Raw genomic sequence first — 57,671 nt, 5'->3', positions numbered from 1 at the left:
CGTGAACGTCAGCCCAGCCGTCGACGTCGACTCGCTGCGGCGTGGCCAGGAGGTCATGCTCAACGAGGCGCTCAACGTGGTCGAGGCACTCGGCTACGAAGAGGTCGGCGAGATCGTGATGCTCAAGGAACTGCTCGACGAGGGCAAGCGTGCCCTGGTGATCTCGCACGCCGACGAAGAGCGCGTCGTGCGACTGGCCGAGTCGCTGGTCGGCCAGCCCATCAGGGCGGGAGACTCACTCCTGCTCGAACCTCGCTCCGGCTACGTCTACGAGCGGATACCCAAGTCCGAAGTCGAAGAACTCGTGCTCGAAGAGGTTCCCGACATCTCCTACGAGGAGATCGGCGGCCTCATGCGGCAGATCGAGCAGATCAGGGACGCCATCGAGCTTCCCTACCTGCACGCCGACCTGTTCCGCGAGCACAAGCTCCGTCCCCCCAAGGGCGTGCTCCTGTACGGGCCGCCCGGATGCGGCAAGACGCTCATCGCCAAGGCCGTCGCCAACTCCCTGGCCAAGCAGGTCGCGGAGAAGACCGGCCAGTCCGGCAAGAGCTTCTTCCTCAACATCAAGGGCCCGGAGCTGCTCAACAAGTACGTCGGCGAGACCGAGCGGCACATCCGCCTGGTCTTCCAGCGGGCCCGCGAGAAGGCCTCAGAGGGCACCCCGGTGATCGTGTTCTTCGACGAGATGGACTCGATCTTCCGGACCCGAGGCTCCGGCGTGTCCTCCGACGTGGAGAACACCATCGTCCCTCAGCTGCTGTCGGAGATCGACGGCGTCGAGGGCCTGGAGAACGTCATCGTCATCGGCGCCTCCAACCGCGAGGACATGATCGACCCGGCGATCCTGCGGCCCGGCCGCCTGGACGTCAAGATCAAGATCGAGCGGCCGGACGCCGAGGCGGCCAAGGACATCTTCTCCAAGTACCTCGTCTCCGACCTGCCACTGCACCCCGATGACCTCACGGAGCACTCCGAGTCCCGCGAGGCCACCATCGTGGGCATGATCCAGAGCGTCGTCGAGCGCATGTACCAGGAGAGCGAGGAGAACCGCTTCCTGGAGGTGACCTACGCCAACGGCGACAAGGAAGTCCTGTACTTCAAGGACTTCAACTCCGGCGCGATGATCCAGAACATCGTCGACCGGGGCAAGAAGATGGCCATCAAGCAGTTCCTCGAAACCGGCCAGAAGGGCCTGCGGGTGCAGCACCTGCTCACGGCCTGCGTGGACGAGTTCTCCGAGAACGAGGACCTGCCCAACACCACCAACCCCGACGACTGGGCCCGCATCTCCGGCAAGAAGGGCGAGCGGATCGTCTACATCCGCACGCTCGTCTCCGGCAAGCAGGGCACCGAAGCCGGCCGGTCCATCGACACCGTCGCCAACACCGGTCAGTACCTGTAGAACCCCTGGACGGCAGGGCCGGGCGGGCACATCCCGCCCGGCCCTGCCGTCTGTCCGGCTCGTCCGGGTTGTTCCGCAAGGGTGAGGAAGCTCCCCCGCGCAGGACACGCAGAACGCGCGGCGACACGGCCGATACGCATGCACACCACCCCGATGAGGCGCACACTGGCCCTGTGACCACGCTCAAACGAGTAGACGTGCACATCGAAGGCATCGTCCAGGGGGTCGGCTTCCGGCCCTTCGTCTACTCGCTCGCCAACCGGCTCGGCCTCGCCGGACGCGTGCACAACGACGTCAACGGCGTCCACATCGAGGTCGAAGGGGCGCACGACGGCGTCGAGGAGTTCCTCACCGCACTCGAACGCGACGCCCCCGCCCTGTCCGCGATCGAACGCGTCACCGTCGTCAGCGGCGAGCCCGCCGGCCACAGCGGCTTCACCATCGCCACCAGCGACCCCGCGGGCCCCCGCCGCGCCCTCGTCTCCGCCGACACCGCCACCTGCGACGACTGCCTGCGCGAACTCGCCGACCCGGCCGACCGCCGCCACCGCTACCCGTTCATCAACTGCACCAACTGCGGCCCCCGCTTCACCATCGTGCGCGGCGTCCCCTACGACCGGCTCATGACCACCATGGCCGGATACGGCATGTGCGGCGACTGCGCCCGCGAATACCACGACCCCGGCGACCGCCGCTACCACGCCCAGCCCACCTGCTGCCCCGCCTGCGGGCCCCGGCTGCTGCTGCGCGACCAGCGCGGCACCGAGCTGTGCGGCGACCCCGTCGCCTGCGCCGCCGTCCTCCTGCGCGCCGGACGCGTCGTCGCCGTCAAAGGCCTCGGCGGCTACCACCTCGCCGTCACCGCCTCCGACGAACGCGCCACCGCCGCCCTGCGCGGACGCAAGCACCGAGAGGAAAAGCCGTTCGCCGTCATGGCCGCCGACCTCGCCCAGGCCCGCCGGATCGCGCACGCCGACGACACCGCCGCAGCCCTCCTCACCGGCCGCGCCCGCCCCATCGTGCTGCTGCCCCGCCGCGACGGCGCCCCCGTCGCCCCCTCCGTCGCGCCCGGCAACCGCAGCCTCGGGATCATGCTCCCCTACACGGCCCTGCACCACCTCCTGCTCGCGGAACTCGCCGAACCCATCGTCCTGACCAGCGGCAACGTCTCCGACGAGCCCATCGCCTACGAGGACGACGACGCCCTCACCCGCCTCGCCGGCATCGCCGACGCCTTCCTCACCCACGACCGCGCCATCCACCTGCGCGCCGACGACTCCGTCATCCGCCCCCTGCCCGGCGCCGTCACCGTGCTGCGCCGCGCCCGCGGCTACGCCCCGGAACCCCTTGCCCTGCGCAGACCCGTCCCCAGGCCCGTCCTCGCCTGCGGCGCCGAGCTGAAAAGCACCTTCTGCCTGGCCCAAGGCCGGCGCGCCTTCGTCTCCCCGCACATCGGCGACCTCGAGAACCACGAGACGCTGCGCTCCTTCATCGAAGGCATCGACCACTACTGCGGCCTGTTCGACATCCGCCCCGAGATCGTCGCCCACGACCTGCACCCCGGCTACCTGTCCACCCAGCACGCCCTCGACATCCGCGGCGTCGACCACGTCGGCGTCCAGCACCACCACGCCCACATCGCCTCCTGCCTCGCCGACAACGGCGACCCCGGCCCCGTGATCGGCGTGGCCTTCGACGGGCTCGGCCACGGCACCGACGGCACCCTGTGGGGCGGCGAGTTCCTGCGCGCCGACCTCACCGGCTACGAACGCCTCGGCCACCTCGCCCAGGTCCCCATGCCGGGCGGTGCCGCCGCCGTCCGGCAGCCCTGGCGGATGACCGCCGCCTACCTGCGCGACCAGCACCCCGGCCTCGCCGTCGCCGAACGCAACGCCGGCCACTGGGCCGACGCCCTGCGGCTCGCGGACGACGCCCCCCTCACCTCCAGCGCCGGCCGCCTCTTCGACGCCGTCTCCGCGCTCCTCGGCGTCCGCGACAAGATCACCTACGAGGGGCAGGCCGCCATCGAGCTCGAACAACGCGCCGACCCCTCCGAAACCGGCGCCTACGACGCCGCCGTCACCACCGCCCCCGGCGGGCCCCTCATCGTCGAAGGCGGCGACCTCGTCCGCGCCGCCGCCGCCGACCTCGCCGCCGGCACCGACCCCGGAGTCATCGCCGGACGCTTCCACAACGGCGTCGCCGCCGCCATCACCCGCACCTGCGTCGCCCTCCGCCAGAGCACCGGGCTCACCGCCGTCGCCCTGTCGGGCGGCGTCTTCCAGAACGCCCTGCTCCTCGACCGCACCGTCCAGCGGCTGCGGGCGGCGGGGTTCCGGGTGCTCAAGCACGTACGGGTGCCGCCCAACGACGGCGGGCTCAGCCTCGGCCAGGCCGCCGTCGCCGCCGCCCAGGACCAGCGCTGACGGGGGCCCGGCCACACCGGCGCCCGCCCCAGGGCCGCAGACCGGGCCCGCCTAGCATGGCGATCATGGAATACCTCAACCCCGGCCGCACCCCGTACACCGGCCAGGACCGCACCCTCATCGGCGTCCAGCACGCCCGCCAGGCCCGCGCCCACTTCGCCCGCCACCCCGCCTACCGCCCCACCCCCGTCCACCGCATCCCCGGCCTCGGCGGAGCCGGCGCCGCCTACGTCAAGGACGAGAGCGGCCGCATGGGCCTGGGCAGCTTCAAGGCGCTCGGCGGCGCGTACGCCGTGCACCTGCTCGCGGAACGCGACGGCGGCGGCGCGCCGTTCGTGTGCGCCAGCGCGGGCAACCACGGCCTCTCGGTGGCCGCCGGCGCCGCCGAGATCGGCGTGCCGTGCGTCGTGCACCTGAGCGAAGGCGTCCCCGAGGCGTTCGCGGAGCGGCTGCGCGCACTCGGCGCGCAGGTGCGGCGCACCGGCCACGACTACGAGGCCAGTATGGCCGCCGCCATGGCCGCCGCCCAGGAGCACGGCTGGCGGCTCGTGGCCGACAGCTCATGGGACGGCTACACCAGCGTCCCCCTGGACGTCATGCGCGGCTACAGCGTCCTGTTCGACGAACTGTCCGGCCCCGGCGCGTTCCCGCCCCCAGAAGGGGCCACAGGCCCGCACGACGGCGCCCCCACCCACGTGTTCGTGCAGGCGGGCGTCGGCGGGCTCGCCGCCGCGGCGGCCGGGTACGTACGCGACCGGTGGGGCGAGCAGCCGAAGATCGTCGTCGTGGAGCCGGACGGCGCGCCCTGCCTCATCGAAAGCGCCCGCGCCGGCGAGCCCACCCGCGTCGCCGGCCACCTGACCACCCTCGGCAGGCTCGACTGCCGCGAACCCTCACTCCTCGCGCACCGCCTCCTGTCCCACCTCGCCGACCTCTACGTCACCATCACCGACGAGCAGGCCGCCGCGGCCACCCGCCTGCTCGCCGCGCACGGCGTCGCCCTGTCCGGCTGCGGCGCCGCCGGAGCCGCCGGGCTGCTCGCCCTCACGCCCGCCGCCCGCGACGCGCTCCGCCTCGACGACGCCGCACGCGTGATGCTCGTGGGAACCGAGGGACCCGTGGAACCGAAGTGATCGAAGTGACGTCTAAGGGGGCGTGCAACAGCCCAACCGGTCCCGGTCCAGACACGCCCGAGGAGACGGCCGGTTGGCCGAGCTCGACCTGCTGCGCTTCCTCGCCGCCCTCGCGGTCGTCGCCTTCCACTACCTGGTCGCCTACGCCTCCGTCTGGGGAGACCGGCCCGCCGAGCTGTTCCCCGCCTTAGCCCCCTTCGCCGGGCTCGGCATCCTCGGCGTCGAACTGTTCTTCATCATCAGCGGCTTCGTCATCCTCATGACCGTGTGGGGGCGCGGGCTCGGCGCGTTCGCCCGGTCCAGGCTCGTCCGCCTCTACCCCGCCTACTGGCTCAGCCTGGCCGCCGTCGCCGCCCTCTACGGCCTCACCGGAGCCAAGGCGCTCGACCCAAAACTTTCCCCAGGTGAGTACCTGCTGAACGCCAGCATGTTCCAGCGGCTGTTCAAGGTCACCGACGCCAGCGGCGTCTACTGGTCGCTCTGGGCCGAGCTGCGCTTCTACCTGCTGATCGCCATCCTGGTCATCGCCGGCGTCACCCGCGCGCGCGTCCTGACCTTCGGCGGCGTCTGGCTCGCCGCCGCACTCGGCGTCAAACTCCTCGACGAGAACGACCTCGCCGTGCCGGACGTCGTCCGCGAGACCGTCATGCCCGCATACGCCGGGTACTTCGTCGCCGGCATGGCCCTCTACCTCGTGCACAAGCGCGGCGGCGGGTGGCTGCCCTGGCTCTACGTCGCCGCCGCCTACGGGCTTTCGCTGCATTCCGCCCTCGGCCGCGTACACGGCCGCATCGAGCAGGCCGGGTTCAAGAACATGCCCGTCACGGACCTCAGCGTGATCATCACCCTCACGCTGATCTTCGCCGTGATGGCCCTCATGGCGCTCGGGATGCTCCGCATGCGGAGCTCACGCCTGCTCGCCGCGCTCGGCGGCACGACATACCCGCTTTACCTCTTCCATAGCGTCATCGCCGTGGCCCTCATCCCGCTGCTCACCGGCGACCTGCCCCCCTGGGCCGTCGCCACGATCACGACACTGGTGTCGATTCTCGTGTCGTATCTCGTCTACTCCTTTGCCGAACGCCCCATCCAGCGGCTACTCAAGCCCCGCAGACCTACACAAACCCCACCAGCTCCCGCCGTACAGATGGAAAAGACGTCGGTGCCATAACTCTGTGGCCCTGGGGCACTGTGAAGGGCATAGGCTCGGGCATATAAACGGCGGATAGACAGACCCGGACGAACAGAGGGTGTTGCATGACGGTGCGTCGGGTGATGGGCATCGAGACCGAGTACGGCATCTCCGTACCCGGCCAGCCAGGCGCCAACGCGATGGTGACCTCCTCACAGGTCGTGAACGCCTACCTGGCCGCCTCGGCGGCCCGCGCGCGCAGAGCACGATGGGACTTCGAGGAGGAGAACCCGCTCCGCGACGCGCGCGGCTTCGACCTCGCAAGGGAAGTGGCAGACCCCAGCCAGCTCACCGACGAGGATCTCGGCCTGGCCAACGTCATCCTCACCAACGGAGCCAGGCTCTACGTCGACCACGCCCACCCCGAATACAGCTCGCCCGAATGCACCAACCCACGGGCAGCCGTCATCTGGGACAAAGCAGGCGAAAGAGTGATGTACGACGCCGCCACCCGCGCGTCAGCCATCCCCTCCAACGCCCCCATCCAGCTCTACAAGAACAACACCGACGCCAAAGGCGCCTCCTACGGCTGCCACGAGAACTACCTCATGCGGCGCGCCACCCCCTTCGCCGACATCGTCAGGCACCTCACCCCCTTCTTCGTCTCCCGGCAAGTCGTCGTCGGCGCCGGCAAGGTAGGCATCGGACAGGATTCGCGCGGCGAAGGCTTCCAGATCAGCCAGCGCGCCGACTTCTTCGAAGTCGAAGTCGGCCTCGAAACCACCCTCAAACGCCCCATCATCAACACCCGCGACGAACCCCACGCCGACCCCGAGAAATACCGGCGACTCCACGTCATCATCGGCGACGCCAACATGTCCGAGATCTCCACCTACCTCAAACTCGGCACCACGGCACTCGTCCTCGCCATGATCGAAGAGGGCTTCCTCAGCCGCGACCTCGCCGTCGAAAACCCCGTACAGGCACTCAGGGCCGTCTCCCACGACCCCACCTGCCGCTACGAGATCCCCATGCGCGACGGACGCAAGCTCACCGCCATCCAGCTCCAGATGGAATACCTCGAACAAGCCCGCAAATACGTCGAAGAACGCGGCACCGCCCAGGACGAGATGAACAAGGACATCCTCGACCGCTGGGAATCCGTCCTCACCCGCCTCGCCGAAGACCCCATGCAACTCGCCCGCGAGCTCGACTGGGTCGCCAAACTCGAACTCCTCGAGGGCTACCGCAGCCGCGACGGCCTCAACTGGTCCCACCCCAGACTCCAGCTCGTCGACCTCCAGTACTCCGACATCCGGCCCGACCGAGGCCTCTACAACCGCCTCGTCGCCCGCGGCCGCATGCAACGCCTCGTCACCGAGGAAGAGGTCCAGCGCGCCGTCGAACACCCGCCCAACGACACCCGCGCCTACTTCCGCGGCCGATGCCTGCGCCAGTACAGCGAATCCGTCGCCGCCGCCTCCTGGGACTCCGTCATCTTCGACATCCCCGGACGCGAATCACTCCAGCGCGTCCCCACCCTCGAACCGCTGCGCGGCACCAAAGCCCACGTCGGCGAGCTCTTCGACCGCTGCAAGACCGCCGCCGACCTCGTCTCCGCCCTCACCGGCGGCGACTGACCCACCAGGGTGGCGGGACCCTCACCGGCGGCCTCTGGACGCCCGGGGGACCCTCGCGGGCGGCGAACGACCACCTGACGCCCAGGGATCGGCCCACTCACAGCAGGCCGATCCCCAGCATCAGCGTGCCCGCCGCCAGGCACACCCCGCCCGCCACCGTCAGATAGATCAGCCTGCTCGGCTTCGTGTCGCCAGGACGCACCACCGACAGGAAGAAACCCAGCGGCATCAGGATCGGCGCCGCCACGATCAGCGCCCGCGTCAGCGCCTTCAGCGCCTCCGGCAACCCCGACTGGTCCACGTACACCATCGCCACCAGCGCGAACAGCACCAGCACGCCCGCATGCGCGTGCCCCGCCCGCCACAGGCCGCGACGGACCGGGTTGTCCAGGTAACCGGGAACGTTCCGCATGAGAAGCCGCAGCAGCGTCACGCCGCCGTAGCCCACTCCGGGGACTGTGATGAGGAGCACACCCGCCGTGCTCAGGGGCGAAGGGGACATCTGAACCTCCTGTCGGTACGGGGGTTCATTGTTGGATAGGAATGCTATCTAGTCAAGTGGGCAAGATCGCTGGGCGTTCGGCGCGAAATGTCGGCCCGTTCGGGGAAGATATGCCTAGAGGCAGTCCCCCAAGCGGAGGTAGGACATGGCAACCAAGGACACCGGCGGGCAGAAGCAGGCCGGGCGGCGCGAGTCCGAAGTCGAGGAGACCGAGGCTTCGGCGGCGCCGGATGTGCAGGAGCGTCAGGAGAAGCTCACTGACGATGTCGACGCAATTCTGGACGAAATCGACGAAGTTCTCGAAGAGAACGCAGAGGAATTCGTGAGATCATACGTCCAAAAGGGCGGAGAGTAGGGCAAAACGGACATCTGAAAGGAGGGAAATCGGGTGGAAACGCCGGGTGGCGTGAAGAGGTGTCCGGACTGTGGTGAAGTCAAGGCGATCGCTGAGTTCGGGCTCAACAAGCGGCTGCCTGATGGGCGGGCCCGGTATTGCAGGGCCTGCTTTCGGCGGCGGTCCACCCAGAGCTATCGCAAGCGGAAGGCCGAGCAAGGGAAGGTCGTCCGCGAGGCGATCCCCGTTCCAGAGGGGTCCAAGTATTGTCCGCGCTGTGAGGAGATCAAGTCAGTCGCGGAATTCGGCAGTAATCGCTCGACGGCTTCCGGGCTGACTGCTTACTGCAAACCGTGCCACGCCATCGTGGCTCGCGAGAACAAGATTAAGAATCACGGTAGCGAGCGGAATTACATGCTCCAGCACCGTTACGGCATCACAGAGGACGACTTCGTGCGCATGCTCGCCCGTCAGGGCGGGCTCTGCGCCATCTGCCGGGTCGTCCCCGGCACGTTCGTCGACCACTGCCACACGACCGGCCAGGTCCGCGGCGTTCTCTGTTTCAACTGCAACAACGGGCTCGGTCATTTCGGCGACAACACGGTGTTGCTGGAGCTGGCCGCGCTCTATCTGGGCGGGGAGGTGCTCTGGCCGGAGTTCGTGGTGTTGCCGGAGGCGCGGGGTGAGGTTCCGGTGGCGCGGACGCGGACGTATCACCTGTCGCAGCGTTATCGGATGCGGCATGAGGATGTGGAGCGGATGATTTCGGCGCAGCACGGTTTGTGCGTGGTGTGCTGGGATCGGCCGCCCGAGCATGTGGATCATTGTCATCGGACGGGTGCGGTCCGGTTCGCGTTGTGTTTGCCGTGCAATACGGGGATCGGGCAGTTCCGGGATGACGAGGCGGTGGTGTGGCGGGCGCTGTCGTACATCGAGGCGACTGTCGAGGATTTCGGCGAGGAGTTGCCGTTCTCGGATGAGGAGCTCGTGGAGCTGGCGAGGGCGGAGGAGGAGCTTCGGTCGGAGTTCTATGGGTCGGTGACGCGGGTGGGGTGAGTTTCAGTCTTCGGGCATCGTGTATTCGACGGCCACGCCGATGAGGCGGACGGGGTGGGTGAGGTCGTGGCGGTCGAGGATGTCGAGGGCGGTCTGGGTGATGAGGTGCGCGTCGGTCGTGGGGGCGGGGAGTTTTGACTGGCGGGTGCGGGTGTGGAACGGCGTGGTGCGGATCTTGACGGAGACGCGGGTGATCTGGCGGCCGGCTTCGGCGGCGTCCTGGGTGACGTGTTGGGCGAGGGCGGTGAGGTGGCGGGTGAGGTCGGTTCTGTCGGTGAGGTCGTGGGGGAAGGTGGTTTCGCGGCTGTGGCCGCGGGCGATCCAGGGTGTGGTGACGATTTCGGCTTCGCCTTTGCCGTGGGCGAGGTAGCGGTACCAGGGGCCGTTGGTGGGGCCGAAGTGGCGGGCCAGGTCGGCGGGGTCGGCGGCGGCGAGTTGGGCGACGGTGTGCAGGCCGAGGGCGGCGAGTTTTCTGGAGGTGCGGGCGCCGATGCCCCAGAGGGCGTCGGTGGGCCGGTGGTTCATGGTCTGGGCCCAGTTGTCGGTGGTGAGGCGGTGGATGCCGGCGGGTTTGGCGAAGGCGGAGGCGAGTTTGGCCTGGTGTTTGTTGTCGCCGATGCCGATGGAGCAGTCGAGGTGGGTGCGGGCGCGTACGGCGTGCTGGAGGTCGGCTGCGAGGGTTTCCGGGTTGTCGGTGGTGGCGCCGAGGAAGGCTTCGTCCCAGCCCCAGACTTCGACGAGGATGGGGAATTCGCGTAGGACGGCCATGACGCGGGCTGAGGCGGCTTCGTAGGCGGGTGGGTCGCTGGGCAGGAAGACGGCGTCGGGGCAGCGGCGCTGGGCGGTGCGGAGTGGCATGCCGGAGTGGATGCCGTGTTGGCGGGCCTCGTAGGTGGCGGTGGCGGCGACGGTGCGGGGCTGGGTGGGGTCGCCTGTGCCGCCGACGATGACGGGTTTGCCGCGGAGTTCGGGGTGGCGCAGGAGTTCGACGGCGGCGATGAACTGGTCGAGGTCGAGGTGCAGGATCCAGTTCCTGGTGGCCATGTGTTCAGTATGGCGGGGTGTTCAGAGGGTGGTGAGGAGGGTGTCGTCGCGGTAGAGGAGGGCTCGGCGGGGGGTGGCCGAGGCGGGGGTGCCGGGGGGTGGTTCTTCGCCTTCGGGGACGACGAGCTGGATGTGGGGTCCGGTGGGGGTTTCGAGGGTGACGAGGGTGTGGGTGCCGAGGTTTTCGAGGACGGAGATGACGCCGGGGAAGGCGTCGGGGCGTTCGGTGGGGGAGAGGGTCATGTATTCGGGGCGTACGCCGTAGGTGAGGTTGTCGCCGCTATGGAGGGGGCCGGGGAGTGGCAGGGTGGCGCCGGCGACGTGGAGTGCGGCGGGGGTGGCGCGGGCGGGGAGGAGGTTCATGGGGGTGGAGCCGATGAAGGAGGCGACGAACGTGGTGGCGGGGCGGTGGAAGATCTCGGCGGGGGTGGCGACCTGGATCATGCGGCCGTCGGACATGACGGCGATGCGGTCGGCGAGTGCGAGGGCTTCTGCTTGGTCGTGGGTGACGAAGACGGTGGTGACGGCGAGTTCGCGCTGGAGGCGTTTGAGGAAGGTGCGGGCTTCGAGGCGGAGGCGGGCGTCGAGGTTGGAGAGGGGTTCGTCGAAGAGGAAGGCGGTGGGGTGGCAGGCGATGGCGCGGGCGAGTGCGACGCGTTGCTGCTGGCCGCCGGAGAGTTCGGCGGGGCGGCGGTGGAGGAGGTCGGTGAGGCTGAGCCGGGCGGCGACGCCGGCGGCTTTGGTGGCGCGTTCGGCGCGGGGGATCTTCTTGATGCGCAGGGGGTAGGCGATGTTGGCGGTGACGTCCATGTGGGGGAAGATCGCGTAGTCCTGGAAGACCATGGCGACGTCGCGTTGTCCTGGGGGCAGGTCGGTGACGTTTCTGTCGTCGATGTGGACGGTGCCGCGGGTGGGGGTCTCGAGTCCGGCGATGGTGCGCAGGAGGGTGGTCTTGCCGCAGCCTGAGGGGCCGAGGAGGGCGAAGAATTCGCCGTCGGCGATGGTGAGGTGGATGTCGTCGAGGGCGTGGACTCCGCCGGGGAAGATCTTGGTGAGGGCGTGCAGGGTGATCACCGTTTGATTCCTCCGTGGAAGCGGAAGCCGTAGCGCTGTGAGACGAAGAGGTACATGGCGACGACGGGCAGCGAGTAGAGCAGTGAGAAGGTGGCGATGAGGTCGAGCTTGGGGGCGCCGCCTTCGGTGTAGAGGGTGTAGAGGATGACGGAGCCGGGGGCTTTGGCGGGGTCTCTGAGCAGGATGAACTGGAAGAGGAAGCCGCCCCAGACGCTGGCGAGCGCCCAGACGGCGATGGTGGCGAGGCCGGGTCTGACGAGGGGGACGACGATGTGGCGCAGGATCTGCAGGGGGCCGGCGCCGAAGACGCGGGCGGATTCCTCGTAGGAGGTGGGGGTGTCGTCCATGAAGTCCTTGAGGATGAAGATGGCGGCGGGCAGCAGGCCGCCGGAGACGACGAGGACGACGCCGAGGTGGGTGTCGATGAGGTCGAGGCGGGTGGCCAGTTCGAAGATGGGGACCATGGCGGCGGTGCCGGTGACGACGGACGACAGCAGGAGCAGCAGGTAGAGGAGGGCGTCGCGGCCGGGTACGCGGACGCGGGAGAGGGCGTAGGCGGCGAGTGCGGCCAGGACGACGACGAGGGCGGCGGCGCCTCCGCCTTGGATGAGGGAGTTGCGGATGGAGCCGAGGGCGTAGGGGTTGTCGAGGATGGCGGCGAAGTTGCGGAGGGTGAATTCGGGGATGGTGGTGGTGATGGCGGGGGTGTCGTCGAAGGGGGCGCTGGCGAGCCAGAGCATGGGCAGGGTGAAGAAGGCGAGGACGACGGCGATGAAGAGGGTGGCGGTGAGCCTGCCGACGGTGTGGCGGATCATGTGACGGGCTCCCGGCGGGTGGTCATGCGGGCGGGGTCGCGGTGGCGGCGGTTTTCTGCTGGCGGCGGCGGCCGCGCAGGAGCCGCAGGTAGACCAGGGCGAAGACGAGGTTGATGAGCAGGATGAGGAAGGAGATGGCGGCTCCGGCGCCGAGCTGGCCGTCTCTGAGGGCGACGCGGTAGACGTACACGGGCAGGATTTCTGAGCGGCCCTCGGGGCCGCCGCCGGTGAGGACGAACGGCGTGAAGTCGTTGAACGTCCACAGGCTGATGAGCAGGAGGTTCGTCAGGATGTGGCGGCGGATGAGGGGCAGGACGACGTCGCGCAGCTGCTGCGGGACGCTGGCGCCCGCGAGGCGGGCGGTCTCGAGGTGGGAGGGCGGCACGTTCTCCAGCGCGGCGGAGTAGAGCATCATGCTGAACGCGGTGCCGCGCCACACGTTGAACACGATGATGGACAGCAGCGGGTGGTCGAGCAGCCAGGCGAAGCCGGGGGTGTGCAGGAGGGCGTTGAGCGTCCCGTCGTCGCGGTCGAGGAGTGCGAACCAGAGGAAGCCGACGACGGTGCTGGGCAGGATCCAGGCCAGCAGGACGACGCCTTCGACGGTGCGGCGCAGGGGGCCTTGGCGGGTGCGCAGCACCCAGGCGAGGGTGAAGCCGAGCCCGGCCTGGCCGATGACGGCGGAGCCGCCGACGTACAGGACGGTGAGCCACAGCGACGACAGGAAGCGGGGGTCGGTGAGGGCGCCGGTGTAGTTGTCGGCGCCGACGATCTGGGGGTCGGCGGCGGCCAGGCCGGTGAGGCGGTAGTCGGTGAGGCCGAGGTAGATGGTCCACAGGGCGGGGAAGAGCAGGAAGACGGCGATGAGGGTGACGGCGGGCAGGACGAACGCGATCGCCCTGCCCTTGCCGAGCCCTGCCGCGTCAGCCGCTGATGTTGGCCGCGCCACCGACGATTCCCTCCAGCGTGCTCTGGTAGGCGGTGGCGGCCTGGTCGGGGCTCCGGCCGGCGACGACGGCGGCGGTGGCCTCCTGCAGGGCGGTGGAGACCTGCGAGTAGACGGCGACGCCCGGCCGGTAGGCGGTGATGGGCAGCACCTCGTCGGCGATGTACTTGAGCATGGGGTCGGCGGTGAGGACCTCGTCGTTGACGTCGGTGCGGGCGCTGATGCGTGCCTGTCCGGCGAGTTGCGCCTTGGTGGCGGCGGCTGAGTGCATGAAGGCGAGCAGGTCCCAGGCGAGCCTGGGGTTCTTGGAGAACGGGTTGAGCACGCGGACGGCGCCGCCCGACATGCTGACGAAGTCCTGGCCGCGGATGCCGCCGCCGGGCTCCTTGGCGGGGATCTTGGCGTAGCCGACGGCCTGGTCGCGGTTCTTCATGGGGGCGACCCCGGCCTGGGGTTCGATGACGGAGCGCCAGAAGTAGTCGCTCTCGGCGAGGATGCCGATCTTGCCTTCCGCGAACTGGGCGAAGGACTTGTCGCGGCCTTTGGCCTCCTGCTGGAGTTTGGGGTCGCCGAGGCCGCTGCCGCCGTAGACCTGCTGGTAGAAGCCGAGGGCGTCCTTGAGTGGCTGTGCGGCGCCCGTCCACTTGCCGCCGGTGTAGACCTCGGCTCCGGCGCCGGCGAGCAGGGGAAGGAGGCCCTGCATGGTGGTGGCCTCGCCCATGGCGGTGCCGGCGTTGAGCTGGATGGGGGTGGGGACTCCGGCGGTCTTGAGCCGGGTTCCGGCGTCGATGATGTCGCGCCAGCTCGCGGGCTGCCAGGTGGCGGGCAGGCCGGCCTTCTGGAACAGGGTCTTGTTGTAGAACAGGACGCGGCCGTCGGTGCCCTGGGGCAGGCCGTACTTCTTGCCGTCGAAGATGCCGAGGCCCTGCACGGCCTGGGGGATCTGGGCCCAGCCCTCCCATTGCTCGACGGTGGCGCCGCCGACCTCGGTGAGGGGTTTGATGTAGCCGGCCTGGGCGAACTCGCCGACCCAGATGCCGTCGAGGTCGATCACGTCGGCGCCGGTCCGTGACTTGAGGTCGAGCGCGATCCTGGTCTTGTACTGCTCGTCGTCGACGCCGCTGCCCTGGAACAGGACCTTGACGTTGGGGTGGCTCTTCTCGAACTCGGGGATCACCCACTGCTTGATCCACTGTGCGGACTCGGCGTTCTTGCCGCCTTCGATGGAGTTGGCGGCGATGGTGAGGGTGACGCTGCTCTCGCCGGAGCCGCCGCCGGTGCCGCAGGAGGTGAGGGCGAGTGCGGCGATGACCCCGATCAGCGCGGGTCGGCTGGGGAGTCGCATTGTCGGCCTCCTGTTCAGGACGTGCAGACATACCGACAATCGCATGGGCGGTGGCGGCCGTAAAGAAACGATCTGAACACGGGCCGCTGGCGCATAGGGGGCTTATAGGGCCTTTTCGGACCGCTGTGATGGGTGGTTCGCCGTGAGCTGATCGTGGGAAGTGCAGACAACAACCCAACATGAGTAGGGTCGCCCTAGGAACACTGAACGTTTGGAGGGAGTCGCGTGGCATCGCACAGGGATCTGCCCGTCGGCTTGGTGAACCATCTTTTCCAGAACACCGGAAGTTCCTCGTTCACCGAGTTTGTCGGCTCGTACGCGCCTGACTTGCTGCCGCGGCGGGATGAGGTGCTGGCCACGCCGATCGGTGACCAGGTTCCGCACGCGACCACGATCGTGGCCGCCACGTTCGCCGGCGGCGTGATCATGGCAGGCGACCGGCGGGCGACGTCGGGCAACATCATCTCGCAGCGAGACGTGGAGAAGGTGTTCCGCGCCGACGACTACTCGTGCATGGGCATCGCCGGCACGGCCAGCACGGGCATCGAGTTCGCCCGCCTCTACCGGGTGGAGCTGGAGCACTACGAGAAGGTCGAGGGCCGGTCGATGTCGGTCCAGGGCAAGGCCAACCGGCTCGCCACCATGATCAGGGGCAACCTGGCCATGGCGATGCAGGGGCTGGTGGTGGTGCCGCTGTTCGCCGCCTACGACCCCGACAAGGACGAGGGGCGCATCTTCAGCTACGACGTGGCGGGCGGGCCCTACGAGCGGGAGAGGTTCGACGCGATCGGGTCCGGCTCGATCTTCGCGCGGGGGTCGCTGAAGAAGCTCTACCGCGACGGGGCGTCGGCCGACGACATGGTGATGACGCTGATCCAGGCGCTGTACGACGCCGCCGACGACGACTCGGCGACCGGCGGGCCGGACGTGACGAGGAAGATCTGGCCCATCGTGTCGGTGATCGACGCCGACGGCTTCCGCCGCCTGTCGCAGGACGAGGTCTCCGGCTACGTCGAGCAGATGCTGGACGCCCGCCTCATCTCGCCCGACGGCCCCATCGCCCCGCTGCGCTAGAAAGGACCTCCACACGTGTCCATGCCTTTCGGATATGCGTCCCCCGAGCAGATCATGCGGGACAAGGCCGACTACGCGCGCAAGGGCATCGCGCGGGGCCGGTCCGTCGTTACCCTGCAGTACGTGGACGGCATCCTGTTCGTCGCGCCCAACCCGTCGCGGGCGCTGCACAAGATCAGCGAGATCTACGACCGCATCGGGTTCGCGGCGGTGGGCCGCTACAACGAGTTCGAGGAGCTGCGGCTCGGCGGCATCCGCTACGCCGACGTCAACGGCTACACCTACGACCGCTCCGACGTGACGGGGCGCGGCCTGGCCAACCTGTACGCCTCCAACCTCGGCCGTATCTTCACCGAGTCGATCAAGTCGCTGGAGGTGGAGGTCGTCGTCGCCGAGGTGGGCGACACCAAGGAGGGCGACGCCATCTACCGGCTCACCTTCGACGGCTCCGTCTTCGACGAGCACGGCTTCGCCGCCATGGGCGGCCAGGCCGAGGCGGTCGCCACCCGGCTCAAGGAGCGCTACCGCGAGTCGATGTCGCTGGCCGACGCGCTGGAGGTGGCGCTGACGGCGCTGACCGAGCCGGGCGGGGAGCGGCCGCCGGTGGGGCAGCTCGAGGTGGCGGTGCTCGACCGCAACCGGGAGCACCGCAAGTTCCTGCGGCTGACGGGGGCCCGGCTGGAGCGGCTGCTCGCCCAGACCAGCAACCCGCCGTCGGCATCCGCCGCGCCGCCTGCCGCGCCGCCTCAGGCGTCCGGTGAGACGCCGCCGCCTACGGGGCCTGATGGGGATGTGGATGATGGGTCGTCGCCGCTTTAGGCGGGGGACGGGACGGTGAGGACGGGGATCGCTTCGGCGGTCCCCGTCGTCGTTGGTGGGGTTTCGCGCCCGGGGTCTCGCGGGCGGCGCTTGGTGTCTCGCTCGTCCGGTCGCGCGGGGTGCACGCGGTGGCGGTGCGTGGCGGGCGCACGCTGAGGCGGCGCGGTGGTGGCGGGGCAGTGGGGCGCACGCGATGGCGGCGCGCGATGGGCGCACGCGATGGGGGCGGGCGCGGCGGCGAGGCGTGGTGCCTGAGAGGGCGTGATGCGGTGCCCTGCGGGGGTGGGGCGTAGCGCCTGAGGCCGCGTGGTGTGGCGCCGTGAGGGCGTGCGGTGCGGCGCGTGGCACCCTGAGGCCGCGTGGTGGGGCGCCGTGGCGGCGTGCAGTGCGGCGCGTGGCGCCCTGAGGGGGTGCGGTGCGGTGCGGCGGCGCGGGTGGCGGCGTGCGGTGGCCCGATGCGGCCTATGAGGTGGCCGTGGTGCGGCAGGCGGTGTGATCGCGCACGAGGCCGTGTTGTGCGGTGGTTTGGCGCGTGGGGTGGTGTGTCGGGGTCGATGTGCCGAGTGTGACCTGTATCACTCGTGGCCGCCCGAACTCCACGCCCTGATCACGAATCTCATGATCCGTGAACACTCCTTTGCGTGGCCTGATCGCGGCAGGCGCAGCGACGGCCGTCATGCTCACCACCGGCGTGGCCGCCGAGGCCGCCACCGCGTTCCCCGAGTACAAGGCCCCGAAGATCTTCGGCACCACGTTCCAGGCCGACCCGGGGCACGACTTCACCAAGCGCATCCACTCCCGCCACAACGGCATCCTGCGCGGCTGGATCACCTACGTGCGGGGCGGTGTGGCCGAGTACGAGCCCATCAGGTGGAAGAAGGGCACCCACACGGAGGGCTACTTCGAGGGGCCGCCGGAGGGTGATGTGCGGGCTTATGCCTCGCCCATCGCCAAGGACGTGATCTTCCTGTCGGCGTACGGCTGCAAGACGGCCGGCACGGACCTGACGGTGAGCCGCAAGACGGGGCTGGGGGCCAAGCGGTGCTCCAGGACGACGCTGGTCAAGCGGCATGCCAAGGCCGGCCACCCGGCTCTGATCACCGTCCACAAGGGGAAGATCGTTCAGGTTCAGGAGATCTACACCCCCTGAAGGGAGCCACCGCGGCACCCGCGCCCAGTGGGGGCGGGCACGGGGGCCGAGGCGGGTGGCGAGACGGGTGGTAGGAGCGGGTGGCGAGAGCGGGGCAGAAGCGGGGCCGAGGCGGGTGGTAGGAGCCGAAGGGCTGAAGCGGGGCAGAAGTGGTCGTTCGCGGTGGCGGAGGGAAAACACCTGCGAAGATCTCTCCCGCTGGCCGATCCGTGGGCATAGTGTGAGGTGATGGATCGTCGCATCTTCGGGCTGGAGAACGAGTACGGCGTGACCTGCACGTTCAGGGGGCAGCGCAGGTTGTCCCCCGACGAGGTCGCGCGCTACCTGTTCCGGCGGGTCGTGTCCTGGGGCCGATCGAGCAACGTCTTCCTTCGCAACGGCGCGCGTCTGTATCTCGACGTGGGCAGCCATCCTGAGTACGCAACACCCGAATGTGACAACGTCATCGAGCTCGTCACCCACGACAAGGCGGGCGAGCGCATCCTAGAGGGCCTGCTCGTGGACGCCGAGAAGCGGCTGCGCGAAGAGGGCATCGCGGGTGACATCTACCTGTTCAAGAACAACACCGACTCGGCCGGCAACTCCTACGGCTGCCACGAGAACTACCTGGTCGGCAGGCACGGGGAGTTCGGGCGGCTGGCGGACGTGCTGATCCCGTTCCTGGTGACGCGGCAGATCGTGTGCGGGGCGGGCAAGGTGCTGCAGACGCCGCGCGGCGCCGTCTACTGCGTGTCGCAGCGGGCCGAGCACATCTGGGAGGGCGTCTCCAGCGCCACCACGCGAAGCCGTCCCATCATCAACACGCGCGACGAGCCGCACGCCGACGCCGAGCGGTTCCGCCGCCTGCACGTGATCGTGGGCGACTCGAACATGAGCGAGACCACGATGCTGCTCAAGGTCGGCGCGACCGACCTGGTGCTGCGCATGATCGAGTCGGGCACGGTCATGCGCGACCTGTCGCTGGAGAACCCGATCAGGGCCATCCGCGAGGTCTCCCACGACATGACGGGCCGGCGCCGGGTGCGGCTGGCCAACGGGCGCGAGGCGTCGAGCCTGGAGATCCAGCAGGAGTACCTGTCGAAGGCGAAGGACTTCGTCGACCGCCGCGGCGGCGACGAGATCGCGCACCGGGTGCTGGAGCTGTGGGAGCGCACGCTGACCGCCGTCGACACGGGCAACCTCGACCTGGTCGCGCGGGAGATCGACTGGGTGACGAAGTACCAGCTCATCGAGCGGTACCGGCGTAAGTACGACCTGCCGTTGTCCTCGCCGCGGGTGGCGCAGCTCGATCTGGCCTACCACGACGTGCATCGCAAGCGCGGCCTGTACTACCTGCTGCAGAAGCGCGGCTCGGTGGAGCGGGTGGCGTCCGACCTGAAGATCTTCGAGGCCAAGTCGGTGCCGCCGCAGACCACGCGGGCGCGGCTGCGTGGCGAGTTCATCCGCAAGGCGCAGGAGAAGCGGCGCGACTTCACCGTCGACTGGGTGCACCTGAAGCTGAACGACCAGGCGCAGCGGACGGTGCTGTGCAAGGACCCGTTCCGGAGCGTGGACGAGCGGGTGGACAAGCTGATCGCCGGTATGTGAGGCGAGGCGAGGAGCCAGGGGGTACGGGCCGCGGGCCGCCGTCAGGGTGGGCCGCGGCCGGGCAAGGCGGAACGTGGCCGCCGTCAGGGGCGGCCTCGGCCTGGTGGCGTGCAACACGGCCGCTGGAGGAGCGGCTGCGGCGGGGTAGTGCGGAACGTGGCCGCCGGAAGAGTGAACGCGGCCGGGTGGCGCGGAACGTGGGGATCCGTTTACCCCGGCCCTACCGGGGCGTCGGGTAGTGTGGCGCGAATCTGACGTCTTTTCCGAGGGAAATCCATGCGCCGCGCTCTGGCCGTACTGGCCGCCGTGCCATTGACCTTGTTCGCCGCAGCCTGCGGCTCCGACGGCGGCGCCAACCCGGGCACCGCCGCCTCCGCGACCACCTCCGCCTCCGCCTCGGCCCCCGTGGCCGGGGCGCCGTCGGGGGTCAAGGTCGCCGGGAACGTGGGCGCCAAGCCCACGGTGACCTTCCCGTCCGGCTCGCCCGCCACGAAGTCGTCGTACGAGGTGATCCAGGCGGGCGACGGCGACGGCGTCAAGGCGGGCGACCGGGTGATCGTCAACCTGACCGTCTACAACTGGGACGGCAAGGGCAACGCCGTGCAGGGCTCCTCCTACGACACCAAGGCGCCGGAGACGATCGCCGTCAACGAGCAGTTGCCGCAGGTGCTGCAGGAGGGCTTGACCAAGGTCAAGCACGGCGGCAGGCTGCTGGCGGTGCTGGCCAACGACTCCGTCGCCCAGCAGCAGACGACGCCCGCCGAGCCGACCAAGGTGTTCGTGTTCGACGTGGTCGGCACCCAGCCCGCGGCGCTGAAGGCGGCGACCGGCAAGGAGACGGGCGAGTCGATCAAGGGTGTCGAGGTGGTGAACCCGGGCGGCGAGAAGGCGCCCACGCTGACCACGAAGACCAGCGAGAAGCCGTCCAAGGACCTGGTCGTCAAGACGATCATCCAGGGCACCGGCGCGAAGGCGAAGGCCAGCCAGACGCTCGTCGTGCACTACACCGGCAAGATCTGGGGCACCGACCAGCAGTTCGACTCGAGCTGGGAGCGGGGCCAGCCGGCCGAGTTCCCGCTCGCGCAGGTGATCCAGGGCTGGCAGAAGGGCCTGGACGGGGTTCCGGTCGGCAGCCGCGTGGTGATGAGCATCCCGCCGGACCTCGGGTACGGCGCGCAGGCGCAGCAGGGCATCCCCGCCAACAGCACGCTGGTGTTCGTGGTGGACGTCCTGGCCGCCTACTGACAGCGAGACGGACGGGCTGCTCACTGACGGACGGACGGGCGGGTCGCTTGCTGACGGCCGGACGGAGACGAGTTGCGTGCTGACGGCCGGACGGAGACGAGTTGCGTGCTGACGGCCGGACGGAGACGAGTTGCGTGCTGACGGCCGGACGGGCGGTTGCTTGCTGACGGACGGTCCGGTGGCGCGGTAGCATCGCGAGCCCGGCGGCGCGCCCCCGAGGCGGGCGCCGCCGGGCCGTTCCGTGCTGGGAGGACCCCGATGCGCCGTGCCGCCGCGTCACTGCCGCTGGCGCCCCTGCTGGTGACGTCCCTGCTGCTGACGTCCCTGCTGGCGGCGGGCTGCACGAGTGAGGCCGCCGGCGACCTGGACCTGGAGGTGGGCGGCGCGTTCGGCGCCCGCCCGACGATCCACTTCCCCGACGGCAAGCCGGTGGCCGGGCTGCAGGTGGACGAGCTGGCCACGGGCAAGGGCGAGCGGCTCGGCGACGGCGACGTGGCGATCGTCCAGTACACCGCGCACGTGTGGGACGGCCGGGACAACCGCCTGGTCGACTCCAGTTTCAACCGCGGCACCCCGGCGGCGTTCCCGGTGGGCGAGCTGCTGCCCGGCCTGGAGCGGGCGCTGAAGGGCCGCACGGTGGGCAGCCGGGTGATCGCCGCGATCCCGCCGGGGGACGGGTTCGGCGCGAACCCGCCGCAGGGCGTGGCCGCGGGCGAGGAGCTGTTCTACGTCGTGGACATCCTCGGCGCGCACCGCAAGGGCGCCTCGGTGGAGTCGGCGGCCGGCACGCTGGCCGGGGTCAGGGTGGGCGGCGGCGCCAGGCCCGCGCTGGCGGTGCCCGCGGGCCCGCCGCCGGCGAAGTTCTCGGCGAAGGTGCTGTCCAAGGGCGATGGACGGGTGGTGCGGGCGGGGCAGCTCGTGGTCACCCAGTACGAGGCGGCCGTCTGGAGCCGCCGCCGGATCTTCGACGCCACCTGGGCGGGCGGCGGGCCGAAGGCGTTCAAGCTGGGCGACGGCAGCGTGATCAGGGCGTGGGACAAGGCCCTGTCGGGGGTGCCGGTCGGCAGCCGGGTGCTGATGATCGTGCCGCCCGCCGACGGGTACGGCCGGGCGGGCAACCCCGCGTACGGGATCAAGGGCTCTGACACGCTCGTGTTCGTCGTGGATCTTCTCGCCGCCTACTAGGGCGGGGCGGGCTCGTAGACTCCCGCTGTGAGTAGCGACGACCTCGAGGCGCTGGCCCTGTTGCACGATCCCGTCCGCCGCAGCCTGTACGACGTCGTCGCCTCCCGGGGCGGGGACGTCGGCCGGGGGGAGGCCGCGGAGGCGGCGGGCGTGTCCAGGACGCTGGCCGGGCACCATCTCGACAAGCTGGTGGAGGCGGGCCTGCTGGAGAGCGGGTTCCGTCAGCAGGAGAAGAAGGGGCCGGGCAGCGGCCGGCCGGCGAAGGTGTACCGCAGGGCCAAGGGCGAGCGGTCGGTGAGCCTGCCGCCGCGCGACTACGTGACGCTCGCCTCGGTGCTGGCGGACGTGGTGGAGGTGCTCGGCGCCGAGGAGCGGGCCGAGGAGGTGGCGCGGGGCGCGGGCGCCAGGCTCGCCAGGGGGCATCGGGGCGAGCCGGTGGAGCGGGTGCTGAGCGAGCGCGGCTACGAGCCGTACGCGGAGGGCGGCCGGCTGCGGCTGCGCAACTGCCCGTTCCACGTGCTGGCCGAGGAGCAGCCGCTGCTGGTGTGCTCGATGAACCTGGCGCTGTGCCGGGGGCTGCTGGAGGGCCTCGGCGACGATCCGGACAGGGCCGTGCTGGATCCGCGGCCGGGGGAGTGCTGCGTCTCCCTGGAACGAACCGATCCTCTAAAGCAAACGGATATTGACATAGAGGACGCGTGATGGTGTGCTGGCTCCCATGAACCTGGCTCCCACGAACCCGCCCGCCATGCATCTCGCCGAGCTCAACATCGCCCACCTGCGCGCCCCCGCCGACAGCCCCGAGCTGGCCGAATTCATCGCCCTGCTGGAGCCCGTCAACGCCGTCGCCGACACGGCACCGGGGTTCGTGTGGCGGCTGAAGGAGAGCGAGAGCGACCCCACCGCCCTCGTCGTGCACGACTACGGCGACCACCTGGTCACGAACTTCTCGGTGTGGGAGTCGCTGGAGTCGCTGTGGAACTACGCCTACCGCAGCGAGCACCTGGCCGTGCTGCGGCGGCGCAGGGAGTGGTTCCTGCGCATGGCGGAGCCGTACATGGTGATGTGGTGGGTGCCCGCCGGTGAGATCCCCACGCTGGCCGAGGGCATGCGGCGGCTGGAACGCCTCAGGAGCGAGGGGCCGGGCCCCGAGGCGTTCACGTTCAAGGACGCCTACGACAGCAGCGAGGCCGTCAGCCTGCCCGCCGCCGCCGCGGCCAGGAAGTAGGCCAGGTCCTCCTCCAGGCTCCTGCCCATCGTCGACAACCTGACCGGCGAGGTCTCCAGGGCCTCGCGCAGGCCGTCCACCGGGACGGGCACCAGGCGGTGCCGTACGGCCAGCAGCTCGGCCTGGTCCCTGACCCGCACCCCGAACTCGCCCGGCAGCTCAGGCACCGGCACCTGCGCGGGCGACAGCGCGACCCGGCCGTAGGCGGTCAGCGAGTGGTGCGAGACGCCGTAGTGGCGCTCGCGCAGGTCGCCCTCGCTGACCCGCAGCGACGCCACCGGCAGCCCGCGCAGCACGCCCGCCGCGTTGACCGCCTCGCCCGCCGCCACCCCCGAGAAGCCCCAGCGGGTGCCCGTGCCCAGGTTGCCCGGCCCCTGCGTGACGACCGCCACGTCCGCCTCCAGCACGTGCCTGGCCGCCAGCAGCCCCGTGTGCACGGTGACCGCCTCCAGGTCGCCGCCGAACGACTGGCCGACCGTCACCACGCCCGCCAGCCAGCCCTCCTCCCGCAGCCGGGCCGCGGCCATCGAGAACCACACGGGCAGCGCGCCGCCGTCCTGCATCACGTACGCCACCCGCACGCCCTGCCTGGCGGCGTACAGACCGCACAGGATCGGCGCCAGCGCGGAGTGCAGATCCGCCACGATCACCGGCATGCCGTCGAGCGAGTCCGCCTCCCGCAACCTGGCGTGATGCGGGGAATCCTGCTCGTCGGCGCCCTGCACCGTGGCCTGCAACGGGGTGTACCTGGCCTTCACCAGGTGGCCCGGCCCCTGAGGATCTTCCGGCAAACGGTTCGGGACGGCCACCACCATGGCGTAACCTCCCGTACCGAGACCCATCGCGAGCGCGGTCGTGTTGAGCAGCACCTCATCGCCGGGTTCCGGGCGGCCCACCAACGGTGGATACGCCAGCGCCCGGCACTCCCCCTCGGGGACGGTGACGTCCAGCTCCACCGCTCCCGGCCACTCGCGTCGGATCCGTACGACCTCGCCCTTGCGCCATCTGATCACGGGGGCAGGGTAGCGTCGATGAAGGACAGGAGTGAGGCAGATGTCGCGCCGGAAGACAGAACGGTTGCTCAATCTGGTGATCTGCCTGCTCGCCACCCGGCGCCCGCTGTCGGCCGAGCAGATCCGCCAGGCCGTCCCCGGTTACGACCGCGACGGCGATGAGGCGTTCCAGCGCATGTTCGAGCGGGACAAGAACGAGTTGCGGGAGATCGGCATCCCGATCGACGTGGTGCGCGACCCGTGGGAGGACGAGCCGGGCTACCGGATCGAGCGGGAGTCGTACGAGCTGCCGGAGATCACCCTTGAGCCCGACGAGGCGGCGGTGCTGGGCCTGGCCGCCCAGGTGTGGCAGCGCGCCAGCCTGGCCGAGGCCGCCTCGGGGGCGCTGCTGAAGCTGCGCGCGGGCGGCGTGGCCACCGACCAGCCGGTCGGCACCGGCGCGCTGGAGCTGCGCGTCGACACCCGCGACCCGGCCTTCCCCGCCCTGTGGGACGCCGTGCGCGACCGGCGCGTGGTCCGCTTCGACTACCGCGGCGCCGGCAGCGAGAGCGTGCGCAGCCGCACCGTGGAGCCGTGGGGCGTGGTCAGCCGGCGCGGGCGCTGGTACCTGGCCGGGTACGATCGCGACAGGGACGCGCCGCGCGCCTTCCGGCTCAGCCGCATCGCCGGCCAGGTCGCCGCGGTCGGCAAGCCGGGCGCCGTCGAGGTACCCGAGGGCGTCGACCTGCGGGCCATGGTCGGCTTCCCCGACGAGACGACCGACGAGCGGGTCGCCGTGGTCCGCGTGCGCCAGGGGGCGTGCGAGGGGCTGCGGCAGCTCGCCAGGGCCGTGCACCCCGGCACCGGCGGGTGGGACGAGGCCGAGCTGGCCTTCACCGACCCCGAGCGGCTGGCCGGGTGGATGGCCAGCCTCGGCGCCGACGTCGAGGTCGTCGAGCCGCCGGACGCCCGCGAGGCCGTCATCAGGCGTTTGAAGGGGGCGATGGCATGAAGGGGGCAGGGGTATGAAGGGCGCAGGGGCATGAGCGGGTCGGCTGACAGGCTGCCGAGGTTGCTGGCGCTGGTGCCGTACCTGATGTCCCATCCTGGGGCGCAGGTCGGCGAGGTGGCCGGGGTGTTCGGGCTGAGCGAGAAGCAGCTCATCGACGACCTGCAGCTCGTCTGGATGTGCGGGCTGCCGGGCCACACCCCCGGCGACCTCATCGACGTGTCCTGGGACGGCGGCGAGATCCTCATCGACAACGCCGACACCATCGCCAGGCCGCTGCGGCTCGGCATCGACGAGGCCAGCGCGCTGCTGGTGGCGCTGCGCATGCTGGCCGCCACCCCCGAGCTGGCCCTGCCGGTCACCGGGGTGCCGGGCGACGCGCTGCCGCGCGTGACGGCCAAGCTGGAGCGGGCCGCCGGTGAGGGCGCCGCGACCGTCAGCACCCAGGTCGCCGTGGACGTGGAGGCCGCGCCCGACGCGCTGCCCCGGGTGCGCGAGGGCCTGACCAGGGGCAGGCGGCTGTCGCTGCGCTACTACGTGCAGGGCCGCGACGAGGTGACGCCGCGCGAGGTCGACCCGATGCGGGTCGTGGTCGTCGACGGCCGCGCCTACCTGGAGGGCTGGTGCTACCGGGCGGAGGCGATGCGGCTGTTCCGGCTGGACCGGGTGCTCGGCGTGGACGTGCTCGACGTGCCCGCCGACCCGCCCGCCGAGGCCGAGCCGCGTGACGTGACCGCCGGCGTGTTCCGGCCGTCGCCGACCGACGAGCTGGTCGAGCTGGAGCTGAGCGCGGCCGGGCGGTGGGTGGCCGAGTACTACCCGTGCGAGCAGGTCACCGAGCTGGGCGAGGGGCGGCTGCGGGTGGCGCTGCGGGCCCGCGACGAGGACTGGATACTGAAGCTGGCGCTGCGCCTGGGCGACACCGGCCGGGTCGTCTCGCCGCCGGACATGGCCGAGACCGTCCGCCAGGAGGCCGAGCGCGCCCTGGCCCTGTACGCTCACCACTCATGAGCTGGATCTTCCTTTCAGCAGGGCTGGGCGTGGCGGGGCTGGTGGTGCTCGGCATCGCCGGTGCCCGGGTCGTCGCCGCGGCACGTACTCTGAAGAGGGAAATCGCCGCGGCGCATGCCCAGCTTGAGCCAAGGCGGGCCAGATTGGCGGGCCAGGGGGATGAGACCACGCCCCAGGCAGCGTACGATCGTGGCTGAAACAGGCACTCGCTCACAAAAGGACGTTTCATGCCGAACCTCGGAGTTCCTGAACTTCTGATCATCGCACTCGTTCTCGTGCTGCTGTTCGGGGCGAAGAAGCTGCCTGAGATGGCCCGGGGCGTCGGCCGGTCGCTGCGCATCTTCAAGTCCGAGACCGCCAAGCTGCGCGACGACGACGACGCGGACACCACGCACCACGTCCAGGCCCAGACCGTTCAGGCCCAGCCGCAGGCCCCCGCGCAGCCGCAGCCCGCGCCCGTGCAGCCGCAGCAGATCCCGGCCACCCCGGCTCCGGTGCTGTCGGCCGAGGAGCAGGCCCGCCAGCTCGAGGAGCAGGCCGCCAGGCTGCGCGCCAGTGCCGCCACGCAGGCCGACAAGCAGGCCTGATCCCCCCGTCCCTCCTCGTCACCTGGACTGCTAGATGGCGCTGCTGAAACGGTCGAGCAACACGGCTCCCGACCCCGAGGGTCGCATGCCGCTGATGGAGCACCTGCGGGAGCTGCGTAACCGCCTGGTCGTCGCCATGGCCGCGGTGCTCGTCGGCATCGTCGTGGGCTTCATCTTCTTCGACCCGGTGTGGGCGTTCATCAAGGAGCCCTTCTGCGAGACGCCGCAGGCCGGTCAGCTCCGGCCGGGCGAGTGCACGCTCATCTTCGGCGGCATCTTCCAGTCGTTCTTCCTGACGCTGAAGGTCTCGGCGCTGGTCGGCATCGTCGTGTCCTCACCGGTCTGGCTCTACCAGATCTGGGCGTTCGTCACGCCCGCGCTCTACCGCAACGAGAAGCGCTACTCCTTCACCTTCCTGGGGCTGGCGGTCCCGCTGTTCCTGCTCGGCACCGCGCTGGCGTACTTCATCATGGACACCAGTCTGGCGATCCTGCTGGGGTTCGCGCCGAGCGACACCGTCGCGGCCATCCAGATCGACGAGTACGTCAGCTACGTGCTGATCATGCTGGTCATCTTCGGTGTGTCGTTCGAGCTGCCGCTGCTGCTGGTGTTTCTGAACATCATCGGGGTCCTGCCCCACGCCACGGTCAAGAAGCACCGCCGCACCGTCATCTTCGTGATGTTCATCTTCGGGGCGGTCATCACGCCCGGTGGCGACCCGCTGACGATGATGGCGCTGGCCGCGCCGATGGTGCTGCTCTACTTCCTGGCCGAGGGCTTCATGTACCTGCGTGAGAAGCGCCTGCCGAACACCGAGGACTTCTCCCACCTGTCCGACGACGAGGCCTCGCCGCTGATCGAGGACACCGCCTCCACCGACGACGCCACGCCGCTCGACGAGGAGCCGCCCGCACCGGACAAGCGTTAAGAGGCATTCCGGTCGGAGCCGTCAGGCGATACATTCCGGGCGTGTCCTCCTCCCCGCAACTGGCCCTGCTCGTCAACCCCGCCGCCCGCGGCGGGCGTGCGCTGCGCCTGCTCGAACCCGTGGCGCGCCGGCTGCGCGCCGGAGGGGCCGAGCTCACCGTGATCGTCGGCGACGACGCCACCGACGCGCTGGAACGTGCCTGCACCGCCGTGTCCGAGCGCCCCGACGCGCTCGTCGCCTTCGGCGGCGACGGCCTCGTCCACCTGGCCGTGCAGGCGGTCGCCGGCACCGACGTGCCGCTCGGCATCATCCCCGCGGGCACCGGCAACGACTTCGCCGCCGCGCTCGGCCTGCCCCGCCACGACCTCGTGGCCGCCGCCGCGACCGTACTGCGCGCGAAGACCCGGGTCGTGGACGCCGCCCGCATCCGCGCGGGCGCCGGCGAGGAACTGTTCGCCGGGGTGGCGTGCTGCGGGTTCGACTCCCGCGTCAACGAGCGGGCCAACCGCCTCACCTGGCCGCCAGGCACGGCCCGCTATCTGGTGGCCACCGCCAGGGAGCTGCGCTCGTTCCGGCCCGTGCCCTTCCGTCTCACGCTGGACGAGGACGAGGTGATCGAGCGGGAGGCCATGCTGGTGGCGGTGGCCAACACGCGCTCGTACGGGGCGGGGATGCGGGTCTGCCCGGACGCCAGGCCCGACGACGGGCTGCTCGACGTGGTGATGATCGGGGCCCTGTCCAAGGGCGAGTTCCTGCGGGTGTTCCCCGGCGTGTACCGGGGCAGGCACGTGACGCACCCGGCGGTGTCGGTGCGGCGGGTGCGCAGCGTGCGGGTGGAGGCGGAGGACCTGGTGGCCTACGCCGACGGCGAACGGGTGGGGGCCGTGCCGGTGCACTGCGAGGTGCGTCCGGGGGCGCTGCGCGTCATCGTCTGAAATCTACATTGTAAAGGCGCCTGGCCGGGGCCTCCCCGCCCGGCCGGAAGGAACGGGCGGCGGGCCGGAATGGGCGGGACGGACCGGAATGGCGATTTCGGTAGGCTGGCGGGTATGACAACGCCAGCGGAACGCTACGCGGCCTTCCGTCAGAAGCACGGGGACGACGGGGCCGCTCTCAGATCGTTCCGAGGTCTCTACGACTTCGAGCTGGACGACTTCCAGCTTGACGCCTGCCGGGCCCTGGAGGCCGGTGACGGGGTGCTGGTGGCGGCGCCCACGGGCTCGGGCAAGACGGTCGTCGGGGAGTTCGCCGTCCATCTGGCCCTGGAGCAGGGCCGCAAGTGCTTCTACACCACGCCGATCAAGGCATTGTCCAACCAGAAGTACAACGACCTGGTCAAGCGGTACGGCACCGCCAAGGTCGGCCTGCTGACGGGCGACAACAGCGTCAACGGCGAGGCGCCCATCGTGGTCATGACGACCGAGGTGCTGCGCAACATGCTCTACGCCGGCTCGGCGACGCTGGCCGGGCTGGGCTTCGCCGTGATGGACGAGGTGCACTACCTGGCAGACCGGTTCAGGGGCGCGGTGTGGGAGGAGGTCATCATCCACCTGCCCGACTCGGTGCGGCTGGTCGCGCTGTCGGCGACGGTCAGCAACGCCGAGGAGTTCGGCGAGTGGATGGGCGAGGTGCGCGGCGACACGACGGTGATCGTGGACGAGCACCGGCCGGTGCCGCTGTGGCAGCACATGATGGTCGGCAACCGCATCTACGACCTGTTCATGACCGACGACCTGACGCCGCGCATCAACCCGACGCTGATGCGGGTGACGCGGGACGCCGAGCGGCTGACGTCGGGCCGGGGCAGGCGCGGTTACGGCCGGCCGCAACGCTCGCGCCCGCCGGACCGGGTGCAGGTGATCGAGAAGCTCGACTCCGAGGGGCTGCTGCCCGCGATCACGTTCATCTTCTCGCGGGCGGGCTGTGAGGCGGCGGTCAAGCAGTGCCTGTACGCGGGCATCAGGCTGACCAGCGACCGCGAGCGGCACGAGATCAGGCAGCTCGTGGACGAGCGCACCGCGCACCTGCCCGACGAGGACCTGGCGGTGCTGGGCTACCTGGAGTGGCGCGACTGCCTGGAGCGGGGGCTGGCGGCGCACCACGCGGGCATGCTGCCGGCCTTCAAGGAGGTCGTGGAGGAGCTGTTCACGCGCGGGCTGGTCAAGGCGGTGTTCGCGACCGAGACGCTGGCGCTGGGCATCAACATGCCGGCCCGCAGCGTGGTGATCGAGAAGCTCGACAAGTGGAACGGCGAGACGCACGCCGACCTGACGCCGGGGGAGTACACCCAGCTCACCGGCCGGGCCGGGCGGCGCGGCATCGACGTCGAGGGGCACGCGGTGGTGCTGTGGCAGCCGGGCATGGACCCGCTGTCGGTGGCGGGGCTGGCGGGCACCCGTACGTATCCGCTGCGCTCCAGCTTCCAGCCGTCGTACAACATGGCGGTCAATCTGGTCGGCCAGTTCGGCCGGGAACGCGCCAGGACGCTGCTGGAGGAGTCGTTCGCGCAGTTCCAGGCCGATCGCGCGGTCGTCGGGCTGGCCAAGCAGCTGCGCAAGCACGAGGAGGCGCTGGAGGGCTACCAGGAGGCGATGACGTGCCACCTGGGCGACTTCCCCGAGTACGCGGCGCTGCGGCGGCGCCTGTCGGACCGGGAGGCGGAGCTGTCGCGCGAGCGGGGCTCCGCGCGCCGGGCGGCGGCGGTGCGGTCGCTGGAGGCGCTGCAGCCGGGTGACGTGATCCGGGTGCCGGGCGGGCGCAGGGCGGGGCTGGCGATCGTGCTGGACCCGGGACGCAACCCGCGCGGCACCGGGCCGAGCCCGCTGGTGCTGACGATCGGCAAGCAGATCAAGAAGCTCGACCCGGCCGACTTCCCCGTGCCGGTGGAGCCGCTGGAGAAGCTGCGCATCCCGAAGAACTTCAACGGCCGCTCGCCGAAGGAGCGCGCCAACCTGGTCTCCACGCTGCTGGCCAAGATCGGTGACCGCGATCTGGGCAAGCCGGTCAGGGCGCGCGACCACACGGTGGAGGACGACGAGGTCAACGAGCTGCGGCGGCGCATCCGGCAGCACCCGTGCCACGGCTGCGACGAGCGCGAGGACCACGCGCGCTGGGCGGAGCGGTACTACAAGCTGCTGCGGGAGACCGAGGGGCTGCGGCGCAGGGTCGAGGGGCGTTCGCACGTCATCTCGCGCACGTTCGACCGCATCTGCTCGGTGCTGGAGCAGCTCGGCTACCTCGACGGCGAGGCGGTCACCGACGAGGGGCGGCGGCTCGGCCGCCTCTACACGGAGCTGGACCTGCTGACGGCGGAGTCGCTGCGCAAGGGGCTGTGGGAGGAGCTGGACCCGGCGGAGCTGGCGGCGTGCGTGTCGGCGCTGGTGTTCGAGTCGCGGGCGTCCGACGACACCCGCCGCCCGAAGATCCCGGCGGGGCGGGCGCAGGACGCGCTGTCGGCGATGATCCGGCTGTGGGGGGAGCTGGAGGGCATCGAGTCCGACCACGGCCTGTCCACGATCAGGGAGCCGGATCTGGGGTTCGCGTGGGCGGCGTTCCGGTGGACGAAGGGGCACAGCCTCGACGCGGTGCTCATGGAGGGCGTCAACGGCAACGAGCTGGCGGCCGGTGACTTCGTCCGGTGGATCAAGCAGCTCATGGACCTGCTCGGCCAGCTCGGGAACGCGGCGCCGCCCGGCAGCAAGATCAAGCAGACCGCGGTGAAGGCGATGGACGCGATGCGGCGGGGTGTGGTGGCGTACTCGTCGCTGACCTGACCCCCGCCCCCGCAGGAGATGCTCTTGAGAACCGGTTCTCAAGAGCATCTTTTGCTTCACGGTGGCGTGGCCCTTGCCGCTTTACCTGTCGCCGGCGACTTTACGTCTTCGCCGCCATCGCCTTTCCGGCCTGGTTTTGCCAGTCAAGACTGTTTGAAATCAACGAATATCTGCTGATTTATCGCATTTAGGGTGCTAGCGTCCGATTTGTCAGTGTTCAGCCAACGGGGGAGGAATCATGGCGAACACGCAACTGTCTCAGGCCGGATACCGGCAAGGATGGGGCTGCCGTCGCAGGCGCCGCTGCTATCGCAGGTGGAGCTGCTGCCACCGGCGTCGGTGGTGGGGGTGCTAGAGCGCCCTGTCGAGAGCCGGCGGCTCAGCCGCCGGCTCTCATTGAGCGCCTCCGGCCGTGAACTCGCGCCGGCGATTTCCCTTCGCCGCACCTTTCGCGAATTCTGGCCGGACACCCGCGGATTGCGAAAGCTGTTCGCGGCCGGGGTGGTGTTCGCCATTCTGGCCGCGCTCTGCGAGGTCGCCGCGATCCGCCTGTTCGGGCACATCACCGACGAAGTGCTGACGACCCGCGACCTCGGGTCCTTCTGGGGGCCCGCCATCTGGTGGCTCGGCCTCGCCGCACTCGCCGGGGTGACGTCCTTCGCGGGGGCCTACGCCACCGCGCTGGGCGCCGAACGGTTCCTGCTGGCCCTGCGCGACCGCGTCTACGCGCACGTGCAGACGCTCGCCCCCGACTTCGCCGAGAAGCGGCGGCTGGGCGACCTGATGGCCCGCCTGACGGACGACATCGAGGCCATCGAGGAGCTCGTCGGCTCGGGGCTCGTGAAGATCATCACCACGGTGGCCAGCGTCGTCTTCTTCGCGGGGGCGGCCTTCTTCATCCGATGGGACCTCGCGCTGCTGACCATGGCGCTCATCCCGCTGTTCCTGGTGGTCTCCAAGGTCTTCGCGGGCCGCTTCAGGTCCGCGGCGGCGCTGGAGCGGGCCAGCAACGGGGCGATGAACAGCGTCCTGGAGGAGGGGCTGGCCAACCAGCCGCTCGTGCAGGCCTACAACCGGCAGGGCGCCGAGTCCCGGCGGCTGCACGGCGAAGGCCGCGGCTGGCTGCGCGCCAACATGGCGCAGGCCTGGCTGGCCGGGCTCTACAGCCCGGTCGTCCAGCTCATCGAGACCGTCTGCCTGATCGTCATCCTCGGGTTCGGCGCGTGGGAGATCGCCGCCGGCCGGCTGACGCTCGGCGGGCTGCTCGCCTTCGCCGCCTACCTGGCCCTGCTCTACCCGGCCGTGCAGTCGCTGGGCGAGCTGGCCATGACCGTCTCCGAGGCGGCGGCGGGCTCCGACAGGGTCGTCGAGATCCTGCGGGCCAGGCCCGCCGTCACCGACGCCGGCGACGCCGTGCCCGCCGCCCGCGGGCCGGGCCGCGTCGCCTTCGAACGGGTCGGCTTCGCCTACCCGGACCGGGGACGTCCCGTCCTGCGCGACCTGTCGTTCGCCGCCGAGCCCGGCGAGGTCGTCGTCCTGGCCGGGCCCAGCGGGGCCGGCAAGTCCACCGTCGCCAAGCTGCTGCTGCGCTTCTACGACCCGGACGAAGGCCGCATCCTGCTCGACGGCGCCGACCTGCGGAGCCTGACGCGGGAGTCGCTGCGCGACAACGTGACGATCCTGCACCAGGAGACGCTGCTGTTCTCCGGGTCCGTACGCGACAACATCGCCTACGGCCGGCCCGGCGCCTCGCTCGACGAGGTGATCAGGGCGGCGGAGGCGGCCGGGGTGCACGACTTCGTCAAACTGCTGCCCCAGGGGTACGACACGCCGGTCGGGCAGCGGGGGCGCCTGCTGTCCGGAGGGCAGCGGCAGCGGATCGCCATCGCCAGGGCCATCCTGCGGGACACGCCGGTGCTGGTCCTCGACGAGCCCACCGCGGGGCTCGACGACGCCACGGCCGCGCAGGTGATGGGGCCGATGCGGCGGCTCATGGCGGGGCGCACGACGGTGCTCATCACGCATGATCTGCGGCATCTGCCGGACAGGGTGCGGGTGGTGGCGTTGGAGCCGGTGCCCCGGGAGGAGCGGATCCGGCTCAAGCGGGTCGGCATGCCGCCCCGTGGAGGCCCCTCACCCGGGCCCCGACGCTCGCCCGCGCCGGGTCGCTCATCGGTGCCGTCGGCGTCGGTGCCTTCGGCGTCGGCGGCGGCGGCGTCGGGGGCGGCGGCGGACGGGGTGCCGGGCCGGGCGGTCGTGTCGGGGCCGATGCCCGCGCTCGGGTGCTCGTCGGCTTCGGGACGGTCACGCGGCCCCCAGCCCTGGCCCGTGCCTGGATCCTCGCCCGTGCCGGAGCCTTCGCCCGTGCCGGAGCCTTCGCCTGCGCCTGGATCGCCTGCGCCTGGATCGCCTGCGCCAGGATCGCGTGCGCACGGATCCTCGCCTGCGTCCGGGTCGCCTGTGCGCGGATCCTCGCCCTTGCCTGGGCGCTCGCCCAGGTCGGAGCGCTCGCCTGAGCGTCCCGGCGGGGCGGCCGGTCGCGATGGTGCGCCGGCGTCGCCTGGGTAGGCCGGTGCGGCATCGGCCGTGACGTGCGGCGCCCGTCCCACCGCAAGGGGGGCGGGCGCCGTTCGGTTGGGGTGGTATGTCCGGCAAGATCCCCGATAGAATCGGAGAGCTCTCTCCGTTTGTCCCGAAGGCAGGTCGAGGTCATGGGCGACGACCACAGCGCCGCCAGGCCGCTGCGCGCCGACGCCCGCCGCAACCGCGAGCGGGTCCTGCAGATCGCGCAGGAGGCCCTGGCCAGCGACGGCTTGACGATCTCCTTCGACGAGATCGCCCGGCGGGCCGGCTTCGGGGTCGGCACCGTCTACCGGCACTTCCCGACCAGGGAGGCGCTGGTCGAGGCGGTGCTGCTGGGCCGGATCGAGCGGTTCGTGGCCGACGCCCGGGCGCTGGCCACCGCCGAGGACGCGGGCCGGGCGTTCTTCGGCTGGTTCACGACGGTGGTCGAGCAGGCCGCGGCCAACCAGGCGCTGTGCGACATGCTGGAGAGCGGGTCGGGGATGGCGCTGCGGCCGGGCTCCACGCTGGCCGACGACTTCGCCGCCGCGCTGGCCAGACTGCTGGCGCGGGCGCAGCGGGTCGGGGCGGTGCGGGCCGACCTGGCGCCGCAGGACGTCCACGACCTGCTGCGCGGCTGCCTGGCCGCCGAGCGCCGGGCCCGGGCGCGGGGTGGGGCGGTGCGGATGGCGGAGGTCATCTGCGAGGGAATGCGCGCCAAACCGGCCTCACCGCCGCCGACGTTCTGACGGCAGGCGGCAGGCGGCAGGCGGCGGGCGGCAGGCGGCGGGCGGCAGTCGGCAGGCGGCAGTCGGCGGGCGGCAGTCGGCGGGCGGCAGGCGGCAGGGCGGGGGTCAGGTGGCGAGGGTGAAGCGGACCTCGCGGGTGGACGGGTCGGCCTGGGTGAGCCGTACCGTGACCTGCTTCCCCAGCGGCAGCGCACCGTCGCACCGCGCGATCACCGCCGGATCCACGAGCTGCACCTGCCCGCCTCCCCGCCGCTCGTCCACGTCGATCACCACGGCCTCGAACGCCTGCCCGATCCGATCCCGCAGCAGGAACGCCTCCACCAGGTCCACGCACGCCCGCTCCACCGCCCCCGCGCGCCGCCCCGACGCGTTCATCAGGTCGGGCAGGAGGGGGAGCGCGGCGCGGACGGTGGCGGGGACGGGCTCGCCCGCCGCGACGGCCAGGCAGACCTCGGTGGCGTAGCGGTCGGCGAGGCGCCGCAGCGGGGCGGTGACGTGCGCGTAGGGGGCCGCGACGGCGGCGTGTTCGGCGTGCCGGGGCGGGGCGCCGTCGAAGGCGACGTGGCCGGCGCCGCGCAGCAGCACCTTCGACTCGTGCAGGAACGCCGCGTGCCGCCCGGCCTTGGGGTCGAGACCGTGCACCACGGCGCCGTAGCCGGCGCCCTCGGGCCACGGGACGTCGAGGGCCTGCGCGACCCGCCGGACCTTGGCCAGGTCGCCGGGCTGGGGGCGGGGCAGGACGCGGAGCAGGCCGATCTCGGCGTCGAGCATCATGGTGGCGGCGGCCATGCCGGTGAGCAGGGAGATCTGCGCGTTCCAGGCTTCGGCGGGCAGGGGCAGCCGGAACTCCAGCCGGTAGCCGCCGTCGTCGCGCACCACCTCCTGGTCGGGGGTGGGCAGGGTGACGCCGCCGCGCTCGCGTTCCAGCGCCAGTCTCAGCTCGCCGATCTCGGCGAGCAGTTCGAGGACGCCGTCGGCGGTGCCGGTGTCGTGGACGGCCTGCACGTAGTCGTAGTCGTAGCGCTCGCGGCTGCGGACGAGGGCGCGCTGGACGTCGGCGCCCACCGGGCGGCCGTCGGAGTCGAGGTCGACGCGCCACACGACGGCGGGTCGCAGCGCGCCGGGCAGCAGGCTGGCCGCGCCTTCGGACAGCACGGGCGGGTGCAGCGGCACCTTGCCCGCCGGCAGGTAGACGGTCTCGCCGCGGGCGCGGGCCTCGGCGTCGATGACGCCGCCCGGCCGGACGAACGCGCCGACGTCGGCGATGGCGTACCAGACGCGGTAGCCGGCGCGCAGCCGTTCGAGGTGGACGGCCTGGTCGAGGTCCATCGAGCCGATCGGGTCGATGGTCACGAACGGGATGTGCGTCAAATCCTCGGCGTCCAGCCGCGGCACCTTGGCCACCCACGCGGCCTCGTCGAGCACGGCGCGGGTGAAGCCGCCGGGCAGCTTCAGCTCCCGCGTGATCCGTTCGAACCCGTCCTCCAGCTTGAGAGGTATCTGATCGGGAACCTGAATCGTAGGCACGCGTGACAACCTACAGGCGCGCTCAGGTGAGGTGCCGGTCGAGGCCGGTGATCCGGAGCAGGCGGCGCATGTTCGGGGGCACGCCCTCGATGTGCAGGGGGGTGCGCTGGTTGACGGCCTGGTTCTGGACGGAGACGAGGATGCCGAGCCCGGCCGCGTCGATGAAGGACAGCCGGCTCACCTCGATGACGAGCTCCGTGCCGGGCACCCGGGAGTGACCGGCCTCCTGCAGCAGCGCGAGCAGGTGGCCGCGGAGCAGCTCGGTGGTGGCGATGTCGAGCTCGCCGGCCACGCTCACTATGAGCGTCCCGTTGTGTCGGCTGGTGGTCAGGTGTAGTGGATCCATATCCGGCTCCGCGCTCTCTCAGGGCCGGGATCATCCTGTCGGTAGCGCGGACCCGCCCTTGGCACCAGAGGTCATGCATGCGTCACATAGAGCGACTGTGTGCTTCCGAAGTGGAGTGTACATGCCGGTACGTCCGCGTCGAGAGGGCGGCGGCCATTCGGGTAGACAGGAGAATTCCTCAGGAAAACAATTCCTGTTACCGGATAGAAGAAACTTCATCCTTCGCCGCGTAGTGGGCGGCCCGCTTCCCCCGATCCCAATTTGCCGAAATTTAGGTATTTGTCGGAGGCGATCACTACGCTGCTAGCCCTGTTGGGATACGAGGGGAAAGCGAACCAAGATCGTGTTAATCGCAGTCGCAGTACTGGCCGCCGCCGTGGTGGGCGCGGTGGCCTGGTGGCTCCGCCGGAACGAGGCCTCCGGCGGGGACCAGGTGAACGCCGGGAGCGCATTCGAGGCGGAGCCGAAACGGGGGTGGGAGCTGCTGCTGACGTCCGAGGCGCGGGCGGCGTTCACGGAGGGCCTGCGGGCCTGCCACGAGGCGGGCGGGGAGCTGCGGGTGGGCGCCGAGCAGGGGGTGCTCAGCACGTACGAGCCGCCGCGGCTCATCTCCCTGCACCTGCTCGCCGACGCCTTCGCGGCCCGGGGGGACGCGGCGCTGCACGACCCGCAGGGGACGGTCGAGACGCTGCTGGAACGGGTGGCGGGGGCCGAGCGGCCGGGGGTGCTGCACCTGCGGCCCGGCTGGCTGGAGGAGGAGGTGGACGGCATGGACGCCGCCGCCTTCGCCGCCGCGGCGGGCCAGGCCGTGCGCCCGGACGGCTGGACGGCCGAGCCGGTCGTTGGAGCGTTGCAGGTCACCGTGCCGGGCGAGGAGAGCGTTCCCGGGAGTGAGGACAAGGCGCTCACGCACGTCAACGGCACGCCGATCAAGTCGCTCGCCGCCAAGGAGGAGCCCGCTCAGGGCGACGGGGCGCTCCCGGCGGAGGAGGCGAACACGCTGATGCTCGACCTGGCCCGGGTGCTCGACCTCTACCGCGAGGCCCGCGCCCAGCGGCCGGACGCCGACGCGGAGACGCTGCTGCGCGAGGTCGTCCCCCGCCTGGTCGCCGCCGGCGGCCCCGGCGTGACCTGGGCCAGACCGCCCAGGCCGGGGGAGTTGCGCACGGTGCTGGGGAGCTCTCCGGAGCTGCACTGATGGCGGCGAGAGGGGCGCTGCGCGGCGGGCTCGCCGTGGCCGCCATGCTGCTGCTGTTCGGCGCGGGGCTGTGGACGGTCTCCCGGATGACTCCCACCGTCCATCCGGCGGAGGAGTCCGCGTCCGAGCCGGCCGAGGAGTTCACGGTGGGCGAGCTGGTCCTCACCGTCGAGCCGGACCGCGTGCCGCCCGGCACGCGGTCGGTGCGGCTGACCGCCGGCTGCGCGAGCCCCCCGGACGAGACCGTCGCCCAGTCCGGCGCGTTCGCGGGCAGCCCCGCCTTCACGCGTGACCCGTCCGGGACGACCACGCACGCGGACGCCGCCCTGGACCCCGCGCTCGCCCCGGGCAGGTACCAGGTGTTCGCCCGGTGCGGCACCCGGTTCGGCACCGCCGAGCTGGAGATCGCGGCAGGCGACGGCCCGCCGGGGAGCGCCGCGCGGGAACGCGTCGCCACGACGCGCATCACGCTCGCCCCGGCCAGGACGGGCGAGTGGCGCGACCACCCGGCGGGGGAGCACACCACGGTCGAGCCCGACCCCGGCGAGGCCTTCGTCAGGGTCGGGGTCGTCCACGAGGTGCGGGTGCCCGCCGACGACCCCGACGTGGCGGCGTTGCGCGCGGGAGCGGCGGGCTACAACGCGGCCGTGTTCCTGGAGAGCAGGATCGGCACGTTCACGGTGGAGACGGCCCAGTCGATGCTCGAACTGGAGTACGCGGTCCCGGTCGTCAGGACGGAACCCGGCTCGGACGAGGCCGTCATCACCTACACCGGCCTGTACTACGGCATCACCTCCACCGTTGCGGGGACCTACGCCGGCATCGCGTACACACCGCCCTGGCCCGAGGCCGAGCCCCCGCTGAACGTCCACGAGATCGCCGTCTCGGCCACCGGCTGGACGGTGGCCGGGGTGAGCGGCCCGCCGCCGCTGGCGCAGGACGCGCACCTGCTGCGCCTGAACGGCGGCCGACCGGCGCGGATGGCCTTCGTCAGGGACGGCCGCAACGCCTCCGTGGCCTTCTACCTCGGCCAGGACGACATGATGGCGGCGTTCCTGGAGGGCGGCGAGTTCGAGACCTCGTTGAGCACCGAGGACGACCCGCAGCTCGTGACCCTGTGGAACCTCGGTGACCCCGACACCTTCGTGGCGCGGGCCTGGCAGGCGTCGCTGGTGACGGCGATGGCGGCGGCCGCGCTGATCCTCCTGCACGCCCTCGCGCGCGCCCTCGGCGGCGCGTGGTGGCGCCGCCGGCGCAACTGGCCGCTGGCCGCTCTGGGCGTGGGCGGGGGCGCGGTGTACTTGTCCGGCGCCGCGGGGTCGCAGGAGTTCACGGTGTGGACGGTCGTGGCGGGCGTCTCCGGGCTGGCGTTGTTCTCCACCTACCGCGCCGCCAGGGGAACCAGCGACCTGCCGGTGGCGGTGGCGGCGGTGTTCGCCGCGCTGGCCGGGCTCGTCCTGGCGGCCTGGCCGCTGGCGTCCGCCTTCGGGACCTGGCCGGCGGCCGGGGTGCTGGCGGTCGCGGCGGGGGCGGCGGTCGTGACGGCCGCCGTGCCCCGGCTGCGCGGCGGCCTGACGCGGACCGGCCTGACGCTGCTCGGGGCCGGGGCGATGCTCGCCGCCATGGCGGTGGTGGCCGGGTTCGGCCCGCCGCACCTCATGTGGGTGGCGCTGCTGGCGCTGGCCTGGCTGGCCACGGTGTTCGGCTGGTCGAGCGAGGCGAGTCACCGGTGGACGGCGCCGGGCGCGGCGCGGTGGCTGCTGGTGACGTCGGTCGTGTTCGGCGTGCCGTTCTACGCGCTGACCTTCCTGGACGCTCGCAGCACCTGGGCGTCCATGACGTGGGACGAGGTGGGCAGCGTGGCCATGACGGTGGTCTACCTCGGCCTGCCGTTGCTGGCGCTGCTGATGCTGGTCGTGCGGGCGCGCCGCCTCGGCCAGGACCACGAGGGGCTCACCGAGCCGGCGGCCTTCCACACGGCGGTGTTCCTGCTGCTGATCGCGCGGCTGCAGGCCGCCGGGCCCGCCGTCGGCGTCCTGATGCTGCTGGTGTGGGCCGGCGTGTTCGTGCTGCTGCCGGCTCCCCGGGCCGAGCTGCTGCGCCCGGTGGACGCCGGCGAGCACCGGCTGCTCGTCCGGGACATGATCAAACGTCGCTCGGCCCGTACGGCGCTGACGGCGCTGCTGCGGCAGCCGGGGGAGGGCGACGACTTCGAGCAGCGGCGGCAGGCGCTGGAGCGGGCGGGCGACGAGCGCGACGGGACGCTCGACTCCGACCTCGCGCTCAGCACCCTGGCCGGGCGGACCCCGTGGCAGAACGGGCTGGCCTCGTTCTGGGTCGGGCTCGGGCTGTCGCTGCCGTTCTCGGCCCTGCGGATCGTGGAGTCGGTGCGCGGCGGCCAGACCGGCGTGCCGGAGCTGGCCGCGGCGGCGCTGGCGGTGGTGTCGCTGCCCCTGCTGTGCATGGTGTTCGGCTACTTCTACCCGCGGGTGCGCGGCACGCATCCGGTCGCCAAGTGCCTGGCGCTCTTCGCGACGGCGCTGCTCGTCGAGCTGCCCACGTACATGCTGACGCTGCTCGTGGCCTCCATCGACGGCGCGGTGCCGCCCACCTCGGGCGAGCCGCTCGTCGGGGTGCTCGTGGCGGTGGGCAACACCGCCGTGGTCAGCATCGGCCTCGGGCTGTGGTGGGAGTGGCGGCTCATGTGGCTGGCGGGCGAGCCGTGGGGGCGGGTCAGGAACGTGCGTACGCTGCGCGCCCTGGCCGCCCCGCTGGCCGCGGTGTCCATCGCGGTGGCGACGACGGCGGCGACCGCGCTGGTCAACAACGCGATCGCGCCGCTGCCCAGCGGCCCGGCCGCCGAAGCGACCCCGTCACCCACCCGCAGCCCGTGATCAGCCGGTGTTCTCGGCGCGGCCCTCGCGCCAGTAGCCCATGAACGCCACCGAGCGCCGGTCCATGCCGCGCTCGGCCACGAGGTGCCGGCGGAGCGTCTTGATCACCGACGCCTCGCCGGCCAGCCACGCGTACATCGGGCCGTAGTCGACCTCCTCCTCCGGCGGCACCTCCCACAGCTCCTCGGTGTCCACGTCCACGTCCACGAAGTCGGCGGACCCGGCGGGGGCGGCGTTCGACGGGAGCAGGCGGCCGGCGGCGGCGCGGACGGCGGGCACGAGCTGGGCGCCGCGCTCGCCGCCGTTCCTGGCCAGCCAGGTGACCTTGACGGAGGCAGGTGTCTCGACCGGCAGGGCGTCGTCGTCGCAGGGCACCTCCATGAGCACCTCGCCGTTCAGGTGGGCGGGCAGGCGCTCCAGGATGGCGCAGATGGCGGGCACGGCGGTCTCGTCGCCGGCGATGAGCACGCAGCCGGTGCCCGCGGGCGGGTGGAACTCCAGCCCGCCGTGGCGGCCCTCGAAGCGGGAGTGCGGGCCGTAGAGCGCGGCGATGTCGCCCGGCCGCACGCCTTCGGCCCAGCGGGCGACGGGGCCGCCGTCGGGGTGCATGACGACGTCCACGTCTACCTCGCCGGCCTCGGGACGGACCGTCCTGGCGGTGTAGGTGCGCATCGGGCTGCGCTTGGCGGCGTCCAGCTCACGCCAGCGCAGGTACCAGTCCTGGCCGGTGGGCAGGTGGGCCAGGCCGTGCTCGGGGACCGGGAGGAGGAGCTTGAGCCGCTGGTCGAAGCCGTTGTCGGCGAAGTGGTGCAGGTCGTCCCCTGTGAAGGTCACCCGCAGGAACGACGGGCTCAGCCGTTCGAGCCGGTCCACCCGTACGTGGAACATGTGAAAGGGCTCGGTCATCCCCGGAATCTCCGATCTGGATTAGGTGAGCCTAACCTAAACGATCGCGCGGCTTAAAGCCACTCGCGCAGGTCGAGGGCGGGGTGATGAAAGTTTCAGGGACGATTGACAGCGGGAAAGCGCTTACCTAGCGTGTGGGTCGCTCGCTGGGGGGACGTCAGGCCAACAGCAAGGAGCGTGGATCGTGCGACAGACCATCAACGGCAGCGCGGCTGCCCTCATCGCGATCGTCCTGGCCCTGACCGGCGCCACGGTGGCCGCAGTCGCGAGCGCCTCCACGGCCGCCGCCGCGCCCGCGCCGGGTGCGTACACCGTGGTGAACAACGGCAGCGGCCTGTGCCTCACCGTGCCGGGATCCAGCACGTCCGACGGCGTGCAGCTCACGCAGACCGCCTGCGGCGGCGCCGCGCAGACCTGGGCGCTGGCGGCGAGCGGCGGCGGCTACACGCTCAAGGCCGCGCACAGCGGCAAGTGCGCGGGCGTCAGGGACGCCAGCACCTCCGCGGGCAAGGCCGTGCAGCAGGAAAGTTGCAGCGGCGCCGCCTCCCAGACGTGGACGCTGCCCGAGTCGGGCGCCACCGTCAGGGTCGTCAACGCCAACGGCGGCAAGTGCCTCAACATCAAGGACAACGCGACCGCGTCCGGCGCCCTGGTGCAGCAGAACTCGTGCGACTCCGTCGCCACCAAGCAGTGGCGGCTCGTCCCGGCCGGCAGCGTCCCGACCGACCCGCCGACCGACCCGACCGACCCGCCCACGACGCCGCCACCCGGCAACCCCACAGGGCTGGTCGGCTGGGCCACCCAGGGCGGCGGCACCACCGGCGGCGGCAACGCCTCCCCGACCACCGTCACCAGCGCCTCGGCCCTGACCAGCGCCCTGTCGTCCGGCAGCGCCGCGGTGATCAGGGTGTCCGGCACGATCTCCTGCTCCGGCATGCTCCGCGTGGCCTCCAACAAGACCGTGCTGGGCAACTCGGGCGCGGTGATCTCCGGCTGCGGGTTCAACGTCTCCGAGGCCTCGAACGTGATCGTCCGCAACCTCACCTTCCGCGGCTGGAACGACGACGCGATCAACGTGCAGTACTCGACCCGCGTGTTCATCGACCACAACACCTTCTCCGACGGCTACGACGGCGCCGTGGACGTCAAGCGGGCCAGCGACTACGTCACCGTCTCGTGGAACCGGGTCACCAGCCACGACAAGGTCATGCTGCTCGGCCACGACGACGGCAACGGCGCCGAGGACCGCGGGCACCTGCGCGTCACGTACCACCACAACTGGTTCGACGGCACCAACCAGCGCCACCCGCGCGTGCGGTTCGGCAACCCGGTGCACGTCTACAACAACTACTACGGCAACGTCGGCGGCTACGGCGTCGCCTCCACCGAGGGCGCGGGCGTGCTCGTCGAGGGCAACTACTTCGAGAACACCGACGACCCGTTCCACCTCGGCGAGGGTGACTCCGGGCCGGGCACGCTGGTCGCCAGGAACAACCACTTCGTCGGCTCCGGCAGCGGGCAGAGCGGCGGCAGCGTCGCCTCCATCCCCTACTCCTACTCCCTCGACGGCGCCTCCAGCGTCAAGTCGATCGTGACGGCGGGCGCGGGCGCCGGGCGCATCTCCGTCTGAGTCTCCTCCGGGTCCATCCCCCCGGCCCCTCCGGCGCCCGCCCGCCGGAGGGGCCTCGTCGTGCGCCCGCCGGAGCGGGCGAGGTAGCGTCGTAGCGCTGAACAGGTATCCCCCTCCCTGCGATAGGAGCCCGACTTGTCTCCTGTGATCCTTTCCGCCGCGGGCGTCGCGCTGGTGCTCGACGACTCCGGCCCAGGCCTGCCGCGCGTCCGGCACTTCGGCGCGGGCCTCGGGCCCGTCGCCGCGGCCGGCCTGCTGCCCGCGCTGCCCGGCCCCGCGCCGCGCCTGCTGCCCGCCCAGGGCGACGGCTGGTACGGCCGGCCCGGCCTGTCGGGAGGCAGGGACGGCGAGCACTGGCCGGTGCGGTGGACGGTTGACGGGATCGACGTGACGGCCGAGCCCGGCTCCGGCGGCTCGGTGACCGTGACGGCCTCCGACGCCAGAGCCGGGCTGCGGCTGACGAGCGAGCTGGTCATGGACGGCGGCGGCCTGGTGCGGATGCGGCACACGGTCACCAACGCCGCGGCTTCGCCGTACCGGGTGGCCGGGCTGGTGTGCGTGCTGCCGGTGCCCGCGCGGGCCGGTGAGCTGCTCGACTTCACCGGCCGGTGGGCGCTGGAGAAGGTGCCGCAGCGTGGCGCGTTCGGTCAGGGCGTGTGGTCGCGGGAGAACCGGCGCGGACGCACCGGGCACGACGCGACCGGGCTGCTGGTGGCGGGCACCGAGGGGTTCGGGTTCCGCCGCGGCGAGGTGTGGGCGGTGCACGCCGGCTGGAGCGGCGACCACGTGCACTACGCCGAGCGGCTGGCCGAGGGCGTGGCGCTGCTCGGCGCGGGCGAGCTGCTCGAACCCGGCGAGGTCGTGCTCGCCGAGGGCGAGCGGTACAGCACGCCGTGGGTGTACTTCACCTGGTCCGGCGGCGGGCTCGACGACGCGAGCGCCCGGCTGCACGGCCACCTGCGGGCCCGGCCGCTGCCGGTGCGCCCCGTCACGCTGAACAACTGGGAGGCCACCTACTTCGACCACGGCCTCGACCGGCTGCTGGAGCTGGCCGACCTGGCCGCCGCCGCCGGGATCGAGCGGTTCGTGCTCGACGACGGCTGGTTCCGCCACCGCCGCCACGACCGGGCCGGCCTCGGCGACTGGTACGTGGACGAGGGCGTCTGGCCGGACGGCCTGCACCCGCTGGCCGACCGGGTGCGCAAGCTCGGCATGCAGTTCGGCCTGTGGTTCGAGCCGGAGATGGTCAACCCCGACTCCGACCTGGCCCGCGAGCACCCCGACTGGATGCTCGGGCACGCCGAGCGCCTGCCGCCGCCGCAGCGTCACCAGCAGGTGCTCGACCTGGCCAGGCCCGAGGCGTACGCGTACCTGCTGGAGCGGCTCGACACGCTCGTCGGCGAGTACGCGCTCGACTACATCAAGTGGGACCACAACCGCGACATCGCCGAGCCGGTGCACGACGGCGTGCCGGGCGTGCACGCGCAGACGCTGGCCACGTACCGGCTGCTGGACGAGCTGCGCGCCCGCCACCCCGGGCTGGAGATCGAGTCGTGCTCGTCGGGCGGCGCGCGGGTCGACTACGGCGTGCTGGCCCGCACCGACCGGGTGTGGACCTCCGACAGCAACGACGCGCTCGACCGGCAGCACATCCAGCGCTGGACGGGCCTGCTGGTGCCGCCGGAGCGGATGGGCTGCCACGTCGGCGCGCCGCGCGACCACGTCACCGGCCGGTCGGTGCCGCTCGCCTTCCGCGCCGCCACCGCCCTGTTCGGGCACATGGGCGTGGAGTGGGACCTGACCGCCGCGAGCCAGGAGGAGCGCGACGAGCTGGCCACCTGGATCGCGCTGCACAAGCGGCTGCGGCCGGTGCTGCACGCCGGGCGGGTGGTGCGCGCCGACCTGTCCGACCCGGCGGAGCTGCTGCACGGGGTGGTGCTGCCGGAGCGGGCCGTGTTCGCGTACGCGCAGGTCAGCTCCAGGCTGGCGATCGAGCCCGGCCCGCTGCGGCTGCCGGGGCTCGACCCCGGCGCCGAGTACGAGGTGCGCGTCGCCGGGCCCGTTCCCGAGGGGGTGCTGATGCCGCAGTGGGCCAGCGCGTCGGATCAGGGGCCCGTCCGGCTCACGGGCGCGGTGCTGGGCGAGCTGGGGCTGCCCGCCCCGGCGTTGCGGCCCGCGTCCGCGCTGGTCATCGAGCTGGAACGGGTCTAGTTCGACGGCGCCGAGCCGCGCAGCAGGCGGGCGCCCAGCTCCGTCAGGACGTGGTAGACGCGGTTGCCGTCGCGGCTGGCGGTGAGCAGCCCGGCGTTCTGCAGCGTCCTGGCGTGCTCGCTGGCGGAGGCCGGCGAGATGCCGGTGCGGCGGGCCAGGCCGGTGGTGGTGGCCGGGGTGTCGGCCACCGCCGCCAGCACGCTCGCCCGGGTGGCGCCCAGCAGCCTGCGGAGCGAGCGTGACGGCTGCGCCGGGTCGCCGGTGAGCCAGGCCGGGTCGTGCCTGACCGGGTAGACGAGCACCTGCGGGCCCGCGGGGTCCTGCAGCGTGGTGGGGGCCCGCCAGCAGAAGAACGACGGGATCAGCACCAGGCCGCGGCCGTCCAGCCGGACGTCCCGGTCGGCGGGGTGCAGCGGCAGGGACAGCACCGGAGGCTGCCAGATCGCGAACGGCCGCAGCGCCCCGAGCGCCGCCTCCGCTCCGCCGCCGAGGAACTCGTGCGCCAGCCTGGCCCGCTCCGCCCGCACCGCCGTGTCGATCGAGCTCCAGTACGGGGCGACGGTGCGGCGGTGGTAGCCCGTCATCGCCGCGCCGAGCAGCCGCAGCGCGGGCAGCCGGCCGCGGCTCAGGTCGGCCAGATCGGGTGACGGGCGGCCCTCCAGCCGCTCGACGTCGCCGCGCAGCCGCCGGCGTGGCGTGGCGAGCACCGTCTCGACGGCTGCGCCGAAGTCGCCGGGCGCCCCTGACGGGGTGAGGAAGTCCGCGGAGTAGCCCCAGGGCGGGGCGAGCGAGAAGAGCGGCCGCATGCCGGGGGCCAGCGCCTGCCGGGCCCGCCGCCGCCAGCCGCCGAATATCGCGGCGCCCTCGCGTTTTCCCAGCAGGTGAACGCTGAGCAGGACCTCCCACAATGGATCGGGCGCGGCGGCCACCCGGACCCGCGCCAGGTCTTCCCCCGAGAAATGCATGCGTAAAGTCATCGGCGCGTAGCCCCCCGCGACAATCGTGCCCCCTGCGCCTGCCTCCCTGTTTCGGCGCACTCCGAAACACGATGCCTCGAATGCGCTTCCCGGTCCAGCCTGTAGGTGCGTCCCGCCGGGCCGGAATCACCGAATCCGGGCGGCGAAATCGAGGGAAGGAAACGACAGATGCATGAGACGCACGACAACATCGGGCACCGCACGATGGCGCGCGCCCTGGCCTTGCTCGCCGCGCTGGTCATGGCTTTGACCTGCGTGATCGCGGGAACGGGCGCGGCCCAGGCGGATGCCCGGGAGACGTTCCCGCCCGCCCCGGAGGGCGCGCAGGCGCGAAACGCGGCCGCGGTGTCCCCGGGAATCTCGCCGGCCGCCCGGAGAACGTACCACGCCAATCCCGGAGACCCGTGGAACTGCCCGCTCGGAAACCTGTGCACGGCCGTCTGGGACAACACGACCGGTAATTGGAAAGCCTTCGACCTCTACACCTGCCACCGCTACGCGCTGTCCCACTGGGAGGGCTACGGCGAATACACGAACAACCAGACCGGCAACGTGACGTCGTTCTTCTACGGCCAATTCCTCGAGGAGAAGGCGCGCTTCACACCCGACTATCCCATCGTGCACGGCGTGGACTGGTCGCCGATCTGGCACATCCGCAACTGCTAGCCCAGATCCAGCTCCGACCCGCCGAACCGGTCGCGCAGGAACCGGCCCTGGTCGCGCAGCGCCTGCTCGTCGCCCCGGTGGATCGCCTCGGCGACCTTGCCGAGCTGGGCGTCGAGCAGGGCGAGCTGCTCCAGCAGCTCCTCGTGCGCGCTGCGCTCCCGCCCCGCCCGCCGGGTCAGGGCGTAGCGGCGGGGCAGGTTCGCGTACGCCTCCAGGCTGGCCGGCAGGTACCGGCGGATCGTCTGGGAGACCACGTGGAGCTGGTCGGGGGAGGCGGCGAGCTGCTCGGCCCTGGCCAGCACCCCGCCGATCACCTCGGCCAGCCCCCGCACGGCGGCCCGCACGTCGTCGGGGAAGCGCCGGTCGACGCGGCGCAGCAGCCCGTCCAGGTCCTCGCGCAGGGCCCGCGTCTCCACCTCGGCGTGCGAGATCGTCAGCCGGACCCGGTCGGGCGGGGCCAGCAGCGCGCCCGCCCCGTACAGGGCGGCCACGACGACCGGCCAGTACGCGCCCGCCAGCCCCGCGAAGTGGGCCACCAGAGCGAGCAGCGCCAGGCAGGAGCCGACGATGTTCCTGGTCGAGCCCAGGTACCGCAGCACCCGCTCACTGATAGCCACGGATCTCCTTGAACGCGCTGGTCAGCGACGTCTCGCGGGCGTCGAACACGGCGCCGCCGGTCAGCTCCGCCACCTGGCGCATCTCCTCCACGTCGCTGTCGCCGAACAGCACCACGAACGCCGGCACCCGCCGCCTGTCCTCCGGCAGCGACCGGTAGTGGCTCTCGAAATCGGCGTAGCCGGAGCCGTCGGTGTTCTCGCCGTCGGTCATGAGCACGATCGAGCCGTAGTAGCCCTCCTCGACCGGGCGGTCGTAGGCGGCCCTGAGGCTGTCGTAGATCGCGGTGCCGCCGTGGGCGGCCAGGCCCTCGGCGAAACGCCTGATCCCGGCGAGCACGGCCTCCGGGTTCCGCTCGGGGACGGTGAACGGCACCGGCTGCCGTGGCGAGCCGCTGAACGGGATCATCGTCACGGTCTCGCGGTTGCTGAACCGGGTGAACGCGCCGGAGGCGGAGCCGTCCGCGCCGGTCAGCGCCACCAGCGCCTGCCGCAGCGCGTCGATCCTGGCGCCCTTCATCGAGCCGGACGTGTCCAGCACGAACGTGGCCTGCGCCGGGACGCGCACCTGGTTGAGGTAGGTGGCGATCAGCTCGTCGGCGGTGCTGCGCCGGTTGGGGAAGGGCAGCTCGATGAGCTGCGCGGCGCCGAACCGGGGATCCTGCGGGACCCCGCTCACGATCGGCCGGCGGTGCGTGCCCGTCATGATCTCCTTCTGCACGGCCGGGGTGCGCAGCCACGCGGCGAGCTTGCCGTACAGGACCTTCTTCTCCTCGGAGGCGGCGGCCAGCAGCGTGAGCGGGTAGTCGGCGCTGACCACGCCGTCGGCCGGGTAGACGAGCGTGAGCGGCTCGCGGGCGCCCAGCAGCACCGACTCGTAGTTGACCATGCCGTCCACGCCCGGGTCGCGGGCGTAGGCGTCGGCCAGCCAGCCCGACGAGCCGGCCGTCAGCCGCTGCGCGGAGAAGAAGTCCTTCAGCCTGGGCGTCACCGACGCGACCTGCTCGGCGGTGAGCGCCCCGTCGGCGTCCGACAGCGCGGCGGCCACGCCGACCAGGGCGGAGAAGCCGGAGTTGGAGGAGGCGGGGTTGGTCATGCCGAAGCTGAACCGGCCGTCCCTGGCCGCCGCGGCGATGTCGGCCCAGGTGACCTGCCTGCCGTTCCAGCCGAGCTCGGCGGCCTTGGCGGGCTTCAGGCCGAGCACCACCGGCGAGACCATGATCTTGGTCTGGGTGGAGAGCCTGGCCTGGGCGCCGTCGATCAGGGACAGGTAGCGGTTGGAGGAGAACCAGGTGGCGTCCAGCCTGCCGTCGGCGCGGCCGCTCGCCACCTGGTCGGCGCCGTCCAGGGTGCCGGTGTAGGTGAGCGACACCTTGACGCCGGCCTCGGCCGCGGCGCGGTCGAGGAGGGGCTCCAGGTCCTTGATCTCGCTGCCGGCCAGGACGCGCAGCACGTCGGGGCCGTCGGTGGGCCGCGCGGGGTCGCCTCCTGCGCAGGCGGACGTCGTGAGCAGCAGGGCGACAGGAACGAGGGCCGCCGCGAGCCGCCGCCTGACGCTCGTGCCGGGCGGCCGTCTCATGCGGAGGCCTCCTTGGCGCGGTCCAGGTACGTCCTGGCGTGCTCCAGCTCCGACGACAGGCTGTCCACCGTGACCGCCATGTTGTCCACGGCCTTGGCCCGGAAGGAGTCGATCAGGTCCATCGTGGCGTAGACGTTGTCGAACGCCTGGCGCAGCGTGTCCAGGTCCACGGTCGTGGCGGCGGCCTGGTTCTGGACGGCGCCCGCCTGCGTGCGCAGCATCTCGCTGGTGGCCAGGATGAGGTCGCCGGTCGTCGCGTTCAGCGCGGTGATCTGGTCGAGCACCAGCTTCTGGTTCGCCAGCGCCTGCGCGACCGTCACCGCCGTGCGCAGCGCGGCGACCGTGGTCGTGGTGGCGCGGTCCACGCCCTTGCTCAGCTCCAGGTTGTTCCTGCGGACGAGGTCGAGTGCCAGGTAGCCCTGGGCGGAGACGGCGAGCTGGGTGAGCAGGTCCTGGTGTTTCTGGCGGACGGCGAACAGCGCGTCCGAGCGCAGCGCCGTGGCCTGCGCCTCGTCGGCCGCCGCCACGATGCGCTCCTCCAGGGCCGCGTCCATCGCCTGGGCCATGACCGCGTACTCCTGCAGCCGCGTCATCGCCTCCCACAGGCTCGCCTTCTCGCCCTCGATGGCGGCGTTGTCGCGCAGCAGCTCGTCCTGGCCGGACCTGAGCGCGCGGATGACGTCGTCGAGGTGCTTCTGCGCGGAGTGGAACCTGGCGAAGTAGTCGCGCAGCCGGTCGCCGAACGGGATGAGGCCCAGCAGCCTGCGCGGCCCGCTCGCCGCCTGCTTCGGGTCCAGGTCCACGACGGTACGGCGCAGCGCCACCAGGCCGCTCGCCACCCTGGCCTGGGCGTCGGCGCCCTCGCCCCGGGCCGCGTCGAGGGCCGCGACCGGCCGCTTCAGCATGCGGTTGGCCACCTGCGAGGCGGACCTGATCTCGGTGTCGCCCATCGAGGAGATGTCGTGCACCTTGCGGGAGAACTCCGGCGAGCGCGGGTCGATCCCGCCCAGCTCGCCGGCGAACTCGCGCGCCTTGGCGGTCAGCTCGGCGGCGCGCTCGCCGGTCATCGGGAGCATGGTGGCCGCCGTCTCGGCCGGCACCGGGGTGACCGGAGCGGGCGGCGTGAGCACCAGATCGGACACGTGCGGGATCTCCTTGTCAGGGACGTGCGGCGTCGATGGTGGTGATGAGCTCGTCCAGCCGCTCGTACGTGGGCGGCTCGACGACGTCCACCAGGTCGGCGGCGGCCGGCGCCCCGGTCTTGGCGACGAGGCCGGCGAACGCCTGCGGATCGGTGGTGCGGAAGCCGTATTGCGCGGCCAGGGACTGCAGCTCAGGGTCCTTGGTGAGCAGCTCGCCGACCCGGCCGCCGTCGCCCGACAGGGGGACGAGGGTGTGCTTGCTGAGCACGGTCGGCGACGGGTAGACCAGGCGCATGCCGGGCTTGATCGCGCCGTCCCCGGCGAAGACGTGCGCCAGGTACTGCGCCTCGTAGACGACCAGCATCGGCGTCTTGCCCGCGCCGAGCGCCAGGTAGTCGTCGAACGAGGCCTCGCTGGTGGACTCGGAGAAGCCCTGGTCGAGGACGGCCGGGGCGAGCGTGGGCGCGATCTGGGCGACCTGGGCGGCGGAGGTGATGACGTCCTCGCCGTTGGCCACGTAGCCGATGACCGACAGGTACATGGCGGCGGAGTTGGAGGTCCGGATGTCGGTCGTCGTCAGCAACACCCGCTTGCGCGCCTTATAGGTCGAATTATCCGGAATTTCATCCCAGCGGGTGCCCTTAGCCACTAGGTCCAGATATTTCTTGATATTGAGGGTTTGTGGGCCTTTGTCGGAATTGCTCAGCACGCCGGCCTTCACCAGCAGCTCCGCGATCGGCTCGAACGTGGCCACCGCCATCGGCGAGTAGAACGGCGAGTACGTGACGGTGGCCTTGCGGTCGCGCTTGATCCGCTCGGCGGCCGGCACGCTGGAGGGGAAGGCGAAGGCGTACCGGCTCAGGTCCACGTCCGTGACGATCTGCCGGGAACCGGCGGTGTCCACCTCCACGCGCAGCCCATGCTTGGCGAAGGCCGCCTGGACACGCGGATCGTCGAAGAACGGCTTCTTCTCCGACCCGATGACCCCCCGCACCACGGCCACCCCGGGCCCGTCGTCCCCCTGATCGCCGGTGACGATCGCGACCACCGCCACCCCGGCCAGAACCGCCGCCAGAATGACGCCGATCCACCGCTTCATTGAACCCCGTTTCGTGAAATGACCCCCATGGCTGGAATTATGGGATGGCGGTGACGGGGGTCGCGCGGGGGTGAAGGCGAACGTACGGCAGAATTCATTCGCCGTTCACGGTCGTCGCCCGCGCAGCAGCCTTCCGCGTCCGGTGCGAATGGCTTTTGACCTGCGCACTAACGATGCGCTAACGATGCCGTCCGCACCCTGATGCCGCGTTTCGCGAAAGGGCGCGAAACGTTCGGACATCGAAGGAGCAGAAAGCATGCACTTACGCAAGCCGATCGCCATCCTCGTCCTCGCGGCAGGCCTCGTCGTGCCCGGGACCGTGTTCGCCGGCCCGGCCGCCGCCGACGTCGACAGTTGTGAAGTGGAGATCGTCGAGATCGTCGCCTACGACGTCAGCGAGAAGGACGGGAAGGACGAGCTGCGCGTCAAGATCGGGGGGAACCTGTTCCCCAACAACGGCTACGTCAACGCCAGGAACGGCGACACCCTGAGCCCCGGCAGCTTCGGCGACCCGGTGGCGCTGCTCGAGGTGGACGACGGCGACCTGGCCGTCAGCCTGCGCGAGGTCACCCCGCCCTACGTCAACGACGGCTACAACCTCGGCTCCGCCTACGCCTCCGCCACCCAGTGCTCCGGGCTCGATCCGGGCTACTTCGTGGAGGACGAGGACATCGTCCAGGGGAACGTGAACGGCAACTCCGGCAAGCACTACGAGTACGCGATCACGCTCCGGCTGATCGGCCGCTCCGGCTGACCGGATCGGCCCCTGCTTGAGGCCCCGTCGCGCGCGCGGCGGGGCTTTCCCTGCTCAGGGGATGACGTCGGCCACGATCGTGGCGGTGCCCTTGCGGCACGAGGTCAGCCTGCCGGTGCGCATGGCCTCGGCGGCGGTGCTGCTCGCGCACTCCCAGCCCGCGACGGTGGCGATCCCGGCCGTGCCCTGCTTGGCGGTCCGCGGCCGGTAGTAGGCGCGCAGGACACGCTGCGCCTCGGCGCAGTCGGCGCGGCCCCGCTGCACGGCGACGGCCGCCAGGGAACCGTCGGCCGCCTCGACCTCGCCGCACACTGTCCCGGGACCGGCCAGGGTGGGGGTTGGGTCGGGCGTCGGCGTGGTGGTGGATGCGGGCGGCGTCGTCGCTTGCGGGGGGAGCGGCTCGGGGCCGCAGGCGGTCAGGCAGAGCACGAGCGGGACGACGACGGCGACGCTGATACGCACGGGGAACGGACTCCACTCCTGGACTTCACGACCGGGGCAGTCTCCCACGGCAGGAGTCCAGCAGGAGCTGACCTAAGATGCCGATCATGCGCATCACCGGCCTTATCTGCGGTGTCGTGTTATCCCTGGCACTCCTGGGCAACACGGCTCACGCCACGACATATCCCATCCGCGATCGCGTCCTGACCGCGAACAAGCTCTACAGTGCAGGCGAGCTCCAGGCGAGCCGGTGCACCGAGCGCAAGGTCAAGCCGAACGACGTCGCTCTGGCCAAGAGCTACCTGACGAAGGTGTTCAACTGCCTCAACACCTCGTGGGGCGCCTACTTCAAGCGGGCCGGCCTGCCGTTCAGCCCGGCCGCGATCGGCTTCATCACCAAGAAGAAGCGCTTCTGCGGCGAGGCGTGGGGCGGCGCCGCGGGCAAGTACTGCCCCGCCGAGCGGCGTTTCGTGATCCTGCTGGACAAGGACCTCCTCGCCGACCCCTCCGACCTGTTCCTGTTCGGCCTGGCCGCCCACGAGTACGGGCACCACCTCCAGAACATCACCGGCATCGACCGCGCCTACGAGGAGCACCCGTACAGCGGCAAGAACGAGCTGAACGAGCAGTCGCGGCGCGGGGAACTGCAGGCCGAGTGCCTGGCGGGCGTCTTCATCGGCAGCGTGTGGGACAGCCTGGACCGCACGGAGGAGGACTGGGAGTACATGCTCGACGTGCAGCGGGAGAGCGGCGACGAGCACACCAAGGTCCGCGATCACGGCAAGGGGCGCAACATCGCCGCCTGGCTGAACCGGGGCTTCGAGGCCGTCTCTCCCGCGGCGTGCAACACCTGGGCGGCCTCCTCCGCCAAGGTCTCCTGACCGGCGCGGGACAACCGCCGGTAAAACGGCGGCAGATTCCGGCCGGGTGGTGAAGGCGGTTTAATGCCGCCGCAATCACCGGAGCCGTGATCATGTAACACGGTCCACGCAGACTGGACGTCATGAGCGATGCACCGAAAGTGACTGACGCGCGTACCGGAGGCGGCCGTTCGTGGGGGCGGGAGCTGGTCGAGCTCGCCGCGCTGTTCCTCGCGGTCGGCCTGGCGCACCTGCTCGCGACCCTGCTCGGACACCAGGAGCCCGGGCCCGTCGTCCTGGTGGGGCTGGGGGTGGCGTTGATCGTCGGCGCCGCCATCCACAAGCGACTCGGCCACCGGCCCGGCCCTTCCGCACGCGATTCCGGCCCTTCCGCACGCGGTTCCGGCCCGTTCGGACGTGGTTCCGGGCCGTCCGCGCGGAAGCCCGGCCCGTTCGGGCGCGGTTCCGGGCCGGTGGGTAGTTCGGGTCTCGGTTCGGGGACGGCGGGAGGGCGGCGTGACACGGCGGCGCTGCCCGTCGAGGACGGCGCCGGCGGGGCGATGGCGTTGTGGCGGATCCGGATGCGGGTGGTGGAACGGCCCGGGAGGCTCGCCACCGTCGCCGGGGCGTTCGGACGGCTGCGGTGCAACATCCTGGCGCTGCACATCGCGCCGACCGGCAGCAGCGCCATCACGCCCGCCGGGTGCGACGCGCTCGACGAGTTCGTCATCGAGGCGCCGCGCGACCTCGAACTCGGCGTGCTGGCCGGGGCGCTGGGGGAGGCCGGCGGGCAAGACGTGGTGATCGTGCCCGCCCGGGTGAAGGACCTCACCGACCCCGGCGTCCAGGCGCTGGTGCTGGCGCAGCGCGTCAGCGACGACCCGGACCGGCTGCCCGAGGCGATGGCCGAGCTGCTGCGGGTCTCGGACGTCGAGTGGCGGCGGCCCGGCGACACCGTGGACGAGGGGGCCGAGCTCAACACGACCATGGTGATCTCGGTGAACCCCGATCGGGCGTTGCTCGTGCGGCGGCCCGAGCTGCCCTTCACCCCGACGGAGGCGGCCCGGGCGGCGGCCCTGACGTCCGCCGCCACGCACGCCCGGTACAGCACCGGCTGACCCGGCCGCCCCGCGCCCGGCCTGCCGCCCCGTGCCTGCCGCCCCGTGCCTGCCGCCCCGTGCCGGGCCTGCCGCGCAGGCGGTGCCTCGTGCGCGGCGCGGGCCGGTCAGGTCAGCGGTAGCCCTTGGCCAGCACGGCCTCGGTGTCCCGGGTGATCCGTTCCGCGATCTCCGGCGCGAGCGCGAGCCGGGGCGGCCGGCAAGCACCCCCCTTGCGCCCGGCCAGATCCATCGACAGCTTGATCGACTGCACGAACTCGGTCTTGGAGTCCCACCGCAGCAGCGGATGCAGATCCCGGTAGACGGGCAGCGCCTTGGCCACATCCCCCGCCACCGCCAGGTGGTACAGCTCCACGGTGGCCCGGGGGATCATGTTCGGGTACCCGGCGATCCACCCGACGGCCCCGGCGATGCCCAGCTCCAGCAGCACGTCGTCCGACCCGACCAGCAGGTCCAGCCCCGGCGCGAGCTCGGCGATCTCGTACGCCCTGCGCACGTCCCCGGTGAACTCCTTCACCCCCACGATCAGCCCCTCCTGGTGCAGCTCGGCCAGCAGGGACGGGGTCAGGTCGACCTTGGTGTCGATCGGGTTGTTGTAGGCGACGACCGGCAGCCCCGCCTTGGCCACCTCGCGGTAGTGCGCGACGATGGCGCGGCGGTCGGCGCGGTAGGCGTTCGGCGGGAGGAGGAGCACGGACGACGCGCCCGCCTCGGCGGCCTGCTCGGCCCAGCGCCGCGACTCGGCGGACCCGTAGGCGGCCACGCCCGGCATGACGTGGAAGCCGTCGGGTGCGGCCTCGACGGCGGTGCGCACGACGCGGGCGCGTTCCTCGCCGGTCAGGGTCTGGTACTCGCCGAGCGAGCCGTTGGGGCACACGCCGTCGCAGCCGCCGTCGGCGAGGAAGCGCACGTGCTCGGCGTAGGCGTCGTAGTCGACGGTGAGGTCGTCGTGGAAGGGCAGCGCGGTGGCGACGTGGACGCCGTGCCACACGGGGGCGGTCATATGTTCTTCTCCTTGATCCAGTTCTCCAGCCCGCTCGCGTCGAGGGGCAGCGCGGCGGACAGGTTCTCGGCGCCGTCCGCCGTCACGAGCAGGTCGTCCTCGATGCGCACGCCGATGCCGCGCAGTTCGGGCGGCACCGTGCGGTCGTGCGCGTGGAAGTACAGTCCGGGCTCGACGGTCAGCACCATGCCGGGCGTCATGTCGGCGCCGTGGTAGGCCTCGGGGCGGGAGCGGGCGCAGTCGTGCACGTCGAGGCCGAGGTGGTGGCCGATGCCGCAGATCAGGTAGCGGCGGTGGTGCTGGCCGGTGTCCGACAGGGCCTCGTCCACCGAGACGGGCAGCAGCCCCCAGTCGTGCAGGCCGCCGGCGATGACCTCCATGGCGGCGTGGTGGAACGCGGTGAACGGCCTGCCGGGCGTCACCTGGGCGATCCCGGCGCGGTGTGCCCGTTCGACCAGGTCGTGCACCTGCCGCTGGGCGGGGGTGAACGTGCCGGAGACGGGGAAGGTGCGGGTGACGTCGGCGGTGTAGTGGGAGCGGGTCTCCACGCCCATGTCGAGCAGCAGCACCTCGCCCTCGCGGACGGGCCCGTCGCAGCGCACCCAGTGCAGGGTGGGGGCGTGCGGGCCGCCGCCGACGATGGAGGCGTAGCCGGGGCCGTTGCCGTGGGTCCTGGCGTACCGGTCGAAGGTGCCCTGCAGCCAGCGTTCGCCGCCGCCCGCGACGGCGGCGGGGATCTCGGCCAGCACGGCGGCGAAGCCCTCGACCGTGCGGTCCACGGCCTCGCGGAGCTGCCCGACCTCCCACTCGTCCTTGATCATGCGCAGCTCGGCGAGCACCTGGCCCGCGTGGTCAGGGGAGTCGCCGGGGTCGGTGAAGTCGGCCAGCGGCAGCACCTCGGCGCCGAGCGCGGCCGACCATTCGGCGAGCGACGGCGAAGGGCCGACCCACAGCTCGCCGTAGGCGGCGTCGGCGAAGAAGCCGGTCTCGCCTGGCCGGGCGGGCGGCGGCAGGTACAGGGTGGCCGCGCCGTCGCGGACGACCGCGACCGCGTGCTCCACCGCGCACCCGGTCAGCCAGTAGAAGTCGCTGTCCACCCGGAAGTCGTAGGCGGTGTCGTTGCTGCGGGTCGGCGCGTGTCCGGCCTTGACCACGACGGTCCGTCCGGGCAGCGCCTCGGCGAGCCTGGCCCGGTGGGCGGCGGCGGCCTCGGCCGCCCCGGGGACCAGGTCGGGCGTGCGGGCGGGGGAGTCCCAGCCCTGGGCGATGTACTGGGTGAACGCGGGGATGTCGATCAGTTTGGGCAGCTTGCCGTCACCCATCGGTCAGTCCTCCTCCGAGGTCGCGGACGAGCGCGGTCAGGCGGGCGAAGACGCGTTCCTCGCCGATGCCGTCGTGCTCGTACTCGTTGGTGACCCAGGCCTGCGTGTTGCCGACCCGGGAGGCGGTGTCGAGTTGCAGGCCGGAGTCGACGTACATGTCGTCGTAGTAGACGGCGGCGGCCACGGGCACGTCGTTGGCGGCCAGCCGGTCCAGGTCGTACAGCGGCGGCCAGTCGTCCCGCTCGGCGAGCAGGCCGACGGCGCCGCGGAAGGGGCGCAGCGCCCGGATCTCCTCGAACATCCAGGGGTAGATCATCTCGCCCGTGAACAGCAGCGGCCTGGCGTCCTCGGCGAAGGCGGGGTGGCGGGCGCGCTCGCGCTGCGCCGCCCACGCGGTCGCGCCTGCGCCGTGCCCGTAGATGCTCTCCTGCAGCGCGGCGAACAGCGGGTTGTCGGCGTAGGAGGAACGCGCCAGCACCTGGTGCAGGAACGTCTCGGGCAGGCCGTCGGATTCGTCCAGCAGCCAGTGCATGCGCTCGTAGCCGGGCTTCATGCCGAAGTCGATGCCCAGCGACTGCAGCCGCCGCACGGTCAGCGTGTCGCCGTCCGGCAGGCGCACGTCGCCCTCGGCGA

General features: G+C 71.6%; 51 protein-coding genes (2 of these 51 only partly in view). 32 read left to right on the top strand and 19 right to left on the bottom strand.

The features are described from left to right. The 5 genes from arc to dop all read left to right on the top strand — a co-directional run. Positions 1-1,405: the 3' portion of a proteasome ATPase gene (gene arc / locus ABD331_RS16090; protein ID WP_344475308.1), read on the top strand. 359 nt of this gene lie to the left of the window's left edge; 1,405 of the gene's 1,764 nt are visible here — the last part of the coding sequence; its start codon lies off the left edge, out of view; the stop codon is at positions 1,403-1,405. A gap of 197 nt (positions 1,406-1,602) precedes the next feature. Continuing rightward, complete coding sequence (hypF, locus tag ABD331_RS16085; protein ID WP_344475306.1) at positions 1,603-3,831, top strand: carbamoyltransferase HypF; 2,229 nt, start codon at positions 1,603-1,605, stop codon at positions 3,829-3,831. A gap of 65 nt (positions 3,832-3,896) precedes the next feature. Then, positions 3,897-4,964, top strand: coding sequence for a pyridoxal-phosphate dependent enzyme (locus ABD331_RS16080; protein ID WP_344475303.1), 1,068 nt, complete (start codon positions 3,897-3,899; stop codon positions 4,962-4,964). A 73-nt stretch (positions 4,965-5,037) separates the two neighbouring features. After that, a complete protein-coding gene (locus ABD331_RS16075; protein WP_344475301.1) occupies positions 5,038-6,135 on the top strand; it encodes an acyltransferase family protein in 1,098 nt (365 codons plus the stop codon). An 86-nt stretch (positions 6,136-6,221) separates the two neighbouring features. Beyond that, positions 6,222-7,736 carry a depupylase/deamidase Dop gene (gene dop, locus ABD331_RS16070; RefSeq protein ID WP_344475299.1) on the top strand — a complete coding sequence of 505 codons (1,515 nt, stop codon included), beginning with the start codon at positions 6,222-6,224 and terminating at the stop codon, positions 7,734-7,736. 97 nt (positions 7,737-7,833) lie between these two features. Here the strand turns inward: dop and ABD331_RS16065 are convergent, their stop codons facing one another. After that, entirely contained in the window at positions 7,834-8,238 is a 405-nt protein-coding gene (locus tag ABD331_RS16065) for a hypothetical protein (protein WP_344475297.1), read from the bottom strand. Positions 8,239-8,383: 145 nt separating this feature from the next. Between ABD331_RS16065 and ABD331_RS16060 the strand changes: the two genes are divergently transcribed. Both ABD331_RS16060 and ABD331_RS16055 read left to right on the top strand, forming a co-directional pair. Further along, positions 8,384-8,593, top strand: coding sequence for a ubiquitin-like protein Pup (locus ABD331_RS16060; RefSeq protein WP_148432818.1), 210 nt, complete (start codon positions 8,384-8,386; stop codon positions 8,591-8,593). Positions 8,594-8,626: 33 nt separating this feature from the next. Continuing rightward, entirely contained in the window at positions 8,627-9,628 is a 1,002-nt protein-coding gene (locus ABD331_RS16055) for an endonuclease domain-containing protein (protein ID WP_344475294.1), read from the top strand. 3 nt (positions 9,629-9,631) lie between these two features. On the opposite strand, the gene ABD331_RS16050 is transcribed toward ABD331_RS16055, so the two are convergent. From ABD331_RS16050 to ABD331_RS16030, 5 genes are read right to left on the bottom strand one after another with little or no spacing between them, the layout of a single operon-like run. Further along, on the bottom strand, positions 9,632-10,672 hold the full coding sequence (locus ABD331_RS16050; RefSeq protein ID WP_344475293.1) for a DNA polymerase IV: 1,041 nt from the start codon (positions 10,670-10,672) through the stop codon (positions 9,632-9,634). 21 nt (positions 10,673-10,693) lie between these two features. Continuing rightward, entirely contained in the window at positions 10,694-11,746 is a 1,053-nt protein-coding gene (locus ABD331_RS16045; protein WP_344475291.1) for an ABC transporter ATP-binding protein, read from the bottom strand. After that, a complete protein-coding gene (locus tag ABD331_RS16040) occupies positions 11,743-12,561 on the bottom strand; it encodes a carbohydrate ABC transporter permease (RefSeq protein ID WP_344475289.1) in 819 nt (272 codons plus the stop codon). The genes ABD331_RS16045 and ABD331_RS16040 overlap by 4 nt, the downstream gene beginning before the upstream one ends. Positions 12,562-12,583: 22 nt before the next feature. After that, on the bottom strand, positions 12,584-13,510 hold the full coding sequence (locus ABD331_RS16035; protein WP_344475287.1) for a carbohydrate ABC transporter permease: 927 nt from the start codon (positions 13,508-13,510) through the stop codon (positions 12,584-12,586). Next, positions 13,485-14,852 carry an extracellular solute-binding protein gene (locus ABD331_RS16030; RefSeq protein WP_344475285.1) on the bottom strand — a complete coding sequence of 456 codons (1,368 nt, stop codon included), beginning with the start codon at positions 14,850-14,852 and terminating at the stop codon, positions 13,485-13,487. Before ABD331_RS16030 ends, ABD331_RS16035 begins: the two co-directional genes overlap by 26 nt. Before the next feature lie 225 nt (positions 14,853-15,077). Between ABD331_RS16030 and prcB the strand changes: the two genes are divergently transcribed. The 8 genes from prcB to ABD331_RS15990 all read left to right on the top strand — a co-directional run bounded on the left by prcB (position 15,078) and on the right by ABD331_RS15990 (position 23,140). Further along, positions 15,078-15,926 carry a proteasome subunit beta gene (gene prcB, locus ABD331_RS16025; protein ID WP_344475283.1) on the top strand — a complete coding sequence of 283 codons (849 nt, stop codon included), beginning with the start codon at positions 15,078-15,080 and terminating at the stop codon, positions 15,924-15,926. Between the two features lie 21 nt (positions 15,927-15,947). After that, positions 15,948-16,745, top strand: a complete 798-nt coding sequence (gene prcA / locus ABD331_RS16020; protein ID WP_344475753.1) for a proteasome subunit alpha — start codon at positions 15,948-15,950, stop codon at positions 16,743-16,745. 625 nt (positions 16,746-17,370) lie between these two features. After that, positions 17,371-17,895, top strand: a complete 525-nt coding sequence (locus ABD331_RS16015) for a hypothetical protein (protein ID WP_344475281.1) — start codon at positions 17,371-17,373, stop codon at positions 17,893-17,895. A 228-nt stretch (positions 17,896-18,123) separates the two neighbouring features. Beyond that, on the top strand, positions 18,124-19,482 hold the full coding sequence (gene pafA / locus ABD331_RS16010) for a Pup--protein ligase (RefSeq protein WP_344475279.1): 1,359 nt from the start codon (positions 18,124-18,126) through the stop codon (positions 19,480-19,482). A 276-nt stretch (positions 19,483-19,758) separates the two neighbouring features. Further along, positions 19,759-20,727: an FKBP-type peptidyl-prolyl cis-trans isomerase gene (locus ABD331_RS16005; RefSeq protein ID WP_344475277.1), complete on the top strand. Its 969-nt coding sequence runs from the start codon at positions 19,759-19,761 to the stop codon at positions 20,725-20,727. A gap of 258 nt (positions 20,728-20,985) precedes the next feature. Further along, complete coding sequence (locus ABD331_RS16000) at positions 20,986-21,912, top strand: FKBP-type peptidyl-prolyl cis-trans isomerase (protein WP_344475275.1); 927 nt, start codon at positions 20,986-20,988, stop codon at positions 21,910-21,912. A gap of 27 nt (positions 21,913-21,939) precedes the next feature. Continuing rightward, on the top strand, positions 21,940-22,614 hold the full coding sequence (locus ABD331_RS15995) for a helix-turn-helix transcriptional regulator (RefSeq protein ID WP_344475273.1): 675 nt from the start codon (positions 21,940-21,942) through the stop codon (positions 22,612-22,614). 16 nt (positions 22,615-22,630) lie between these two features. Then, positions 22,631-23,140, top strand: a complete 510-nt coding sequence (locus ABD331_RS15990; RefSeq protein ID WP_344475271.1) for a DUF3291 domain-containing protein — start codon at positions 22,631-22,633, stop codon at positions 23,138-23,140. On the opposite strand, the gene ABD331_RS15985 is transcribed toward ABD331_RS15990, so the two are convergent. Beyond that, positions 23,086-24,153, bottom strand: a complete 1,068-nt coding sequence (locus ABD331_RS15985) for a DUF3866 family protein (RefSeq protein WP_344475269.1) — start codon at positions 24,151-24,153, stop codon at positions 23,086-23,088. The genes ABD331_RS15990 and ABD331_RS15985 overlap by 55 nt on opposite strands. Positions 24,154-24,193: 40 nt before the next feature. Between ABD331_RS15985 and ABD331_RS15980 the strand changes: the two genes are divergently transcribed. From ABD331_RS15980 to ABD331_RS15940, 9 genes are all read left to right on the top strand, one after another. Continuing rightward, a complete protein-coding gene (locus ABD331_RS15980; protein WP_344475267.1) occupies positions 24,194-25,144 on the top strand; it encodes a helix-turn-helix transcriptional regulator in 951 nt (316 codons plus the stop codon). Between the two features lie 30 nt (positions 25,145-25,174). After that, on the top strand, positions 25,175-26,152 hold the full coding sequence (locus ABD331_RS15975) for a helix-turn-helix transcriptional regulator (RefSeq protein WP_344475265.1): 978 nt from the start codon (positions 25,175-25,177) through the stop codon (positions 26,150-26,152). Then, the gene (locus ABD331_RS15970) at positions 26,149-26,349 is read left to right on the top strand and encodes a hypothetical protein (protein ID WP_148432801.1); all 201 of its coding nucleotides are present in this window, start codon (positions 26,149-26,151) and stop codon (positions 26,347-26,349) included. Before ABD331_RS15975 ends, ABD331_RS15970 begins: the two co-directional genes overlap by 4 nt. Before the next feature lie 30 nt (positions 26,350-26,379). Continuing rightward, entirely contained in the window at positions 26,380-26,739 is a 360-nt protein-coding gene (gene tatA, locus ABD331_RS15965) for a Sec-independent protein translocase subunit TatA (protein WP_344475262.1), read from the top strand. Between the two features lie 34 nt (positions 26,740-26,773). Next, complete coding sequence (gene tatC, locus ABD331_RS15960; RefSeq protein ID WP_344475260.1) at positions 26,774-27,667, top strand: twin-arginine translocase subunit TatC; 894 nt, start codon at positions 26,774-26,776, stop codon at positions 27,665-27,667. Between the two features lie 41 nt (positions 27,668-27,708). Continuing rightward, positions 27,709-28,602, top strand: a complete 894-nt coding sequence (locus tag ABD331_RS15955; protein WP_344475258.1) for a diacylglycerol/lipid kinase family protein — start codon at positions 27,709-27,711, stop codon at positions 28,600-28,602. 114 nt (positions 28,603-28,716) lie between these two features. Then, positions 28,717-31,440, top strand: coding sequence for a DEAD/DEAH box helicase (locus ABD331_RS15950; RefSeq protein WP_344475256.1), 2,724 nt, complete (start codon positions 28,717-28,719; stop codon positions 31,438-31,440). A 477-nt stretch (positions 31,441-31,917) separates the two neighbouring features. Next, positions 31,918-34,008, top strand: a complete 2,091-nt coding sequence (locus ABD331_RS15945) for an ABC transporter ATP-binding protein (RefSeq protein ID WP_344475254.1) — start codon at positions 31,918-31,920, stop codon at positions 34,006-34,008. Between the two features lie 143 nt (positions 34,009-34,151). Beyond that, on the top strand, positions 34,152-34,751 hold the full coding sequence (locus ABD331_RS15940) for a TetR/AcrR family transcriptional regulator (RefSeq protein ID WP_148432798.1): 600 nt from the start codon (positions 34,152-34,154) through the stop codon (positions 34,749-34,751). Positions 34,752-34,856: 105 nt separating this feature from the next. Here the strand turns inward: ABD331_RS15940 and ABD331_RS15935 are convergent, their stop codons facing one another. Then, complete coding sequence (locus ABD331_RS15935; protein WP_344475251.1) at positions 34,857-36,278, bottom strand: RNB domain-containing ribonuclease; 1,422 nt, start codon at positions 36,276-36,278, stop codon at positions 34,857-34,859. A gap of 22 nt (positions 36,279-36,300) precedes the next feature. After that, on the bottom strand, positions 36,301-36,624 hold the full coding sequence (locus ABD331_RS15930) for an STAS domain-containing protein (RefSeq protein WP_344475249.1): 324 nt from the start codon (positions 36,622-36,624) through the stop codon (positions 36,301-36,303). A 343-nt stretch (positions 36,625-36,967) separates the two neighbouring features. On the opposite strand from ABD331_RS15930, the gene ABD331_RS15925 reads away from it, so the two are divergent. Together ABD331_RS15925 and ABD331_RS15920 are read left to right on the top strand one after the other, a co-directional pair. Then, positions 36,968-37,822, top strand: a complete 855-nt coding sequence (locus tag ABD331_RS15925) for a hypothetical protein (RefSeq protein ID WP_344475247.1) — start codon at positions 36,968-36,970, stop codon at positions 37,820-37,822. Further along, positions 37,822-40,716: a hypothetical protein gene (locus tag ABD331_RS15920; RefSeq protein ID WP_344475245.1), complete on the top strand. Its 2,895-nt coding sequence runs from the start codon at positions 37,822-37,824 to the stop codon at positions 40,714-40,716. The genes ABD331_RS15925 and ABD331_RS15920 overlap by 1 nt, the downstream gene beginning before the upstream one ends. Here the strand turns inward: ABD331_RS15920 and ABD331_RS15915 are convergent, their stop codons facing one another. Next, the gene (locus tag ABD331_RS15915; protein WP_344475243.1) at positions 40,717-41,622 is read right to left on the bottom strand and encodes a siderophore-interacting protein; all 906 of its coding nucleotides are present in this window, start codon (positions 41,620-41,622) and stop codon (positions 40,717-40,719) included. A 184-nt stretch (positions 41,623-41,806) separates the two neighbouring features. Here ABD331_RS15915 and ABD331_RS15910 point away from each other — a divergent pair, with 184 nt between their 5' ends. Continuing rightward, the gene (locus tag ABD331_RS15910; RefSeq protein ID WP_344475241.1) at positions 41,807-43,252 is read left to right on the top strand and encodes a pectate lyase family protein; all 1,446 of its coding nucleotides are present in this window, start codon (positions 41,807-41,809) and stop codon (positions 43,250-43,252) included. Positions 43,253-43,396: 144 nt separating this feature from the next. Next, complete coding sequence (locus ABD331_RS15905; RefSeq protein WP_425566003.1) at positions 43,397-45,463, top strand: alpha-galactosidase; 2,067 nt, start codon at positions 43,397-43,399, stop codon at positions 45,461-45,463. On the opposite strand, the gene ABD331_RS15900 is transcribed toward ABD331_RS15905, so the two are convergent. Further along, entirely contained in the window at positions 45,460-46,428 is a 969-nt protein-coding gene (locus ABD331_RS15900) for a winged helix-turn-helix domain-containing protein (protein WP_344475237.1), read from the bottom strand. The two genes, ABD331_RS15905 and ABD331_RS15900, sit on opposite strands and share 4 nt — an antisense overlap. A 180-nt stretch (positions 46,429-46,608) precedes the next feature. On the opposite strand from ABD331_RS15900, the gene ABD331_RS15895 reads away from it, so the two are divergent. Continuing rightward, a complete protein-coding gene (locus ABD331_RS15895; protein ID WP_344475235.1) occupies positions 46,609-47,106 on the top strand; it encodes a hypothetical protein in 498 nt (165 codons plus the stop codon). Here the strand turns inward: ABD331_RS15895 and ABD331_RS15890 are convergent. From ABD331_RS15890 to ABD331_RS15875, 4 genes are read right to left on the bottom strand one after another with little or no spacing between them, the layout of a single operon-like run. After that, complete coding sequence (locus tag ABD331_RS15890; protein WP_344475233.1) at positions 47,103-47,723, bottom strand: hypothetical protein; 621 nt, start codon at positions 47,721-47,723, stop codon at positions 47,103-47,105. The two genes, ABD331_RS15895 and ABD331_RS15890, sit on opposite strands and share 4 nt — an antisense overlap. After that, entirely contained in the window at positions 47,710-49,299 is a 1,590-nt protein-coding gene (locus tag ABD331_RS15885) for a vWA domain-containing protein (RefSeq protein WP_344475231.1), read from the bottom strand. The genes ABD331_RS15890 and ABD331_RS15885 overlap by 14 nt, the downstream gene beginning before the upstream one ends. Next, the gene (locus tag ABD331_RS15880) at positions 49,296-50,441 is read right to left on the bottom strand and encodes a toxic anion resistance protein (RefSeq protein WP_344475229.1); all 1,146 of its coding nucleotides are present in this window, start codon (positions 50,439-50,441) and stop codon (positions 49,296-49,298) included. Before ABD331_RS15880 ends, ABD331_RS15885 begins: the two co-directional genes overlap by 4 nt. A 16-nt stretch (positions 50,442-50,457) precedes the next feature. Then, positions 50,458-51,540 (bottom strand): hypothetical protein, encoded by a 1,083-nt coding sequence (locus ABD331_RS15875; RefSeq protein ID WP_344475227.1) that lies wholly within the window; start codon positions 51,538-51,540, stop codon positions 50,458-50,460. A gap of 256 nt (positions 51,541-51,796) precedes the next feature. On the opposite strand from ABD331_RS15875, the gene ABD331_RS15870 reads away from it, so the two are divergent. After that, positions 51,797-52,294 carry a hypothetical protein gene (locus ABD331_RS15870; protein ID WP_344475225.1) on the top strand — a complete coding sequence of 166 codons (498 nt, stop codon included), beginning with the start codon at positions 51,797-51,799 and terminating at the stop codon, positions 52,292-52,294. Positions 52,295-52,348: 54 nt separating this feature from the next. On the opposite strand, the gene ABD331_RS15865 is transcribed toward ABD331_RS15870, so the two are convergent. Then, entirely contained in the window at positions 52,349-52,756 is a 408-nt protein-coding gene (locus ABD331_RS15865) for a hypothetical protein (RefSeq protein WP_344475223.1), read from the bottom strand. Between the two features lie 86 nt (positions 52,757-52,842). Here ABD331_RS15865 and ABD331_RS15860 point away from each other — a divergent pair, with 86 nt between their 5' ends. Together ABD331_RS15860 and ABD331_RS15855 are read left to right on the top strand one after the other, a co-directional pair. Next, positions 52,843-53,616 carry a neutral zinc metallopeptidase gene (locus ABD331_RS15860; protein ID WP_344475221.1) on the top strand — a complete coding sequence of 258 codons (774 nt, stop codon included), beginning with the start codon at positions 52,843-52,845 and terminating at the stop codon, positions 53,614-53,616. Between the two features lie 122 nt (positions 53,617-53,738). Beyond that, positions 53,739-54,713, top strand: coding sequence for an ACT domain-containing protein (locus tag ABD331_RS15855; protein WP_344475219.1), 975 nt, complete (start codon positions 53,739-53,741; stop codon positions 54,711-54,713). Between the two features lie 112 nt (positions 54,714-54,825). Here ABD331_RS15855 and ABD331_RS15850 read toward each other — a convergent pair whose 3' ends face one another. The 3 genes in view from ABD331_RS15850 to ABD331_RS15840 are tightly spaced (each overlapping or abutting the next) and all read right to left on the bottom strand, a layout consistent with a single transcriptional unit that may run on beyond the window. Beyond that, on the bottom strand, positions 54,826-55,716 hold the full coding sequence (locus ABD331_RS15850) for a dihydrodipicolinate synthase family protein (RefSeq protein WP_344475217.1): 891 nt from the start codon (positions 55,714-55,716) through the stop codon (positions 54,826-54,828). After that, the gene (locus ABD331_RS15845; RefSeq protein ID WP_344475215.1) at positions 55,713-57,038 is read right to left on the bottom strand and encodes an aminopeptidase P family protein; all 1,326 of its coding nucleotides are present in this window, start codon (positions 57,036-57,038) and stop codon (positions 55,713-55,715) included. Before ABD331_RS15845 ends, ABD331_RS15850 begins: the two co-directional genes overlap by 4 nt. After that, a protein-coding gene (locus ABD331_RS15840) for an alpha/beta fold hydrolase (RefSeq protein WP_344475214.1) crosses the window boundary here: on the bottom strand, positions 57,031-57,671 show its 3' portion. It continues 637 nt past the right edge of the window; the window shows 641 of its 1,278 coding nt (coding positions 638-1,278); the start codon falls outside the window, past its right edge; the stop codon is at positions 57,031-57,033. The genes ABD331_RS15845 and ABD331_RS15840 overlap by 8 nt, the downstream gene beginning before the upstream one ends.

This window comes from Nonomuraea monospora, assembly GCF_039531895.1.
GTDB classification, from domain to species: domain Bacteria; phylum Actinomycetota; class Actinomycetes; order Streptosporangiales; family Streptosporangiaceae; genus Nonomuraea; species Nonomuraea monospora.
The sequence above is the reverse complement of the archived record's forward strand: the minus strand, read 5'-3'. Positions and strand labels throughout refer to the sequence as shown.

Coding starts and splice junctions, on each gene's coding strand:
- ABD331_RS16080 (WP_344475303.1), top strand. CDS start 3,897: ATGGAATACCTCAACCCCGGCCGCACCCCGTACACCGGCCAGGACCGC.
- dop (WP_344475299.1), top strand. CDS start 6,222: ATGACGGTGCGTCGGGTGATGGGCATCGAGACCGAGTACGGCATCTCC.
- ABD331_RS16065 (WP_344475297.1), bottom strand. CDS start 8,238: ATGTCCCCTTCGCCCCTGAGCACGGCGGGTGTGCTCCTCATCACAGTC.
- ABD331_RS16060 (WP_148432818.1), top strand. CDS start 8,384: ATGGCAACCAAGGACACCGGCGGGCAGAAGCAGGCCGGGCGGCGCGAG.
- ABD331_RS16050 (WP_344475293.1), bottom strand. CDS start 10,672: ATGGCCACCAGGAACTGGATCCTGCACCTCGACCTCGACCAGTTCATC.
- ABD331_RS16040 (WP_344475289.1), bottom strand. CDS start 12,561: ATGATCCGCCACACCGTCGGCAGGCTCACCGCCACCCTCTTCATCGCC.
- ABD331_RS16030 (WP_344475285.1), bottom strand. CDS start 14,852: ATGCGACTCCCCAGCCGACCCGCGCTGATCGGGGTCATCGCCGCACTC.
- prcA (WP_344475753.1), top strand. CDS start 15,948: ATGCCTTTCGGATATGCGTCCCCCGAGCAGATCATGCGGGACAAGGCC.
- pafA (WP_344475279.1), top strand. CDS start 18,124: ATGGATCGTCGCATCTTCGGGCTGGAGAACGAGTACGGCGTGACCTGC.
- ABD331_RS16005 (WP_344475277.1), top strand. CDS start 19,759: ATGCGCCGCGCTCTGGCCGTACTGGCCGCCGTGCCATTGACCTTGTTC.
- ABD331_RS16000 (WP_344475275.1), top strand. CDS start 20,986: ATGCGCCGTGCCGCCGCGTCACTGCCGCTGGCGCCCCTGCTGGTGACG.
- ABD331_RS15990 (WP_344475271.1), top strand. CDS start 22,631: ATGAACCTGGCTCCCACGAACCCGCCCGCCATGCATCTCGCCGAGCTC.
- ABD331_RS15980 (WP_344475267.1), top strand. CDS start 24,194: ATGTCGCGCCGGAAGACAGAACGGTTGCTCAATCTGGTGATCTGCCTG.
- ABD331_RS15975 (WP_344475265.1), top strand. CDS start 25,175: ATGAGCGGGTCGGCTGACAGGCTGCCGAGGTTGCTGGCGCTGGTGCCG.
- ABD331_RS15970 (WP_148432801.1), top strand. CDS start 26,149: ATGAGCTGGATCTTCCTTTCAGCAGGGCTGGGCGTGGCGGGGCTGGTG.
- tatA (WP_344475262.1), top strand. CDS start 26,380: ATGCCGAACCTCGGAGTTCCTGAACTTCTGATCATCGCACTCGTTCTC.
- tatC (WP_344475260.1), top strand. CDS start 26,774: ATGGCGCTGCTGAAACGGTCGAGCAACACGGCTCCCGACCCCGAGGGT.
- ABD331_RS15950 (WP_344475256.1), top strand. CDS start 28,717: ATGACAACGCCAGCGGAACGCTACGCGGCCTTCCGTCAGAAGCACGGG.
- ABD331_RS15940 (WP_148432798.1), top strand. CDS start 34,152: ATGGGCGACGACCACAGCGCCGCCAGGCCGCTGCGCGCCGACGCCCGC.
- ABD331_RS15930 (WP_344475249.1), bottom strand. CDS start 36,624: ATGGATCCACTACACCTGACCACCAGCCGACACAACGGGACGCTCATA.
- ABD331_RS15920 (WP_344475245.1), top strand. CDS start 37,822: ATGGCGGCGAGAGGGGCGCTGCGCGGCGGGCTCGCCGTGGCCGCCATG.
- ABD331_RS15915 (WP_344475243.1), bottom strand. CDS start 41,622: ATGACCGAGCCCTTTCACATGTTCCACGTACGGGTGGACCGGCTCGAA.
- ABD331_RS15900 (WP_344475237.1), bottom strand. CDS start 46,428: ATGCATTTCTCGGGGGAAGACCTGGCGCGGGTCCGGGTGGCCGCCGCG.
- ABD331_RS15895 (WP_344475235.1), top strand. CDS start 46,609: ATGCATGAGACGCACGACAACATCGGGCACCGCACGATGGCGCGCGCC.
- ABD331_RS15885 (WP_344475231.1), bottom strand. CDS start 49,299: ATGAGACGGCCGCCCGGCACGAGCGTCAGGCGGCGGCTCGCGGCGGCC.
- ABD331_RS15875 (WP_344475227.1), bottom strand. CDS start 51,540: ATGAAGCGGTGGATCGGCGTCATTCTGGCGGCGGTTCTGGCCGGGGTG.
- ABD331_RS15870 (WP_344475225.1), top strand. CDS start 51,797: ATGCACTTACGCAAGCCGATCGCCATCCTCGTCCTCGCGGCAGGCCTC.
- ABD331_RS15860 (WP_344475221.1), top strand. CDS start 52,843: ATGCGCATCACCGGCCTTATCTGCGGTGTCGTGTTATCCCTGGCACTC.
- ABD331_RS15855 (WP_344475219.1), top strand. CDS start 53,739: ATGAGCGATGCACCGAAAGTGACTGACGCGCGTACCGGAGGCGGCCGT.
- ABD331_RS15850 (WP_344475217.1), bottom strand. CDS start 55,716: ATGACCGCCCCCGTGTGGCACGGCGTCCACGTCGCCACCGCGCTGCCC.
- ABD331_RS15845 (WP_344475215.1), bottom strand. CDS start 57,038: ATGGGTGACGGCAAGCTGCCCAAACTGATCGACATCCCCGCGTTCACC.